The organism is Janthinobacterium sp. 67 (genome assembly GCF_002797895.1).
In the GTDB taxonomy this organism is placed as follows: Bacteria; Pseudomonadota; Gammaproteobacteria; order Burkholderiales; family Burkholderiaceae_D; genus Janthinobacterium.
Map to the genome: position 1 here is coordinate 3,773,583 of NZ_PGES01000001.1, position 57,671 is coordinate 3,831,253.

General features: G+C 60.2%; 36 protein-coding genes, 4 tRNA genes and 6 rRNA genes (1 of these 46 only partly in view). 7 read left to right on the forward strand and 39 right to left on the reverse strand.

Translation table 11 applies throughout. The features are described 5' to 3' along the window. Positions 1 to 143: 143 nt before the first annotated feature. Entirely contained in the window at positions 144 to 1,283 is a 1,140-nt protein-coding gene (gene tgt / locus CLU90_RS16965; RefSeq protein WP_086144728.1) for a tRNA guanosine(34) transglycosylase Tgt, read from the reverse strand. A 1-nt stretch (position 1,284) separates the two neighbouring features. After that, on the reverse strand, positions 1,285 to 2,340 hold the full coding sequence (gene queA, locus CLU90_RS16970; RefSeq protein ID WP_100428473.1) for a tRNA preQ1(34) S-adenosylmethionine ribosyltransferase-isomerase QueA: 1,056 nt from the start codon (positions 2,338 to 2,340) through the stop codon (positions 1,285 to 1,287). 178 nt (positions 2,341 to 2,518) lie between these two features. Between queA and recG the strand changes: the two genes are divergently transcribed. After that, positions 2,519 to 4,621: an ATP-dependent DNA helicase RecG gene (gene recG / locus CLU90_RS16975; protein ID WP_100428474.1), complete on the forward strand. Its 2,103-nt coding sequence runs from the start codon at positions 2,519 to 2,521 to the stop codon at positions 4,619 to 4,621. 74 nt (positions 4,622 to 4,695) lie between these two features. Here the strand turns inward: recG and CLU90_RS16980 are convergent, their stop codons facing one another. From CLU90_RS16980 to CLU90_RS17030, 12 genes are all read right to left on the reverse strand, one after another. Further along, the gene (locus CLU90_RS16980) at positions 4,696 to 5,187 is read right to left on the reverse strand and encodes an REP-associated tyrosine transposase (protein ID WP_092712137.1); all 492 of its coding nucleotides are present in this window, start codon (positions 5,185 to 5,187) and stop codon (positions 4,696 to 4,698) included. A gap of 268 nt (positions 5,188 to 5,455) precedes the next feature. Further along, on the reverse strand, positions 5,456 to 5,581 hold the full coding sequence (locus CLU90_RS30130; protein WP_257620246.1) for a hypothetical protein: 126 nt from the start codon (positions 5,579 to 5,581) through the stop codon (positions 5,456 to 5,458). Beyond that, entirely contained in the window at positions 5,581 to 6,795 is a 1,215-nt protein-coding gene (locus CLU90_RS16985) for an MFS transporter (RefSeq protein ID WP_092712139.1), read from the reverse strand. The genes CLU90_RS30130 and CLU90_RS16985 overlap by 1 nt, the downstream gene beginning before the upstream one ends. Positions 6,796 to 6,806: 11 nt before the next feature. Next, positions 6,807 to 7,796: a Gfo/Idh/MocA family protein gene (locus CLU90_RS16990; RefSeq protein ID WP_092712141.1), complete on the reverse strand. Its 990-nt coding sequence runs from the start codon at positions 7,794 to 7,796 to the stop codon at positions 6,807 to 6,809. 1 nt (position 7,797) lies between these two features. Beyond that, on the reverse strand, positions 7,798 to 8,616 hold the full coding sequence (locus CLU90_RS16995; RefSeq protein WP_092712143.1) for a DUF3025 domain-containing protein: 819 nt from the start codon (positions 8,614 to 8,616) through the stop codon (positions 7,798 to 7,800). Positions 8,617 to 8,622: 6 nt separating this feature from the next. Beyond that, positions 8,623 to 9,687: a dihydroorotase gene (gene pyrC, locus CLU90_RS17000; protein WP_035822857.1), complete on the reverse strand. Its 1,065-nt coding sequence runs from the start codon at positions 9,685 to 9,687 to the stop codon at positions 8,623 to 8,625. Positions 9,688 to 9,838: 151 nt separating this feature from the next. After that, positions 9,839 to 11,287, reverse strand: coding sequence for an amidohydrolase family protein (locus tag CLU90_RS17005; protein WP_232731238.1), 1,449 nt, complete (start codon positions 11,285 to 11,287; stop codon positions 9,839 to 9,841). A 37-nt stretch (positions 11,288 to 11,324) separates the two neighbouring features. After that, positions 11,325 to 12,050 (reverse strand): amino acid ABC transporter ATP-binding protein, encoded by a 726-nt coding sequence (locus CLU90_RS17010; RefSeq protein ID WP_092712150.1) that lies wholly within the window; start codon positions 12,048 to 12,050, stop codon positions 11,325 to 11,327. 19 nt (positions 12,051 to 12,069) lie between these two features. Next, complete coding sequence (locus CLU90_RS17015) at positions 12,070 to 12,762, reverse strand: amino acid ABC transporter permease (protein WP_092712152.1); 693 nt, start codon at positions 12,760 to 12,762, stop codon at positions 12,070 to 12,072. 1 nt (position 12,763) lies between these two features. Then, positions 12,764 to 13,513: an amino acid ABC transporter permease gene (locus CLU90_RS17020; protein WP_092712271.1), complete on the reverse strand. Its 750-nt coding sequence runs from the start codon at positions 13,511 to 13,513 to the stop codon at positions 12,764 to 12,766. 98 nt (positions 13,514 to 13,611) lie between these two features. Further along, a complete protein-coding gene (locus tag CLU90_RS17025) occupies positions 13,612 to 14,568 on the reverse strand; it encodes an amino acid ABC transporter substrate-binding protein (protein ID WP_092712154.1) in 957 nt (318 codons plus the stop codon). Positions 14,569 to 14,763: 195 nt separating this feature from the next. Further along, positions 14,764 to 16,614, reverse strand: coding sequence for an ABCB family ABC transporter ATP-binding protein/permease (locus CLU90_RS17030; RefSeq protein WP_100429498.1), 1,851 nt, complete (start codon positions 16,612 to 16,614; stop codon positions 14,764 to 14,766). Positions 16,615 to 16,675: 61 nt separating this feature from the next. Here CLU90_RS17030 and CLU90_RS17035 point away from each other — a divergent pair, with 61 nt between their 5' ends. Further along, positions 16,676 to 17,116, forward strand: a complete 441-nt coding sequence (locus CLU90_RS17035) for an acyl-CoA thioesterase (RefSeq protein ID WP_092712156.1) — start codon at positions 16,676 to 16,678, stop codon at positions 17,114 to 17,116. 21 nt (positions 17,117 to 17,137) lie between these two features. Further along, positions 17,138 to 18,730, forward strand: coding sequence for an alkaline phosphatase D family protein (locus CLU90_RS17040; RefSeq protein ID WP_100428476.1), 1,593 nt, complete (start codon positions 17,138 to 17,140; stop codon positions 18,728 to 18,730). On the opposite strand, the gene CLU90_RS17045 is transcribed toward CLU90_RS17040, so the two are convergent. Then, entirely contained in the window at positions 18,727 to 19,593 is an 867-nt protein-coding gene (locus tag CLU90_RS17045; protein WP_092712160.1) for a LytTR family DNA-binding domain-containing protein, read from the reverse strand. The two genes, CLU90_RS17040 and CLU90_RS17045, sit on opposite strands and share 4 nt — an antisense overlap. A gap of 154 nt (positions 19,594 to 19,747) precedes the next feature. Between CLU90_RS17045 and CLU90_RS17050 the strand changes: the two genes are divergently transcribed. Continuing rightward, a complete protein-coding gene (locus CLU90_RS17050; RefSeq protein WP_100428477.1) occupies positions 19,748 to 20,920 on the forward strand; it encodes an acyltransferase family protein in 1,173 nt (390 codons plus the stop codon). On the opposite strand, the gene CLU90_RS17055 is transcribed toward CLU90_RS17050, so the two are convergent. The 4 genes from CLU90_RS17055 to CLU90_RS17070 all read right to left on the reverse strand — a co-directional run bounded on the left by CLU90_RS17055 (position 20,917) and on the right by CLU90_RS17070 (position 27,746). Then, the gene (locus CLU90_RS17055; RefSeq protein ID WP_100428478.1) at positions 20,917 to 22,599 is read right to left on the reverse strand and encodes a long-chain-fatty-acid--CoA ligase; all 1,683 of its coding nucleotides are present in this window, start codon (positions 22,597 to 22,599) and stop codon (positions 20,917 to 20,919) included. The two genes, CLU90_RS17050 and CLU90_RS17055, sit on opposite strands and share 4 nt — an antisense overlap. Before the next feature lie 60 nt (positions 22,600 to 22,659). Beyond that, positions 22,660 to 24,342 carry a long-chain fatty acid--CoA ligase gene (locus CLU90_RS17060; RefSeq protein WP_092712166.1) on the reverse strand — a complete coding sequence of 561 codons (1,683 nt, stop codon included), beginning with the start codon at positions 24,340 to 24,342 and terminating at the stop codon, positions 22,660 to 22,662. A 276-nt stretch (positions 24,343 to 24,618) separates the two neighbouring features. Next, a complete protein-coding gene (locus CLU90_RS17065) occupies positions 24,619 to 25,668 on the reverse strand; it encodes an aminopeptidase (protein ID WP_100428479.1) in 1,050 nt (349 codons plus the stop codon). A 2-nt stretch (positions 25,669 to 25,670) separates the two neighbouring features. Continuing rightward, a complete protein-coding gene (locus tag CLU90_RS17070; protein ID WP_100428480.1) occupies positions 25,671 to 27,746 on the reverse strand; it encodes a molybdopterin-containing oxidoreductase family protein in 2,076 nt (691 codons plus the stop codon). Between the two features lie 206 nt (positions 27,747 to 27,952). On the opposite strand from CLU90_RS17070, the gene CLU90_RS17075 reads away from it, so the two are divergent. After that, positions 27,953 to 29,146, forward strand: coding sequence for a M20 aminoacylase family protein (locus CLU90_RS17075; protein WP_100428481.1), 1,194 nt, complete (start codon positions 27,953 to 27,955; stop codon positions 29,144 to 29,146). Position 29,147: 1 nt separating this feature from the next. Here the strand turns inward: CLU90_RS17075 and CLU90_RS17080 are convergent, their stop codons facing one another. After that, complete coding sequence (locus tag CLU90_RS17080; protein ID WP_442906703.1) at positions 29,148 to 30,050, reverse strand: NAD(P)-dependent oxidoreductase; 903 nt, start codon at positions 30,048 to 30,050, stop codon at positions 29,148 to 29,150. A gap of 101 nt (positions 30,051 to 30,151) precedes the next feature. On the opposite strand from CLU90_RS17080, the gene CLU90_RS17085 reads away from it, so the two are divergent. After that, on the forward strand, positions 30,152 to 30,712 hold the full coding sequence (locus CLU90_RS17085) for an acyloxyacyl hydrolase (RefSeq protein WP_100428483.1): 561 nt from the start codon (positions 30,152 to 30,154) through the stop codon (positions 30,710 to 30,712). 235 nt (positions 30,713 to 30,947) lie between these two features. On the opposite strand, the gene rrf (CLU90_RS17090) is transcribed toward CLU90_RS17085, so the two are convergent. The 19 genes from rrf (CLU90_RS17090) to CLU90_RS17180 form a co-directional block, all read right to left on the reverse strand. Then, positions 30,948 to 31,060: ribosomal RNA gene (gene rrf / locus CLU90_RS17090) — 5S ribosomal RNA — on the reverse strand. Between the two features lie 139 nt (positions 31,061 to 31,199). Further along, positions 31,200 to 34,089, reverse strand: a 23S ribosomal RNA gene (locus CLU90_RS17095). 248 nt (positions 34,090 to 34,337) lie between these two features. Further along, a tRNA-Ala gene (locus CLU90_RS17100) sits at positions 34,338 to 34,413 on the reverse strand. 19 nt (positions 34,414 to 34,432) lie between these two features. Further along, a tRNA-Ile gene (locus tag CLU90_RS17105) sits at positions 34,433 to 34,509 on the reverse strand. A 100-nt stretch (positions 34,510 to 34,609) separates the two neighbouring features. Beyond that, positions 34,610 to 36,140: ribosomal RNA gene (locus CLU90_RS17110) — 16S ribosomal RNA — on the reverse strand. Together the 16S, 23S and 5S rRNA genes with 2 tRNA genes alongside form the textbook arrangement of a ribosomal RNA operon. Positions 36,141 to 36,576: 436 nt before the next feature. Further along, positions 36,577 to 37,656: a tartrate dehydrogenase gene (locus CLU90_RS17115; RefSeq protein WP_100428484.1), complete on the reverse strand. Its 1,080-nt coding sequence runs from the start codon at positions 37,654 to 37,656 to the stop codon at positions 36,577 to 36,579. A 36-nt stretch (positions 37,657 to 37,692) separates the two neighbouring features. Next, positions 37,693 to 39,183, reverse strand: coding sequence for a DUF3482 domain-containing protein (locus CLU90_RS17120; protein WP_100428485.1), 1,491 nt, complete (start codon positions 39,181 to 39,183; stop codon positions 37,693 to 37,695). Further along, positions 39,180 to 40,658 carry a DUF2868 domain-containing protein gene (locus CLU90_RS17125; protein ID WP_100428486.1) on the reverse strand — a complete coding sequence of 493 codons (1,479 nt, stop codon included), beginning with the start codon at positions 40,656 to 40,658 and terminating at the stop codon, positions 39,180 to 39,182. Before CLU90_RS17125 ends, CLU90_RS17120 begins: the two co-directional genes overlap by 4 nt. A 62-nt stretch (positions 40,659 to 40,720) precedes the next feature. Next, on the reverse strand, positions 40,721 to 41,458 hold the full coding sequence (locus CLU90_RS17130; protein ID WP_157808846.1) for an acid phosphatase: 738 nt from the start codon (positions 41,456 to 41,458) through the stop codon (positions 40,721 to 40,723). A 271-nt stretch (positions 41,459 to 41,729) separates the two neighbouring features. Further along, positions 41,730 to 41,842 (reverse strand): 5S ribosomal RNA (gene rrf, locus CLU90_RS17135). Between the two features lie 138 nt (positions 41,843 to 41,980). After that, positions 41,981 to 44,870, reverse strand: a 23S ribosomal RNA gene (locus tag CLU90_RS17140). 239 nt (positions 44,871 to 45,109) lie between these two features. Beyond that, positions 45,110 to 45,185, reverse strand: a tRNA-Ala gene (locus CLU90_RS17145). Positions 45,186 to 45,196: 11 nt separating this feature from the next. Next, a tRNA-Ile gene (locus CLU90_RS17150) sits at positions 45,197 to 45,273 on the reverse strand. Positions 45,274 to 45,373: 100 nt separating this feature from the next. Beyond that, positions 45,374 to 46,904: ribosomal RNA gene (locus CLU90_RS17155) — 16S ribosomal RNA — on the reverse strand. 389 nt (positions 46,905 to 47,293) lie between these two features. Next, positions 47,294 to 48,022: a YfaP family protein gene (locus CLU90_RS17160; RefSeq protein ID WP_092717707.1), complete on the reverse strand. Its 729-nt coding sequence runs from the start codon at positions 48,020 to 48,022 to the stop codon at positions 47,294 to 47,296. A gap of 29 nt (positions 48,023 to 48,051) precedes the next feature. Next, positions 48,052 to 49,710: a DUF2300 domain-containing protein gene (locus CLU90_RS17165; RefSeq protein ID WP_198511231.1), complete on the reverse strand. Its 1,659-nt coding sequence runs from the start codon at positions 49,708 to 49,710 to the stop codon at positions 48,052 to 48,054. Positions 49,711 to 49,733: 23 nt separating this feature from the next. Continuing rightward, positions 49,734 to 54,284 carry an alpha-2-macroglobulin family protein gene (locus CLU90_RS17170; protein WP_100428489.1) on the reverse strand — a complete coding sequence of 1,517 codons (4,551 nt, stop codon included), beginning with the start codon at positions 54,282 to 54,284 and terminating at the stop codon, positions 49,734 to 49,736. Then, a complete protein-coding gene (locus tag CLU90_RS17175) occupies positions 54,281 to 54,952 on the reverse strand; it encodes a DUF1175 family protein (protein WP_100428490.1) in 672 nt (223 codons plus the stop codon). The genes CLU90_RS17170 and CLU90_RS17175 overlap by 4 nt, the downstream gene beginning before the upstream one ends. Continuing rightward, complete coding sequence (locus tag CLU90_RS17180) at positions 54,949 to 56,556, reverse strand: DUF2138 family protein (RefSeq protein WP_100428491.1); 1,608 nt, start codon at positions 56,554 to 56,556, stop codon at positions 54,949 to 54,951. The genes CLU90_RS17175 and CLU90_RS17180 overlap by 4 nt, the downstream gene beginning before the upstream one ends. Positions 56,557 to 56,689: 133 nt before the next feature. Between CLU90_RS17180 and CLU90_RS17185 the strand changes: the two genes are divergently transcribed. After that, positions 56,690 to 57,671 carry the 5' portion of a B12-binding domain-containing radical SAM protein gene (locus CLU90_RS17185; RefSeq protein ID WP_100428492.1) on the forward strand. Its footprint extends 539 nt past the window's final position, so the window shows 982 of its 1,521 coding nt (coding positions 1–982); the start codon lies at positions 56,690 to 56,692; the stop codon falls past the right edge of the window.

Here is a 57,671-nt window from a genome sequence, read left to right on the forward strand (position 1 = left end):
CAATCCGCCAAGCCTCCAATTGCAGGCATGGCAGCTTCAAATGGGGCTAAAAAGGCATTATGCAATGCTTTATCGCCCCCGTCCAAGCACCAATACACAAAACTTCCGGCCTTGCCGCCGCCAGGGCGCAAGCTAAGGTTTTCTTAAGCTCCGCGTGCGCGTTCGGCGTGGAATTGCAGGGTAAACGCGTGGAAACGGTCTTCATCGAGCGCTTCACGCATCTGGCGCATCAGGTCCAGGTAGTAATGCAGGTTGTGGATGGTATTCAAACGCGCACCGAGGATTTCCTTGGAGCGGTGCAAATGGTGCAAATACGCGCGCGAGAAGTTGCGGCAGGCGTAGCAGCTGCACGTTTCGTCCAGCGGTGCCTGGTCTTCCTTGTACTTGGCGTTCTTGATCTTGATGTCGCCAAAACGGGTAAACAGCCAGCCGTTGCGGGCATTGCGCGTCGGCATGACGCAGTCGAACATGTCGATGCCGTTCGATACGCCCGCCACCAGGTCTTCCGGCGTGCCCACGCCCATCAGGTAATGGGGCTTGTTGGCCGGCAAGCGCGGGCCCACGTGAGCCAGCATGCGCATCATGTCTTCCTTCGGCTCGCCGACGGACAGGCCGCCGATGGCGATGCCGGGGAAATCGATCTCTTCCAGCTTGGCCAGCGACTCGTCGCGCAGCATTTCGAACATCCCACCCTGCACGATGCCGAACAGCGCATTCGGGTTCTCGCCGCGGTGGAACTCGTCCTTCGAGCGCTGCGCCCAGCGCAAGGACATGCGCATGGACTTGGCCGCTTCCTCGATGGTGGCCGGGCGGCCCTGGATTTCGTACGGCGTGCATTCGTCGAACTGCATGACGATGTCGGAATTCAAGACGCGCTGTACCTGCATCGACACTTCCGGCGACAGGAACAATTTATCGCCGTTGATGGGCGAATTGAAATGCACGCCCTCTTCCGTGATCTTGCGCATGGCGCCCAGCGAAAACACTTGGAAGCCGCCCGAGTCCGTCAAGATCGGCTTGTTCCAGCCCATGAAGCCATGCAAGCCGCCGAATTTCTCCATGACGGTGTTGCCAGGACGCAGCCACAGGTGAAACGTGTTGCCCAGGATAATCTGCGCGTCGATCTCGTTAAGTTCCAGCGGCGACATGGCTTTCACGGAGCCGTAAGTGCCCACTGGCATGAAGATCGGCGTCTGCACGACACCATGGTTGAGTTTCAAGGTGCCGCGGCGTGCCTTGGTCAGGCCGCTCGTGTCGGTCTTGAGTAATGTAAATTCCAGCATGTCAGTCTTTCACGGGAGTATCAAGGTTCAGCGCAGCGCGCGATTGCGTGGTGAGCAGCATCGCGTCGCCATAGCTGAAGAAACGGTAGTTCTGCGCGATCGCATGCGCGTAGGCGCTGCGGATCGGCGCATAGCCGGCAAAGGCCGACACCAGCATCAGCAGGGTCGACTTCGGCAAATGGAAGTTGGTGATCAAACGCGTCACGGTCTTGAACGCATAGCCGGGCGTGATGAACAGGGCCGTATCGGCGCTGCCCGCCAGCAACCGGCCGCTTTGCGAGGCCGATTCCAGCGCGCGCAGGCTGGTCGTGCCGACGGCGACCACGTCGCGCCCGGCAAGTTGGGCGGCGCGCACGGCGTCGACGGTTTCCTGCGGCATGGTGTACCACTCGGTATGCATCTTGTGCTCGCTCAGCACTTCCGTGCGCACGGGCTGGAAGGTGCCCGCACCCACGTGCAGGGTCACATAGGCAAAGTTGACGCCCTTGGCCTTCAACTGGTCGAGCAGGGCCTGGTCGAAATGCAGGCCGGCCGTCGGCGCGGCGACGGCGCCCGGCACCTTGTTGAACACGGTCTGGTAGCGCGTCTCGTCGAATTCGTCCGCATCGTGCTCGATGTACGGCGGCAGCGGCAAGCGGCCATGCGCCTCGATCAGCTCGAACACGTCGGCCTCGAAGTGCAGGGTAAAGAATTCGCCGGCGCGCTGGCCGACCGTCACGTCGAAGGCATCGGCCAGGCGGATGCGGCAGCCGGGCGGCGGCGACTTCGAGGCGCGCACCTGGGCCAGCACGGTGCGGTCATCGAGCACGCGCTCGACGAGCGCCTCGATCTTGCCGCCGCTTTCCTTGACGCCAAAGAAGCGTGCTTTGAGCACACGCGTATCGTTCATCACCAGCAGGTCGCCCGCCTGCAACAGCCCGACGATGTCGGCGAACTGGCGGTCGACCAGGGTCTCGCCGTCCAGATGCAACAGGCGCGAGGCGCTGCGCTCGGCCAACGGAGTTTGCGCAATGTTTTCTTGCGGCAAATTAAAATCGAAATCGGAAAGCGAATACATGCGTTTTGCTTCAAAAGTACGTCAAAAATGATTAGGAGTGCGCAATGGAACATCTGGCACTATACTGTGCGCCTATACAGGCATTACAATAATCCGCCGCAACAATTTACGACTGCGGTACGCACAGGGTGTGCCGGACAACCCTCTATTTTACGCTAGCGGCACAAAAATCTCCGATATGTCCGATCCCAAGCCCGATCTTCCTCCCACAGCCAAGCCGGCCGCGAAGCCAAAAGCCGTCAAAAAAGTGGTCAGCACGGAAAGCCGGCTGGCCAAACTGGGCTTGCGCACGGATATGGACCTGGTGTTGCACCTGCCGATGCGCTACGAGGACGAGACCAAGGTCTACACGATACGCGACGCCTGCCTGCGCGGCGGCGAGTCGTGGCAAGTCGAGGGCGTCGTCACCAAATGCGAAGTCAATTTCAAGCCGCGCAAGCAGCTGCTGGTGACGATCGCCGATGAAACGGGCAATTTGCTGCTGCGCTTCATGAATTTCTATGGCAGCCAGGTCAAGCAGCTGGCCGAAGGCACGCGGGTACGCGCGCGCGCCGAACTCAAACACGGCTTTTTTGGCGCCGAGATGGTGCACCCGACGTATAAAGTGGTCAACGAGGGAGCGCCCCTGCCCACGGCCCTGACGCCCGTGTATCCGTCCGGCGAAGGCCTGTCGCAGCACGTCTTGCGGCGCGAAATCGCCGACGCCATGCGCCGCATCGACTGGCAGGACACCTTGCCGGACCAGCTGCTACACGAAATGCAGCTGTCGCCATTCCGCGCCGCCGTGCACCTGCTGCACTACCCGCCGCAGGACATCGATGAAAGCGCGCTGATGGACCGCTCGCACCCGGCCTGGGTGCGCATGAAGTTCGATGAACTGCTGGCGCAGCAGCTGTCGCTGAAACGCGCCCAGCGCGCGCGCCGCTCGAAGGGCGCGGCATCGCTGCCCATCGTCGGCAATTTGTCGAACGCTTTCGGCGCCGCCCTGCCCTTCAAGCTGACGGGCGCGCAGGCGCGCGTGCTCGAGGAAATCCGCGCCGACCTGCGCCAGCCCTACCCGATGCAGCGCCTGCTGCAGGGCGACGTCGGCAGCGGCAAAACGGTCGTCGCCGCCCTGTCGGCCACGCAAGCCATCGACAGCGGCTACCAGGCCGCGCTGATGGCGCCCACGGAGATCCTGGCCGAGCAGCACTTTCGCAAGATCGCCGCCTGGATGGAACCGCTGGGCGTGAAGGTGGCGTGGCTGACGGGCAGCCTGAAGAAAAAGGAAAAGACGGCCGCGCTGGCCCTGATCGAGTCGGGCGAAGCACAGCTGGTGATCGGCACGCATGCGCTGATCCAGGATAACGTGCTGTTTGCCAAACTGGGCCTGGTGATCGTCGACGAGCAGCACCGCTTCGGCGTGGGCCAGCGCCTGACCCTGCGCAACAAGGGCGACAGCGCGGCCGTGCCGCACCAGCTGATGATGTCGGCCACGCCCATACCGCGCACCCTGGCCATGACCTATTACGCCGACCTGGAAGTGTCCGTGATCGACGAGCTGCCGCCCGGGCGCAGCCCCATCGTCACGCGCGCCATCGACCAGAACCGGCGCGACGAAGTCATCGCCCGCGTGTATGCTGCCGCGCTGGAAGGCCGGCAAGTGTACTGGGTCTGCCCGCTGATCGAGGAATCGGAAGCGCTGCAGCTGCAGACGGCCACCGACACCTACATGATGCTGGCCGAAGCCCTGCCCGCGCTACAGGTGGGCCTCGTGCACGGCCGTTTGAAACCGGCGGAAAAGCAGGAAGTGATGGACGCCTTCATCGCCGGCCATATCCACGTGCTGGTGGCCACCACCGTCATCGAGGTGGGCGTCGACGTGCCGAACGCTTCGCTGATGGTGATCGAGCACGCCGAGCGCTTTGGCTTGTCGCAGCTGCACCAGCTGCGCGGGCGCGTGGGCCGGGGCTCGGCGGCCAGCGTCTGCCTGCTGCTGTACCAGGGTCCCCTGGGCGGCGTGGCGCGCCAGCGTTTGATGACCATGCGCGAGACGACGGACGGCTTTGAAATCGCCCGCCGCGACCTGGAAATCCGCGGCCCCGGGGAGTTTCTTGGCGCACGCCAGTCCGGCCAGGCCATGCTGCGCTTCGCCGACCTGGAAACGGATCAATGGCTGGTCGACCAGGCCCGCGACGTGGCGCACGACCTGCTGCACGCCACCACGGCCGCCGCCGCCGCCACCGTGGAAGCGCACCTGGCGCGCTGGCTGGGTGGGAAAGAAGAATTTTTAAAAGTGTAGGTCTTACATTGCATGCTTTGGGCCGTTGTCGGATTACGCGCTTTGCGCTAATCCGACAACATTGTTAGCGCTGCTCACTCCCGCCCGACACCCGTCATATCCACAACGTCCCCACCCCAATCCGCGGCACACCATCCCTGCCTTACATACCGGTGAAAACTGGAATACGGCCAATCGATGACTTTGCTCACAAGACCATGCTTGACGGGGTTGTAGTGGATGTAATCGACGTGGTTTGCGAAGTCGCTCTCGTCACGCAGCACATGCTCCCAGAAGCGGTGCTGCCAAACGTCTTTAAATTCTGCATGCTTGCTGAACCACGTCTTGATCAGCCTCCAGCGCGTCATGAAATCGGCATCGCCTTCAGGCAAGGTCCAGATGCAGTGCAGGTGATCGGGCAGGATGACGATGGCGTCGATAGCGAACGGCCGTTGATGCCGCACGGCGCGGAAAGAATCACGCAGCAAATCCACGGCATTGGCGGTGGCAAACACGGGCCGGCGATGGGCCGTCACCACCGTGAAGAAAAAGCTGCCGCCTGGCTGGAATGCGCGTCGGTATCGCATGGTTTCGGGGTGTTGTCGGATTACGGCCTTCGGCCTAAGCGCCGTTGGTATTGTTTATTTTCGGGTGTTGTCGGATTACGGCCTTCGGCCTAAGCGCCGCTGGTATTGTTTATTTTCGGGTGTTGTCGGATTACGGCCTTCGGCCTAATCCGACCTACGCGATATACGCGGCGGCAGGCCGGGTAGGTCGGGTAGGTCGGATTAGCGTAGCGTAATCCGACTTCCAGCGTAATCCGACTTTTCGCAAACCGCCTTGCGCCCACGCAGCCTACATGCACATCCAGAAGCGGTTCGCCAGGTCCAGCATGAAATCGGGGCGCAGATAGGCCAGGAAGACGATGGCCAGCAGGGCGGCGCCGGCCAGGCGCCACAGCCATGTGCGCCAGCTGGCCATTACGCGGCCACCGCCACGCGCTTGACGGCGCGCTCGTCGATCGGCAGGTTGATCAGCGCGGCCAGCAGACCCAGGCCGATGGTGATCATCCACACGATGTGGTAGCTGCCCTGGTGCTCGTACAGATAGCCGCCCAGCCACGCACCGAGGAAACTGCCCACCTGGTGCGAGAAGAACACCATCCCGGCCAGCATCGACAGATGCTTCACGCCGAAGATGCCGGCGATGATGCCGTTCGTCAGCGGCACGGTCGACAGCCACAGCACGCCCATGCCGGCGGCGAACAGGTACACGGACCACGCCGACAATGGCGCCAGCAGGAACGCGGTGATGACCACGGCACGCGTCACGTAGATGGCCGACAGCAGGTAGCGCTTGGCGATCTTGCCACCGAGTTTACCCGCATAGTAGGAACCGACGATGTTGAACAGCCCGATCAGGGCCAGCGCCGTGACGGCGACGTTCGGGTTCATCAGGCCCTGGTCCTTCAGGTAAGCCGGCAAGTGCACGCCGATGAAGACGAGCTGAAAACCGCAGACAAAATAACCGGCCAGCAGCAGCCAGAACGAACGGCTGGCGATGGCTTCGCTGAAGGCGGCGCCCACGCTTTGCTGCGGGCCGCCGGCGTGCGAAACGGGCGGCTCGCGCAGGTAGAAAGCCATCGGGATCATCGCCAGCAGCACCAGCGCGGCCAGCACGTAAAAGGCGTTTTGCCAGCCCACGGCGGAGATCAGCTGCTGTTCCACGGGCATCATGAGGAACTGGCCGAACGAACCTGCCGCCGACGAGATGCCGAAGGCCCACGAGCGCTGCTCGGGCGGCGCGCTGCGGCCGATGATGCCGCTGATGGCGCCGAACGCCGTGCAGGCAAGCGCCAGGCCGATGAAGATGCCGGAGCCGACGATGAACAGGGTCGGCTGCGTGACGAGCGCCATCCACACGAGGCCCGCCATGTAGCTGATGGCGCCGACGATGACGACGCGCATGGTGCCGAAGCGGTCGGCCGCCATGCCGGCGAACGGACCGAAGACGCCCCACATCAGGTTTTGCATGGCCAGCGCCAGCGAATACGTTTCGCGCGTCCAGCCATTGGCTTGCGAAATCGGCTGCATCCAGAAACCCAGGCCGTGGCGCACGCCCATTGCCAGGGTCAGGACGACGCCGCTGGCGATGAGGACGGTTTTCAGGCTGGGGCGCGATGATTGCAATGTCATGGAGTTCCTGTTTACGCCTGGTCGGCTTGGTAGACGAGGCCGATCTGGCCGCGCATGGTGTCAAGGTTGCGCATCAGCGCCACGCTGTCGGCGTGCGGCATGAGCGGGCTTTCCGGCAGGCCGGCGCGGATGCAGCGCATCGCTTCGATGGCCTCGTGCGCGTAGCCATTGCCCAGGTGGGGTGCGGCGACGACGCGGCGTTCGCCATCCATCGTTTCGACGATCAGGTGGTCGGGCTTGTAAAAACGGTTGGGCAGACGGATGCGCCCCAGGCTGCCGGAAATGGTCATTTCCGTCGGCGTCTGCGCGCGCAGGCTGCAGGCGCAGGACGAAGTGCCGCCGCCCGCGTGCAGCAGCGAGAACACCACCTGTTCGTCGACGCCGGTGGCGCCCATCTCGGCCAGCGCCTGCACCTGCGATACGGGGCCAAGGAAGAAGGCCGCCATCGACAGCGGATAGATGCCCACGTCGAGCAGCGCGCCGCCGCCCAGTTCCGGATTGAACATGCGGTGCTCGGGCGGGAAATTGGCGACAAAGCCGATATCGGCCTGCACCTGCCGCAGCACGCCGATTTCGCCGCTGGCGATGATGCGCTGCGCTTCCTGCACGGCGGGCAGGAAACGGCTCCACATGGCTTCCATCAGGAACAGCTTTTTCTCGCGCGCCATGTCGACCACGGCCTGCGCTTCGCGCGCATTCATGGTGAACGGTTTTTCGCACACGACGTGCTTGCCGGCGGCCAGGCACAGCAAGGCATTTTCCGCATGCAGGGTGTGCGGCGTGGCGATGTAGATCACGTCCACATCCGGGTCCATGGCCAGCGCCTGGTAGGAACCGTGGCAATGCTCGATGCCGAATTCAGCGCCGAAGGCCTGCGCACCGGCGCTGCTGCGGGAGGCGACCGCCACCAGTTGCGCACCGGGCGCATCGCGCAAGCCATTGGCCATCGCGCGGGCGATCTTGCCGGTGCCGAGGATGCCCCAGCGGACCGTGTTTTCCATGCTATTGATCTCTTTCTGCGCCAGCGACCTTGCGCTTCGGGCGGAACACCGCCGCATCATTGTAAAAATCGTCGTCCTGGTTCTCGCACCAGCCGGGCAAACCCAGCACGGGCAGCGGCGTGAAGTCCGCCGTGGTCAGGCCTTGCTGCGCCAGGTCCTGCGCCACCCGCTCGTCGAGCCAGGCGCGGCGTGCAGCATCGTCCAGGGTGAAATAGACGTCGCCGGCGAAGATCACGCGCGTGTGCGCCGTGATGGCCTTGCGCGGCGCCACTAGTTTTTCCATCAGCGCGTGGCCGAACAGCCAGACTTCGGCGTCGCCGTCCGCGCCAAATTTCTCGCGCTGCGCAATGAACGCGCTGCGCCAGTCGTGCCCGCGCAAGGCCGCGTCCAGCGCGCGCCCCGCGTCACTGTCGCGCAGCACCAGCAAGGCGGAATTTTCGTCAAAAATCGTCGCGCCATCGCGCGCGGGACCGCGCGATTTTCCCACGCCGGACAGGGCGATCTGCGCGGCCTGCAGCGCATTCAATTGCCGCTTGATGCGGGGGAAGGTCAGCCACACGAGCGCGTTGAAAAAATCATGCAGATTGTCGCGCGTGGGCACGCCGCCCGTCGCGCCGATGAACTCTTCGTAGGCGACGCCTTCGGGCAGGTCCGCTTGCGGCACGAAGGCCAGCGGCAGGCCCGATGGATTGCGCAAGTCCAGCGCCCGCGCCCGTCCATTGAGCGCGGCAATCACCGTGTCGCGCTGCAGATCCAGCTGCCGTCGCGCCGGCAGCACCGTGGCAAACCAGGGGCGGGTCCAGTCTATCGATGGCAGCATGAACGCTTAGACCATTTTCCAGTTGATCTGCTCACCCGCGTTGAGCGGAATGACATGGCTGTCGCCCAGCGGCAGCGAAGCCGGCAAGGTCCAGCTTTCGCGTTTCAGGGTGATGGTGTCCGTGTTGCGCGGCACGCCGTAGAAAGCCGGGCCGTGGAAGCTGGCGAACGCTTCGAGTTTATCGAGCGCGCCGGCCCGTTCAAACGCTTCCGCATACATTTCCATCGCGTGCAGGGCCGTATAGCAGCCGGCGCAGCCGCAGGCCATTTCCTTGGCGCCTTGCGCGTGCGGCGCCGAGTCCGTGCCGAGGAAGAAGCGCTCGTCGCCGCTGGCGGCGGCCGTCATCAGGGCCAGGCGGTGCTCTTCGCGTTTCAGGATGGGCAGGCAGTAGTAATGGGGGCGGATGCCGCCCTTGAAAATCTCGTTGCGGTTGTACAGCAGATGATGCGCCGTGATGGTGGCGGCGATCGGGCCTTCCGCTTCGGCCACGTACTGCGCCGCATCCTTGGTGGTGATGTGCTCGAACACGACGGACAGGGCCGGGAAGGCGCTGCGCAGCGGGCGCATCACGCGCTCGATGAAGACGGCTTCGCGGTCGAAAATGTCGATTTCCGGATCCGTCACTTCGCCATGCACGAGGAAGGGCATGCCCACTTCCTGCATCACTTCGAGCACCTTGTAGCAATTCTTCAGATCCGTCACGCCCAGGTCGGAATTCGTCGTGGCGCCGGCCGGATACAGTTTCACGGCTTGCACGATGCCGCTGTCCTGCGCGCGGCGGATTTCGTCGGGCGAGGTGTTGTTCGTCAGGTACAGCACCATCAGCGGATCGAAGTTCACGCCTTGCGGTACGGCGGCCAGGATGCGCTCGCGGTAGGCACTGGCATCGGCCGTGGTGGTGACGGGCGGTTTCAGGTTCGGCATGACGATGGCGCGACCGAACTGTCGCGCACTGTGCGGCAGCACGCTGGCCATGACGGCGCCATCGCGCAGGTGCAAATGCCAGTCATCCGGACGGGTGATGGTGATGGAAGATGGAACGGCGACTGGGGTGTGATCGAGTGTGGACATGGCGGCTGCTCTCAGGCGGTCATTGCGAATAACGCCATTTTACCAGCCGCGGGGCAGCCTCGCAGGCTGCGGCAGCCGCTGCCCGATGGCTGCCGGACGATCAAACGGCCGGTTCGCACCAGCCGTTTTCAATCTCGGGAACGCACAGGAATCAGGACTTGGCCGGCGCCGTCTCCTGCTTTGCCACCCAGGCGCGGAGTTCGGCCAGCATCTGGTCGAGCTTGGCGCGGTCATACACGGTGCCACGGCTGACCACCAGGCGGATCTGGCGCGTGGCGCCGATATCCTGCAGCGGGTTCGCGTCGAGCACCAGCAGGTCGGCCGCCTTGCCGGCCGCCACGCTGCCGTAACGGTCCAGCTTGCCCAGGAAGCGGGGACCGTTGATGACGGCCGACTGCAAGGCTTGCTGCGGCGTCAGGCCGTACTGCACGTACAGGCCGATTTCATCGTGCAGGGCCTGGCCCGGATAATCGAAGGAATTCAAGAAGCCCGCATCGGTGCCGGCGATGATGCTCATGCCCTGCTGCTGCAAGATCGGCAGCAGTTTGGCCGATTGCTCGAACTGCGCGTGGCGCTGATTGATGGCTTCCGGACCATCCTTGGCGGCGCGCTGCACGCGCCAGTCGTAGGTGGCGCGCAAGCCCTTGCCGATGTATTGCAGGGCCGTGTCGTGCGTATGGTCTTCGCGGTCCAGGTAGGCCGTCACGCGCGAGCCCCACAAGGTCGGCACGATGGCCGTGCCGCGCGCGGCCAGGTAGCTGAAGGCCTTGCGCGCCGTCGCCTCGTCATAGCTTTGCACGCTGGCCTGCATGGCTTCCTTGCCCGTCATCGCGCCGGCGGCCACCTTGGCCGTCAGCTCCTGCTCGCGCGGCGTGGCGGCGCGCAGCAAATACGACTGATGCTCGATCGTGCCCAGGCCCGCATCGGCCATCTGCTCCAGGGTCAGCTGCACGGGGATATGGCCCGACGTGCGCATGCCACGTTCGCGCGCCTGACGCAGCGCTTCCAGGTACAGCTCCGGCTTCAGGGTGTTTTCCGTGATCTTCACGAAGTCCACTGCCTGCGCCTGCAGGCCATCGAGCGCGCGCGTGACTTCCTGCGGCGTGCCCACTTCGATGGTGCCCTTCCACAGCGGCTTGATGCCTTCGAGTTTGGCGCCGGACGTGAAAATCGTCGGGCCTTCCAGCTGGCCCGCATTGATCTGCCGGCGCCATGCCAGCACCGTGTCGGGCAAGTCGCCCGAGCAGTCGCGCACCGTGGTGATGCCGTGCGCCAGGTACAAGGGCAGCAGTTGCTTGTTCTCGTCGATCAGCTCGGGGCCGCCGCCGAAATGCACGTGCGTATCCCACAGGCCCGGCATCAGGTATTTGCCGGGCAGTCGGATGGTCCGCTTCGGCGCGTAGCTGCGCAGCTGCGCGTCATCGACGACGGCGACGATGCTGTCGCCCTTGAGCAGCACGGTCTTGCCCTTGACCGCCTTGCCTGCGGCAACGTCGATCACGGTGGCGCCGCGCAGGGCGATATCGACGGCGATCTTGTCGGCCGCATGGGCATGGGCGAGCAGGCCCAGCGCCAGCATGGCGCCGGCTAGTTGTTTCATGTCAGGCATTCGTACTCAACTTCAACGTGATGGAAAATCAATGGATGATCTTGGCGAGGAAATCGCGCGCGCGGTCCGAGCGCGTCGTGTTGAAGAAGTCATCCTTGCTGCAATCTTCGATGATCTTGCCCTGATCCATGAAGACGATGCGGTTGGCCACGCGCTTGGCAAAGCCCATTTCGTGCGTGACGACCATCATCGTCATGCCTTCCTGCGCCAGACCCACCATCACGTCGAGCACTTCGTTGATCATCTCCGGATCGAGCGCCGATGTCGGCTCGTCGAACAGCATGGCGATCGGGTCCATCGACAGGGCGCGAGCGATCGCCACGCGCTGCTGCTGGCCGCCCGACAGCTGGCCGGGGAACTTGTCCTGCTGCGACAGCAGGCCCACGCGGTCCAGGTATTTCAGGCCCTTGGCATTGGCTTCGTCGGCGCTGCGTTTCAACACCTTGATCTGGCCGATGGTGAGGTTTTCACGGATCGACAGATGCGGGAACAACTCGAAATTCTGGAACACCATGCCGATGCGCGCGCGCAGTTTCGACAGATTCGTTTTCGGATCGTTGACGGTGATGCCGTCGACGATGATCTGCCCTTGCTGGATCGGTTCCAGGCCATTGACGGTCTTGATCAGGGTCGACTTGCCGGAACCGGACGGGCCGCAAATGACCATCACGTCGCCCTTGGCGACATTGGTGGTGCAGTCGGTCAGTACCTGGAATTGGCCATACCATTTGCTGACGTTATTGAGTTCAATCATCTTGTTCTTTCTTTTACGGTTAGCGAATGATGGCGACGCGTTTCTGCAGGCGTTTGACGAGGAACGACAAGGCGTAGCACAGCACGAAATACACGACGGCGACAAACACGTACATCTCCACCAGGCGGCCGTCGCGCTGCGCGATCTTCGAGGCGGCGCCGACGAAATCGGGGATCGACAACACGTACACGAGCGACACGTCCTGGAACAGCACGATGGTTTGCGTCAGCAGCACGGGGATCATGTTGCGGAACGCTTGCGGCAGCACGATGTTGCCCATGGTTTGACGGTAGTTCATGCCCAGCGCCTGGCCGGCCCACACCTGGCCGCGCGGGATCGACTGTATGCCGCTGCGCATGATCTCGCAATAATATGCCGCTTCGAACATGATGAAGGTGATCAGCGCGGAAGAAAACGCGCCCACTTTCACGGGCTCGCTGGCGCCGATGATCCAGGCGGCGATATACGGCACCAGGAAGTAGAACCAGAAGATCACCAGCACCAGCGGAATCGAGCGTATCAGGTTGACGTAGCTCGACGCCACGCCCGAGACGATGCGGTTGCCGGACAAACGCATCAGCGCCAGCACGGTGCCCAGCACGATGCCGCCAACCATGGCCAGCGCCGTCAGTTTCAGGGTGAAGACCATGCCGGTCTGGAACAGGTAGACCCACGAGCGGGAGATGACGTCGAAATCGAAATTACCGAACATATCAATGTCCTCCCGTCTTGGCGCCAGCGACGATGAAGCCCGGGATGGCGACTTTTTTCTCGATCAGGTGCATCAGCACCACCACCAGCAGGTTGACGACGACGTAGATGATGGTGGCGGCCGAAAACGCTTCGAACACCTGGAAGGAAAACTCCTGGATGGCACGCGCGCTGGCCGTCAGTTCGATCAGGCCGATGGTCAGCGCCACGGAACTGTTCTTGATGATGTTCAAAAATTCGCTGGTCAGCGGCGGCATGATGACGCGTGCGGCCATCGGCAGCAAAATGAAGCGGTAGGTTTGCGGCAGGGTCAGGCCCAGCGCCGTGCCGGCCAGCTTTTGCCCGCGCGGCAGTGCCTCGATACCCGTCGTCACCTGCACGGCCACGCGCGAGGAGGTAAAGAATCCCAGGCACAGCACGGCCGTGACGAAGGGCGCGTTCGGCAGCGACTTGACCCAGGCACCGAGGTCGGGCGGCAGCAGTTCCGGCATGACGAAATACCAGAGGAACATCTGCACCAGCAGCGGCACGTTGCGGAACAATTCGACGTAGGCATTGGCCACGCCCACCAGCCATTTGTTCGGCAGGGTGCGGATGGTGCCGACCACCAGGCCCAACATCAAAGCCATGATCCAGGCCGCACCGGCCGTGGCCAGTGTCCAGATCAAACCGGACCACAGGGTGTCCATATACGTGCCCACGCCATCGGGAGAAATCTCCCAGAAGATGCGCCAATTCCAGTTGTAATTCATGATCATCCTTCGCATGCAGCCCGAGGACAGCGGCCAGCCGGCCCCCCGTCCCGCAAATAAATCGGGAGGCTTGCGCCCCCCGGTTTGTTACGCAATATTTACTTTTTCCGCTTGTCCGAAGTCTTCTGCGCTTCGGGCACGGCCGCATACGCGGCCGGGTCGCCGGAGTCGGTCGGATTGGCGAACACGGCCTTCAACTGCGGCGGCATGGGGAACTTCAGGTTGATGTTTTTCGGTGGAATCGGCGAAGTAAACCATTTCGCGTAAATGCGGTTGATGTCGTCGCTCTTGTACAGGCGGATCAGCGCATCGTCGACTACTTTCTTGAAGGCCGGATCGCCCTTGCGCAGCATGATGCCGTACGGCTCGACCGACAGCGCTTCCTTGGTGATTTCGTAGTCATTCGGATTTTTCGAGTTGGCCACTTGCGACGCCAGCAGGATATCGTCGTTGGCTTCGGCCACCGCGCGGCCCGTTTCCATCATCAGGAACGATTCAGGATGATCCTTGCCGACGGCGATCGTCATGCCCAGGTTCTTTTCCTTGTTCAAAATCGTCATCTGCTTGATGGTCGACGTGCCGGCCGTGGCGACCAGGGTCTTGCCGCGCAAGTCTTCCAGGGTCTTGATGTTCGAGGATTTTTTCGCCAGCACGCGGTTGCCGATGACGAACATGGTCGGGGCGAATGCCACCTGCTGCTGGCGCTCCAGGTTGTTCGTCGTCGAGCCGCACTCGAGGTCGATGGTGCCGTTGGCCATCAGCGGGATGCGGTTGGCCGAGGTGACGGGGCTCATCACCACTTTCAGCTCGCTCATGCCCAGGTGCTTTTGCAGGGCCGTGACGACTTTCATGCACAGGTCGATCGAATAACCCTGGTATTGCTGCTTGTCATCGAGATAGGAGAAGGGCACGGAGCCATCGCGTACACCGAGGGTGACGGAACCGGCTTTCTTGATCTTGGCCAAGGTGCCGGTCAATTCCTGAGCCTGGACTGGCGACATGCTGCTGATGACGCCAACGCTGAGCAGCGTGGCGATGATTTTGGTCAATTTCATAAATTCTCCTGGGCGGACAAACCGGATAGATTCCGAACGAAACAACTGTGGTGCAGACGCCACCATTGGAATTAATTTTATTTCATTTTCAGCACCCGACCAGCCATTTTCTGCGATTGCCCGCAAATAGGCGCTATACGTGCGCTGGAATCAGCGCGGCTGTAGCATTTTTCCTACTGATTTCACATTTCCGATTTATTTTGCCGGCGCCAGCCCCGCCAACTCGTCCTCTTGCGCCTCATCGTCCATGTTCGCCTGCTGGCGTTGCCACATCTGCGCGTACAGGCCATCGAGCGCCAGCAATTGCGGATGCGTACCCCGCTCGACGATGCGGCCATGGTCGAGCACCAGGATTTGCTGGGCGTCGGCCACCGTCGACAGACGGTGCGCGATGACCAGGGTGGTGCGGTTCTTGGCGATGTCCTTCAGCTGCGACTGGATCGCCTGCTCGGCCTTGGAGTCGAGCGCCGAAGTGGCCTCGTCGAAGATCAATATCGCCGGGTCTTTCAGCAAGGTGCGGGCAATCGCCACGCGCTGCTTTTCGCCGCCGGACAACTTCAAGCCCCGCTCGCCCACCATCGAATTGTAGCCATCTGGCAAGCTTTCAATAAAATCATGGATCGATGCCGCTTTCGCCGCGGCCACGATGGCTTCCTTGCTGGCGCCCGGCTTGCCGTAGGCGATGTTGTATTCGATGGTGTCGTTGAACAGCACCGTGTCCTGCGGCACGATGCCGATGGCCGCGCGCAGGGAATCCTGGGTGACGGCGCGCAAGTCCTGGCCATCGATGGTGATGCCGCCGCCATCGACTTCATAGAAGCGGAACAGCAGGCGCGACAGGGTCGACTTGCCCGAACCGCTGTGGCCCACCACGGCCGTCGTCGTGCCGGCGGGGATCTGGAAATCCACATCGAACAGGATTTGCCGCTTGGCTTCATAACTGAAATCCACGTGCGCAAAGCGCACGGCCGCGCCCCGCGTGACGAGCGGTTTTGCTTCCGGCGTATCGGCGATTTCGCGGTTTTCGTTCAGCAAGGAAAACAGGCGTTCCATGTCGGCCAGACTTTGCTTGATTTCGCGGTAGATGACGCCCAGGAAATTGAGGGGAATATACAGCTGGATCATGAAGGCGTTCACCAGCACCAGGTCGCCCAGGGTCATCGTGCCGGCGATCACGCCCACCGTGGCGCGCCACAAAATCAGGGTGACGGCCGTGGCGATGATCAGGGACTGGCCCGTGTTGAGCAGGGACAGCGAGGTCTGTGATTTCACGGCCGCCGATTCATAGCGCTGCAAGCCTTCGTCGTAGCGCTTCGCCTCGTAATCCTCGTTGCCGAAATATTTGACGGTTTCATAGTTGATCAGCGAATCGATGGCCTTGGTATTGGCTTTGGAATCGAGGTCATTCATGGTGCGGCGGAAATGCGTACGCCAGTTCGTCACCAGCACGGTAAAGGCGATGTACGACACGAGCGCCACCGCCGTGATCACGGTGAACCAGATGTCGTAATGCAAGACCAGGTAGCCGAGCACGAGGGTGATTTCCACCAGGGTCGGCAAGATGTTGAACAGGGTATAGGAAATGAGCGAACCGACGCTGCGCGTGCCCCGTTCGATGTCGCGCGTCATGCCACCCGTCTGCCGGTTCAGGTGAAAGCGCAGGGACAGCGCATGCAGGTGGCGGAACACTTGCAGCGCAATGGTGCGCACGGCCCGCTGCGTGACCCGGGCGAACAGGAATTCGCGCAGCTCCGTAAACAAGGTGGTCGACAGGCGCAGCAAGCCGTAAGCCACCAGCAAGCCGACGGGCAGCACCAGCAGCGCTTGCGGATGGGCCGCCGTGATCGTCATGGCGTCGACGAGTTTTTTCAGGATCAGGGGCACGCCCACGTTGGCCAGCTTGGCGCCTACCAGGCAGAGCAGCGCCAGCAGCACCCGCCATTTGTAAACCCACAAATACGGCAGCAAGGTCTTGATGGTGGCGAAATCGCTGTGGCTGGCGGAAGCGGGCGAGCGGGGCGGAGGGGGAGTCGGGGAGCGGCGCATGGCGAAGGTCGGCTTTTTATGGTTCAATCGGGGCAATTGTAGCCTTTCATGAGAATAAAAGATGAGCACCTCCTCCGCCCGCCCCGATAACTGCCTCGCCTCCGGCCTGCCCGCCGGAAAAATGCCGGAATTGCGCATGATGCCCGCGCCGTCCGACGCCAATGTGTACGGCGACGTCTTCGGCGGCTGGATCATGGCGCAGGTCGATATCGCCGGCTCCCTGCCGGCCACGCGGCGCGCCAACGGCCGCGTCGCCACCATCGCCGTCAACTCCTTCGTCTTCAAAAACCCCGTGTTCGTCGGCGATCTGCTATCGTTCTACGCCGATATCGTCAAGGTCGGCAATACCTCGATCACCGTCAATGTCGAGGTGTATGCCGAGCGCAACCGCCTCCAGGCGTGCATCGTGAAAGTCACGGAAGCGACCCTGATCTACGTGGCGACGGACTCCGACCGCAAGCCGCGCAAGGTGCCGCCGATCGAGACCCTGCTGTCGACTTGATTGTCGCAATAATTCCACAGCATGGATAACCAGCGCCGCATCTTCCTGCAGAGCGCTGCGCGCATCACCGCGCTGGCCGCCGCCGGCAGCGTGCTGTCCGGTTCCAGCGCGAGCGCCGCCACGCGCATGAATGGCGCCGGCTATCCATTTGCGCTCGGTGTCGCCTCCGGCTCGCCCTTGCCCGACGCCGTCGTGCTGTGGACGCGCATCTGCCACGACCCGCTGCACGCAGCGGCCACGCCCGCCATCGCCCTGACCGTGCGCTGGGAAGTGGCCGAAGACGAGGCGTTTCGCCGCATTGCCGCCAAGGGACAGGCCACGGCCATGCCCGCCCTCGCGCACAGCGTGCACGTCGACGCGGGCGGCCTGGCGCCCGGACGCTGGTACTGGTATCGCTTCATGCTGGGCGACGCCGTCAGTCCCGTGGGCCGCACGCGCACTGCGCCCGAGCCCGGCGCCATGCCTGCCTCGCTGAAACTGGCCGTCGCTTCATGCCAGCACTGGGAATTCGGCGCGTATGGGGCGCACCGGCACATCGCGGCGGCCGCGCCCGACCTGGTGGCCTTCCTCGGCGACTACATCTATGAGTGGGGACCGTACCAGCTGCAGCATCCAAGCCGGGCCGTGCGCACGCACGAGAGTTTTACGCTGGACGATTACCGCGCCCGCTACGCGCAATACAAGAGCGACCGCGACTTGCAGGGCGCGCACCTGGCCGCGCCGTGGATCGTCACCTGGGACGACCATGAAGTGGCCAACGATTACGGCAAGGACCGCGACGAGTTGCTCACGCCCACCTTCTTGCAGCGGCGCGCAGCCGCCTACCAGGCGTTTTATGAACACATGCCGCTGCGTTTGCTGCCGCTGGGCAGACGGGGCTTTGTCGACATGCGCATCTACCAGCGCTACGACTGGGGCCGGCTGGCGCGCTTTCACGTGCTGGACGACCGGCAATACCGCGCCTATCACGCGTGCGCCAGGCCGGGCCGCGGGGGCTCCAATTCCGTCACCACGCGCAACTGCCCCGACTTGCTGAAGCCGCAGCGCACGATGCTGGGCGAGGAACAGCAGCGCTGGCTGCAAGCGGGCCTCGATGCTTCTCCCGCGCGCTGGAATATTGTGGCCCAGCAAACCCTGATGGCGCAATCGAGCCAGGTGCCCATATTGCGGCCCGGCGACGAACGCGTCTGGACCGATGGCTGGGATGGCTACCCGATGGCGCGCCAGCACCTGCTCGACGCCCTGCAAAGCAGCAAGGCGAGCAACCCGCTGGTGCTGTCGGGCGACGTGCACACTTTCTATGCGAGCGAGCTGAGCCGCAACGCCATGCGGCCCACCGGCAAGAACAATCCCGTGCTGGCCACCGAGTTTTGCGGCACCTCGATCACCTCGAGTTCACGCCCACAGGCGCGCACGGAGCAATACGTGGCGATGAACCCGCACATCCGCTACGGGCGCAGCGACAAGCGCGGCTATATGTTGATGGAGATCACGCCGGAGAAAACCACGACCCTGTTCCAGGGCCTGGACAATGTGCGCGACAGCGCATCGACCATCGCGACACTGGCCAGCTTTGTCGTGCGCGACGGCAAGGCGGGCTTGCAAGCAAGCTAGCAAGTCCCTTTCAAGGCATCGCGGTAGCGCCGGCTGACGGGCACTTCCCCGCCAGTGGACAGCACGGCACGGGCATCGCCCGATTCCAGCGGCACGATACTCTGCACGAAATCGAGGTTGGCGATATAGCTGCGGTGCACGCGCACAAAGCGCTTGCCGTCGAGGCGGCGCTCGATGGCCGCCATGGTCGAGCGCAGCGGGTAATCGTGGCCGCGCACGTGCAAATTCACATAGTTGCCCCAAGCCTGTATCCATTCGATATCCGCTGCGGGCAGCAGAAAATCCTTGCCCAGCTTGCGCACCAGGAAGCGCTCGGGCTGCTCCACCGGTTCCACGGCCGGCCCTTCGTCCGGTTCACCGAGCAAGGTCGCCTCGCCTTGCCAGCGCATCAGCAGCAACTGGTAAAAGCCCACGGCCAGCAAGACAAGGAAGTAAGCACGCACATCTTTCAGGTATTCATACGGCAGCTCGCGCCACCAGGCGCCAAAATCATAATGGCTGCCGGCGCTCCAGTACGCCAGCTTGCGCAAGGCCACCATGGCCGCCACATGCACGAGGCTGTAGACGACCGACGCGGCCAGGTGCCAGCGCAGGTTCTGGCGCTGGAACACGAGGTGCAGGGGCCGGTACTGGCCCGCCAGGATCACCACGGGCACCAGCGCCAGCAGCACCAGATTGCTGCTCCACTCCCACACGGCCACTGCCCAGAACGGCGTGTCAACGCCGGTGCGCTGCAAATCGGTCCACGCCAGCCAGCTGTTCACGCTGGCCTGCAGGAGATACAGCGCGATCCAGAATCCAGGCTCGGCCACGCGCCGCCAGCGTTGATAACGTTGCAACAAGTCAGGGGAAGCGATGCGCATGGGTTCAGTGGTGAATTAGTTGCACGATTGTAACGTCCCACACCCGTCCCAGGCCATCCATTCGTCACAGCCAGCCGTCCGCTGATCCCATTTCGCTGGCTGCCAGCCCCGTCGCTGCCTATGCTGGGGCCTCCTTCACCACTTCCTTCCGATCATGAGCCATGACACCCGCCGCCACGATATCGACGCCTTGCGCTTTCTCGTCTTCAGTCTGCTGATCGTCTATCACACTGCCCTGCTCTACATGGATGGCTGGAACTTTCACATGCACAGCAGCTACGCCACCGATGCCTTGAACATGCCGCTGGTCTTCCTGAACCGCTGGCGCATGGAAATCGTCTTCCTCATCTCGGGCGTGTCGTGCGCCATGATGACGCAGGCCTCGCGCAGTGCCTTCCTGTGGCGCAGGGTCAAGCGCCTGCTCTTGCCGCTGCTGTTCGGCATGGCCGTCATCATCCCCATCCAGCCGTATTGCGAAGGCGTCAGCAAGGGATTGATCGAGCCTGGCTACGGACAGTTCCTGCTCCATTACTTTGGCGGTTATGCCTGGCCCGAAGGCGCCTTCGCCGGATGGCAATTTGGCTTTACGTGGAATCACTTGTGGTATCTCGTGTACTTGCTGCTGTACACCATCGTGCTCGTGGCGCTGCAGCCGCTGCTGGGACGGATAAAACCGTACTTCCGGCGCCTGCGCGGCTGGCGCCTGCTGGTCTTGCCGGCCCTGCCCGCCCTGGCCGCCACGGCATTCCTGAAGATGCGCTATCCGGAAACCCATGCGATAGTGCGCGACTGGTATGCGCACGGCATCTATTTCACGCTGTTCGTGTATGGCTGGTGGCTGGGCAATGACAAGGGCTTGTGGGCGGAACTGGCGCGCCTGCGCTGGCATACGCTGTGGCTGGGTCTGGGCGCGTTTGCCGTGTACATGGCATTCGACCAGATTTATTCGGAGAACCTGCTGACCTGGGCCTCGTTTGGCTCATGGCCGATGCGCAACCTGTACATGTGGCTGGCCATCTGCGCCATCCTGGGCTGGTCGCACACTTTGCTCAATAAACCGTTTGCCTGGCTGCCATGGGCGCGCCAGGCCGTCTTTCCCTGGTACCTATTGCACCAGAGCGCAATCGTGCTGCTGGCCTACTGGCTCGTGCCCCTGAAACTGGGCCCCGTGCTGGAGCCACTGCTGATCTTCATCGGGACGGTGGCGACCTGCTGGCTGGGGACATCGCTGCTGATCAGCAAGATCAACTGGCTGCGCCCCTGCTTCGGCTTGCCCGCCCAGCCAGGGCGACGCCTGACGGCGGACACAGCCTTGGCGGCGAACTAGGCAACCTTCTTTTCGTCGCGCAATTGACGGCGCAAGATCTTGCCGACATTGGTCTTCGGCAATTCATCGCGGAACTCGATGTATTTCGGTTTCTTGTAGGCCGTCAATTCATGTTTACAATGCTCGCGGATCTGTTCCACCGTCAGGTTCGGATCCTTGCGCACGACAAACACTTTTACGGCTTCACCCGCGTTGGCGTCCGGCACGCCGATGCAAGCGCACTCGAGCACGCCCGGGCACGAGGCGACCACGTCTTCCACCTCGTTCGGATACACATTGAAGCCGGACACGATGATCATGTCTTTCTTGCGATCCACGATTTTTACGTAGCCGCGCTCGTCCATGACACCCACGTCGCCCGTCTTGAAGTAACCGTCGGCCGTCATCGACTTGGCCGTCTCGTCCGGACGCTGCCAGTAACCGGCCATCACTTGCGGGCCGCGCACGGCGATCTCGCCCGGCTCGCCCAGCGGCACTTCCACGCCATCGTCGTTGAGAATCGCCACCTCCGTCGACGGGAACGGCAAGCCGATGGTGCCCGTAAATTCCGTGATGTCGACACGGTTGCCCGTCACCACGGGCGACGTTTCCGACATGCCATAGCCTTCGATCAGCGGGCAGCCCGTCAGTTTCAGCCAGCGTTCGGCCACGTTGCGCTGCAAGGCCATGCCGCCGCCATTGCACACTTTGTAGCTGGAGAAATCGAGCTTGGCAAAATCGGCATTGTTCAGCAGCGCGTTGTACAAGGTATTGACGGCCGGGAAGACGACGATCTTGTGCTTGGACAATTCCTTGACGAAACCGGGGATGTCGCGCGGATTGGGAATCAGCACGTTCAAGCCGCCCACGCGCATGCCCATCAGGGCGCTGACCGTCAACGAATAGATGTGATACAGGGGCAAGGCGCACATGAAGCCCATCGAGGTGGCGCGCATCTCCTTGGTCATCACGGGCGAAATCCACGCCTCGTTTTGCAGCACGTTGGCGATCACGTTATGGTGCAACAACATCGCGCCCTTCGACACGCCCGTCGTGCCACCCGTGTATTGCAGGAAGACGATATCGTCATGCCCCTGCTGCACCGGCGTCAGGCTCAGGCGTGCGCCTTCGGCCAGCATCTTGTTGAAACTGATGGCGTTCGGCAAGGAAAACGCGGGCACCATTTTCTTGATATTGCGCACGACGAAGTTGACGATGGTGCCTTTCAGTCCGCCCAGCAAGTCGCCCATGGTGGCAACGATCACGTGCTTGACCTGGGTATGCGGCAACACCTGCTCGACCGTGGTGGCGAAGTTTTCCAGCACGATGATCGCTTCGCTGCCCGAGTCGATCAGCTGGTGCTGCAATTCACGGGGCGTGTACAGCGGGTTGACGTTGACCACCGTGTAGCCGGCACGCAAGATCGCCGCCATGGCCACCGGATACTGCAGCACGTTCGGCAGCATGATCGCCACGCGCGCGCCCGTCTTCAGGCCCTTGCTTTGCAGCCAGGCGCCCATCTGCAGCGACAGCTTGTCGAGCTCGCGGTAGGTGAGGAATTTATCCATGCACACGAAAGCGTTGCGGTCCGCATATTTCTGGAACGACTCTTCCAGCAAATGCGTGACGGAACGGTATTGCGTGCAGTCGATCTCTGCGGGAACGCTGTCCGGGTACGACTTCAACCAAATCTTGTCCATCTATGCCTCATCTTTATCTGTAGAAAGGGTGTGCAGCCTGATGCGCACACCCTGCACTGTTTATGCTGCTATCTTCGTTTCGTCACGCAGGGCGCGACGCAAAATCTTGCCAACGTTGGTCTTCGGCAGTTCATCGCGGAACTCGATGTATTTCGGCCGCTTGTAGCCCGTGAATTGTTCCTTGCAATACGCGGCCAGCACGGCCTGGGTCAGGTTCGGATCCTTGCGCACGACAAACACTTTCACGGCTTCGCCAGAATGCTCGTCCGGCACGCCCACGCACGCGCACTCGAGCACGCCCGGATGGGCCGCGATGACGGCCTCGACTTCGTTCGGATATACATTGAAGCCGGAGACGAGGATCATGTCTTTCTTGCGGTCGACGATCTTCACGTAGCCGCGCTCGTCCATGATGCCCACGTCGCCCGACTTGAAGTAGCCGTCGGCCGTCATGACCTTGGCCGTTTCATCGGGACGGTTCCAGTAGCCGCTCATCACTTGCGGGCCGCGGATGGCGATTTCGCCCGTCTGCCCCAGTGGCACTTCCTTGCCGTCATCATCGAGGATGGCGATCTCGGTCGACGGCACGGGCAAGCCGATGGTGCCGGAAAACGCCGTGCTGTCGGCGCGGTTGCAGGTGGCGACAGGCGACGTTTCCGACAAGCCATAGCCTTCGATGATGGACACGCCCGTCACTTGCAGCCATTTGTCGTTGACGGCTTGCTGCACCGCCATGCCGCCGCCATTGGCGATCTTCAAGCCCGAGAAATCGAGCTTGGCGAAATCGGGGTGATTGACCAGCGCGTTATACAAGGTATTGACCGCAGGCAGCAGATTGAATTTGTACTTGCCCAGCTCCTTGATCAGGCCCGGGATATCGCGCGGATTCGGGATCAGGATATTCAGCGCGCCCACGCGCGTACCCCACATCGCGCACGCCGTCAGGGCGAAGATATGGTACAGCGGCAAGGCGCACACGACGATCATCTGCTCCTGACTGTTCTGGTCGAGCGCCGCGCCCGACCACGCTTCGCTTTGCAGCACATTGGCGATCACATTGCGGTGGCTCAAGGTCGCGCCTTTCGACACGCCCGTCGTGCCACCCGTGTATTGGAGGAAGGCGGGGTCGTTGACGCTCAGCTCGACGGGCGTGAGTTTCATGCGGCTGCCCAGCGCCAGCGCCTGCTTGAAGCGCATGGCGTTCGGCAAGGAATACGCGGGCACCATCTTCTTGACGTTGCGCACGACAAAATTGACGATCATGCCCTTCAAGCCGCCCAGCATCTCGCCCATGCTGGCGACGATGATGTGCTTGACGGCCGTCTTGCCCAGCACTTGCTCCAAGGTATGGGCAAAGTTTTCCAGCACGATGATGGCTTCGCTGCCCGAGTCGTTGAGCTGATGCTCGAGTTCGCGCGGCGTATATAAAGGGTTGACGTTGACCACCGTGTAGCCGGCGCGCAGGACGGCGGCAATGGCGATCGGATACTGCAGCACGTTCGGCATCATCAGGGCCACTCGCGCGCCCTTTTTCAGGCCGCGGCTTTGCAGCCAGGCACCCAGCTGGCGCGAGTAGGTATCGAGTTCGGCATAGGTGAGAAATTTGTCCATGCAGACATAGGCGTTGCGGTCCGCATATTTTTGAAACGCTTCTTCCAGCAAATGCACCAGCGAACGATATTGATCAGGATCGATGTCGGCGGGGACGCCGGGAGGATACGACTTCAGCCAAATTTTTTCCATCCTGTGCCTCTTGTCTCGAATAATCGTGGGGGAGCCGGCGCACCTTGCCGGCGCGGATCATTGCTGCGGATTCTGTTGTCCGGCAGTCAGTTTGAGCATTCTGACGAGCAATTGCTCTATGCTACTAATGCGATGCTATCGGGCGCCGCGCTTCCATGCAAGCGCTTTCAACAGTATTCGAGCGACAACTCTAGGACGCTTTTGTGCTGCACTGCAGCATGATAAATACGCTGTTGCAGGATCGTCCGGCTCGGCGTACCAGACAATCTTTACGGGTCAGGGGCTGGACAATTGTTCCAGCGCATGCCTGCGCTCAGGCTTGCTGAGTTGAGACATTGTGTGCACTGCAGCATAAAAAGCACGAAAGTTCTTTTTTTCTTCCAGCAATTTTTTGAAGGCTGGCAAAAATTCATTGTAGGTGGACACGGAAGCCAGGTGCGCATTGCTCAATGGCTGCTCGAACCAGCGGTCATAACCGGCAAAACCACCCCAGTGTTGCTTGAGCAATTGATATGCCTGTTTCAGCGCCACGAACACCTGCGCCTTGCGCGCGCGTTTCTCCGCATCGCTGGCGTCGCTCGCATACACGGTCTCCAGTTCGCCACGGTATTGCAGCAGCAGGGCGAGGAAATCCTGACGCCGCGCCGTGTACTGGGCGTATGCCGCGCGCATCGCGTCATTGCCCTCGCGCGTCAGCCAGCGCTGCACGCCTGCCTCTTCCACGGCGCTGGCAAACGATTCATTGAAGGCAGAATCGCCGGGCACGTACACGACCTGGTGCGCCAGTTCATGGAAGATCAGGCGCGCCAGTTCCGCATCGTTGTAATTGATAAAGGTCGACAGCAAGGGATCGTCGAACCAGCCCAGCGTGGAATACGCGGGCACGCCACCCACCTGCACGTCGTAATGCTGGGCGCGCAGTTCGGCCGCATACGCGAGTGCCTCGTCCTTGCTGTAATAGCCGCGGTAATTGACGCAGCCGGCGATGGGAAAACACCATTGCAGGGGCTGCAGCGACAGTTCCGGCGTGGCCACCACGTTCCACAGCACGAAGGGGCGCTGCAGGGAGGCGTAGTTCTTGTAGCTGCCATTGTCCGGTAAATCCAGCTCGCTGACGGCAAAGCGGCGGATCTGCTGCGCCTTGGCCAGGCGCACTTTCAGTCGCGGCTCGGTGGCCGGGTCGTCGAGCCAGTCGCCGATGGGACGCGCGCCGGACCACAGCGCATATTGCCCCTGCGCCGCCTGCGTGTAATAGCGCAACTGCGTGCAGCCGCCCAGCACCACGCACAAGGTACCGACAAGCAAGCGGGCCGGCCAGCGCGCCATGGTCAGCCAGCCTTTTCCACTTCGACCAGCGTATCGTAGAAGGTCGGCGCGCGGCCCATGTCCGTCAGGCGCTGGCTCGTCACTTCATTGGCGTTCTTGCCGTCGCTGGCCAGTTTCTTCCACCACACGGACAAGCCCACCACCAGGCCGCGTCTCGCCTTGTCCGTGACCCTGGCCTTGGCCACGAAGCTGCCGCGGTCGTTGAAAATGCGCACCATGTCGCCGGCCGCGATGCCGCGCGCGGCGCAGTCGTCAGGGTGAATGTCGAGGTGCGGCTCGCCCTCGGCCGCGCGCAGGCTTTTCACGTTCACAAAGGTGGAATTGAGGAAATTGCGTGCCGGCGGAGAAATCATGGCCAGCGGATAACGGGCCGCCAGCGCGGGGTTGCTGGCTGGCGATTCGTGCGGCGCGATATAGGTGGGCAAGGGATCGAGCCCCGCCTGCGCCATGGCGCTGGAATACAACTCGCACTTGCCCGATGGCGTGGGGAAACCACCGTGGGCAAATGGCGCCTCGGCCATGGCCAGCTTTTGCCAGCCCGTGCGCTTCAGCGATTCCCAGTCGAAATGCACGGCGCGCGCATCCGTCGTATCGAACGCCTTGGCTGCCAGCGCGTCGTCGCTTTCCTGGAAGCATGGGTCATCAAAGCCCATGTGCTGCGCCAGCAAACGGAAGATTTCCGTATTCGCCTTCGCTTCGCCCAGCGGCGCCACGGCCGCGTTGTTCGCCATCATGTACAGGTGGCCGTAGGTGGAGTGCGCGTCGACGTGTTCGAGCTGCGTGGTGGCAGGCAACACGATGTCGGCGTAATCGACGGTGTCGGTCTGGAAGTGTTCGAGCACGACCGTAAACAAATCCTCGCGGGCAAAACCCTGCGCCACTTTCGAGGAGTCAGGCGCCACGGCCAGCGGGTTCGAGTTGTAGACGATCACGGCTTCCACTTGCGGACCGAACTCGGCGGAACTTTCTTTCAGCAAATCGTCGCCGATGGTGCTCATGTTGATGGTGCGCGGCGCGCCTTTCAATAAGTCGGGGCGTTGCAGGGCCTTGCGGTTGACGGGGAAGGAACCCGAGCTCGACAGCTGCATGCCGCCGGCCGGATGGCGCCAGGCGCCCGTCAGCGCCGGCAGGCAAGCGATATTGCGCACGGCCATGCCGCCGCCGTGCACGCGCTGCACGCCGTAGTTGGCACGGATGGCGGCGCCCTCGCCGGAGCGGCAAGCCTGACCGTACAGGCGCGCCAGGTCCACCACTTCGGCGGCCGTGATGCCGCACACCTCGGCCACGCGCTCGGGCGGCCATTCCAGGGCACGCTGTTTCAGTTCCGCATAGCCGATGGTGTACTGCGCGATATAGTCATGGTCGACCAGCTCTTCCGTGATCAGCACATGCATCAAGCCCAGCGCCAGGGCTGCATCGGTCCCCGGCAGCAAGGCGATGTGCTGATGGCATTTCTCGGCCGTCAGCGAGCGGTAGGGGTCGATGGCGATCAGGGTGGCGCCGTTACGCTTGGCCTCTTGCGCGCGCATCCAGAAGTGCAGGTTCGAAGCGATCGGGTTGCCGCCCCAGATGATGATCAATTTGGCTTTCTGGAACTGCTCCATGTCCGTGCCGATGCTGGCGCCCACCGTGTAGCGGTAGCCCGTGGCGCCGGCCGAGGCGCAGATGGTGCGGTCCAGCAAGGAAGCGCCGAGCTGGTTGAAGAAACGCGAGGACATCGATTCGCCCTGCACCAGGCCCATGGTGCCGCAGTAGCTATACGGCAAGATCGCCTGCGGATCGCGCGCGGCGATCGGTTTCAAGCGGGCGGCGATGGTCTGCAGGGCTTCTTCCCAGCTGATGCGCTCGAACTTGCCTTCGCCCTTCTTGCCCACGCGGCGCAGCGGATGCAGCAGCCGGTCCGCATGGTAGGTACGCTCCGTGAAGCGCGACACCTTCGTGCACAGCACGCCAGCCGTGGTCGGGTGGTCCGGATCGCCCTTGACGGCCGTGGCCACCCCATCGGTCACGGTGACCAGCAAGGCGCAGGTATCGGGGCAATCGAGCGGGCAGGCGGCGCGCACTTGGGTGGTGGTCATGGGGCAATCCAAAAACGTTGGGGGAAGGCGATACTGTAAACCATTCCGCGCGCTTGCTGTTGGCGCCGTGGCAAGCACGTCCGTGCGCTGGATTTACCCTGCAAACAAGGGCTACAATGCACTATTAGCCGCGCCTGTTTCTGATCAAACAAACGCGGTCCGGCGCGCCATACATTGCTGCGTGCCAGCATCCACAGGAGAGTCCCATGAAACTAGTTGATCCGATCTTGGCGTTTCAATCCGAGCTGCAAGGTATCCGCCGCGACCTGCACGCGCATCCCGAGCTGTGCTACGAAGAACAGCGCACCTCGGACGTGGTCGCCGCCAAGCTGACGGAGTGGGGCATTCCCGTGGTACGCGGGCTGGGCCGCACTGGCGTGGTCGGCATCATCAAAAATGGTACTTCGACACGCGCCATCGGCTTGCGTGCCGATATGGATGCCTTGCCGATGCAGGAAATGAATACCTTCGAGCATGCTTCGCGCCATCCTGGCAAGATGCACGCCTGCGGCCACGACGGCCACACGGCCATGCTGCTGGGCGCCGCTCATTACCTGGCGCAGCACCGGAACTTCGATGGCACGGTCTACCTCGTCTTCCAGCCTGCGGAAGAAGGCGGCGCCGGCGCGCGTGAAATGATAGCAGACGGCTTGTTTAGCCGCTTTCCCATGGATGCCATCTATGGCATGCACAACTGGCCGGGCGCCGAAACGGGCACCCTGAGCGTGGTGGAAGGGCCGATGATGGCCTCCAGCAATGAGTTCCACGTCACCGTCAAGGGCAAGGGCGCGCACGCGGCCCAGCCCCACAAGGGCATCGACCCCGTCATGGTGGCCGTGCAGATCGCGCAAAGCTGGCAAACCGTCATCACTCGCAACAAGAGTCCGCTCGACACGGCCGTGCTGTCCATCACGCAAATCCACGCGGGCAGCGCCACCAATGTGATTCCCGATGACGCCAGCCTGGTCGGCACCGTGCGTACCTTCACCACGCCCGTGCTGGACTTGATCGAAGAGCGCATGCGCGACATTGCCGTGCACACGGCCGCCGCCTTTGGCGCGGAAGTCGACTTCCACTTCAAGCGCAACTACCCGCCGCTGGTCAACCATGCGAAAGAAACGGCGTTTGCCGTCGAGGTGATGAAAAGCGTGGTCGGCGAGGACAAGGTCAACGCGAATGTCGAGCCGACCATGGGCGCCGAAGATTTTGCCTTCTTCCTGCAAGAAAAAGCCGGCTGCTACGTCTTCATCGGCAATGGCGACGGCGAACACCGCGACGGCGGCCACGGACTCGGTCCGTGCGTCTTGCACAATGGCAGCTACGACTTCAACGACAATCTGCTGCCCATCGGCGCCAGTTTCTGGGTCAAGCTGGCCGAAGCGAGCCTGCCCGTCGCCTGATTCAGCTCAGTTGATCCGGACCGGTGCCCAGGCGCTGGCCCGGATTCAACGCTTCCAGGGCCAGCAAGGCGGCCGCGTGGTCTGCCGTCGGGTGGCTGGTGGCGAGGGTTTCATAGCGCTGCGTCACCAGTTGCGTCACCGGCAAGGTGACGTGGGCCGCCTCGGCCGCCGCGAGGATGTTGTGCATATCCTTGATCTGGCTCTTCACCTGGCCACCGGCCACAAAGTTACGCTCGAGCATGCGCTGGCCATGCACCTCCAAAATCTTGCTCTCGGCAAAACCGCCGCGGATGGCTGCCCGTACGGCAGCCGCATCGGCGCCGGCCGCCTGGGCCAGCAACAGCGCTTCCGCCACGATATTCAAGGTGGCGCCGACGATCAGCTGATTGCACAGCTTGGCCACCTGGCCACTGCCGGCCGGCCCCACCAGGGTCGGGCGTCCCATGGCCGATAGGATCGATTCAATCCGCGCGTAATCGCTGGCGCTGGCGCCAGCCATGATGGCCAGCGTGCCCGCCTGTGCCCCGCCCACACCGCCCGACACGGGCGCATCGATGAAGCCATGGCCTGCAGCGTGCAAGGTGGCGTGAAATTGCTGGGCTTCCGATTGCTTGGTGGAACTCATGTCGATCCAGAGCGCACCAGTGGACAAGGCCGGCAGGGCCTCCTGCAGCACCGTTGCCACAATGGGACCGGCTTCCAGCATCGAGATGACCACGTCCGCGCCGCTAACCGCTTCAGCCACGGAAACGGCCGGCCGCGCCCCTGCCGTACGCAGGACTTCGGCCTTGCTGTGCGTGCGATTCCAAATTGTGACAGAATATCCAGCGCGCAGCAGGCACCGGACCATCGGCCCTCCCATCAGGCCTATACCGAGAAATGCGATTTTTGTAGAAAATGTCAATTCAACCTCTGAGATCAAACAGCTGGTGGGCGCGGTATGCAAAACTAGGTGTCTGCGCAAACAAGACGAGCCTGACGGCCAATTTTACGATGAAAGCCTCTATGTCCTTCAAGAAGAATCTCCTCAAATCCATCGCCGCCGTGACCGCGCTGATGGCCGCCAATGCCGGCTTTGCCGCCGACGGCAAACTGATCGACTCCGTCTACGGCGAATATGCCAAGGGCGTCAAAGTACAGATGTTGCGTGCTGGCGTAACCTCGAACTGGGATAAAGCCTGGTTCGTATCGAATGGCACGCAGCTGAGCGGTTACTGGGATGCCAGTATCGGCGGCTGGGATGGCAAGAGCTATCGCAACGTCCCTGGCCAGCATCAAAAACTGTGGGACCTGGGCTTTACCCCGGTCTTCCGCTTTGAAAACACGAACAAGCTGGGCTTCTACGCGGAAGGCGGCATTGGCGTGCACATGCTGTCGAAACTGTACGATAACGACGATAACCGCCTGTCGACCCACTTCCAGTTCGGCGACCATATCGGCGTCGGCTATGTTTTCAATAACAAATGGGAAGTCGCTGCGAAGATCCAGCATTTCTCGAACGGCGGCTACAAGAAACCGAATAGCGGCGTCAATTACATGAACGTCAAAGTCGCTTATTACTTTTAATAAGAGTGATAAATGACAAAGGCAGCGCGCAGCGCTGCCTTTTTTTCGTCTGTGGTATTGACTGCCAACTTGTCGGATTACGCTACGCTAATCCGACCTACCCGCCATCCAATAAACGTAGGTCGGCTTAGCGCTGCGCGCGTAAGCCGACACCACCATCGGCGCCTGACAAAACCACCAGACGAAAAAAAACCCCACCATTGCTGGCGGGGTTTTTCTCTACTGCGAATAACAAGCCTGACGATAACCTACTTTCACACTGGTTGCAGCACTATCATCGGCGCAAAGTTGTTTCACGGTCCTGTTCGGGATGGGAAGGGGTGGGACCAACTTGCTATGGTCATCAGGCATAACTTGTACTGACGCTTGTTCTCTGTTGAGCAACAAGGCCATGAATCTGGAAGAAGCAAAGATTGGGGTAATGACTGGTAGTATCAACACACACGCAACGTTGTACCGTCTTATCCTCTGTACCTGCTAAGGTTATAGGGACAAGCCGTACGGGCAATTAGTACTGGTTAGCTTAATGCATTACTGCACTTCCACACCCAGCCTATCAACGTCCTGGTCTCGAACGACCCTTCAAAGAGCTCAAGGCTCTGGGAAATCTCATCTCAAGGCAAGTTTCCCGCTTAGATGCTTTCAGCGGTTATCTCTTCCGAACTTAGCTACCCGGCAATGCCACTGGCGTGACAACCGGTACACCAGAGGTTCGTCCACTCCGGTCCTCTCGTACTAGGAGCAGCCCCCTTCAAATTTCCAACGCCCACGGCAGATAGGGACCAAACTGTCTCACGACGTTTTAAACCCAGCTCACGTACCACTTTAAATGGCGAACAGCCATACCCTTGGGACCGGCTACAGCCCCAGGATGTGATGAGCCGACATCGAGGTGCCAAACTCCCCCGTCGATATGAACTCTTGGGAGGAATCAGCCTGTTATCCCCAGAGTACCTTTTATCCGTTGAGCGATGGCCCTTCCATACAGAACCACCGGATCACTATGTCCTACTTTCGTACCTGCTCGACTTGTCAGTCTCGCAGTTAAGCACGCTTATGCCATTGCACTATCAACACGATGTCCGACCGTATCTAGCGTACCTTCGAACTCCTCCGTTACACTTTAGGAGGAGACCGCCCCAGTCAAACTGCCTACCATGCACTGTCCCCGATCCGGATAACGGACCAAGGTTAGAACCTCAAACAAACCAGGGTGGTATTTCAAGGTTGGCTCCACGAGAACTAGCGTCCCCGCTTCAAAGCCTCCCACCTATCCTACACAGATTGGTTCAAAGTCCAATGCAAAGCTACAGTAAAGGTTCATGGGGTCTTTCCGTCTAGCCGCGGGTAGATTGCATCATCACAAACATTTCAACTTCGCTGAGTCTCGGGAGGAGACAGTGTGGCCATCGTTACGCCATTCGTGCAGGTCGGAACTTACCCGACAAGGAATTTCGCTACCTTAGGACCGTTATAGTTACGGCCGCCGTTTACTGGGACTTCAATCAAGAGCTTGCACCCCATCATTTAATCTTCCAGCACCGGGCAGGCGTCACACCCTATACGTCCACTTTCGTGTTTGCAGAGTGCTGTGTTTTTATTAAACAGTCGCAGCCACCAGTTTATTGCAACCCTTTCACCCTCATGGAGTAAACCAATCAAGCTACCGGGGCGTACCTTTTCCCGAAGTTACGGTACCAATTTGCCGAGTTCCTTCTCCCGAGTTCTCTCAAGCGCCTTAGAATACTCATCTCGCCCACCTGTGTCGGTTTGCGGTACGGTCTCGTATGACTGAAGCTTAGAGGCTTTTCTTGGAACCACTTCCGATTGCTTCGTGAATAAATTCACTCGTCCCATCCCCTTGAATTGCGCACCCGGATTTGCCTAAGTGCCTTCTATGAGACAGAAACTGACTATTCCAACAGTCAGACAACCTTCCGCGATCCGTCCCCCCATCGCATCATACGACGGTGCAGGAATATTAACCTGCTTCCCATCAGCTACGCATCTCTGCCTCGCCTTAGGGGCCGACTCACCCTGCTCCGATGAACGTTGAACAGGAAACCTTGGGCTTACGGCGTGGAGGCTTTTCACCCCCATTATCGCTACTCATGTCAGCATTCGCACTTCTGATACCTCCAGCATCCTTTACAAGACACCTTCGCAGGCTTACAGAACGCTCTCCTACCATATATATCTGTGATAAATCACAGAACAATATCCGCAGCTTCGGTGACTGGCTTAGCCCCGTTACATCTTCCGCGCAGGACGACTCGATCAGTGAGCTATTACGCTTTCTTTAAATGATGGCTGCTTCTAAGCCAACATCCTGACTGTTTTAGCCTTCCCACTTCGTTTTCCACTTAGCCAATCTTTGGGACCTTAGCTGGCGGTCTGGGTTGTTTCCCTCTTGACGCCGGACGTTAGCACCCGACGTCTGTCTCCCAAGCTCGCACTCATCGGTATTCGGAGTTTGCAATGGTTTGGTAAGTCGCAATGACCCCCTAGCCATAACAGTGCTCTACCCCCGATGGTGATACTTGAGGCACTACCTAAATAGTTTTCGGAGAGAACCAGCTATTTCCAAGTTTGTTTAGCCTTTCACCCCTACCCACAGCTCATCCCCTAATTTTTCAACATTAGTGGGTTCGGACCTCCAGGGCGTGTTACCGCACCTTCATCCTGGCCATGAGTAGATCACTTGGTTTCGGGTCTACACCCAGCGACTGATCGCCCTATTCGGACTCGATTTCTCTACGGCTTCCCTATTCGGTTAACCTTGCCACTGAATGTAAGTCGCTGACCCATTATACAAAAGGTACGCAGTCACGGAACAAGTCCGCTCCTACTGTTTGTATGCACACGGTTTCAGGATCTATTTCACTCCCCTTCCGGGGTTCTTTTCGCCTTTCCCTCACGGTACTGGTTCACTATCGGTCGATTACGAGTATTTAGCCTTGGAGGATGGTCCCCCCATATTCAGACAGGATGTCACGTGTCCCGCCCTACTTGTCGTACGCTTAGTATCACCGGTCCGATTTCACATACGGGGCTATCACCCACTATGGCTCCTATTTCCAGAGGATTCTGTTATCGGTCCGACTATCACGTACAGGCTCTTCCCATTTCGCTCGCCGCTACTTTGGGAATCTCGGTTGATTTCTTTTCCTGCAGCTACTTAGATGTTTCAGTTCGCCGCGTTCGCCTTGCATACCTATGTATTCAGTATGCAATACCCTAAAAGGGTGGGTTGCCCCATTCGGAAATCTGCGGATCAAAGTGTGTTTGCTCACTCCCCGCAGCTTATCGCAAGCTACTACGTCCTTCATCGCCTGTAATCGCCAAGGCATCCACCATGTGCACTTATTCGCTTGTCCCTATAACGTTAGCCTCTCATCATTTTCATAATGAAAGAGCGCTACAGGGATAAGAAAGTACAACGTTGTTGCTTGTTTGTTGATACATACAATCATTACCCATCGATTTACTTTTTACGGCAAACCGATCAATAAATAATCTTTACTTCTTCCAGATTGTTAAAGAACGAAACAGCTTTGATCGCTAAAAGATCAAACCTAAACCTGAGTCACTGACCGGCTTACGTTTGCACTTTCGAGTAAAACTTTGGTGGAGGATGACGGGATCGAACCGACGACCCCCTGCTTGCAAAGCAGGTGCTCTCCCAGCTGAGCTAATCCCCCTGAGATTTTACTAATTAGCTGGTAGGGCTGGTTGGACTCGAACCAACGACCCCCGCGTTATCAACACGGTGCTCTAACCAGCTGAGCTACAGCCCCAACGCGGAACTACTACGACTACTGTTTCTTCTTTGACTAACAGCCGATAAGTGTGAACATTTGATGCGTGAACCAGTTGCCTGATTCGTGCAAACTCTAGAAAGGAGGTGATCCAGCCGCACCTTCCGATACGGCTACCTTGTTACGACTTCACCCCAGTCACGAATCCTACCGTGGTAAGCGCCCTCCTTACGGTTAAGCTACCTACTTCTGGTAAAACCCGCTCCCATGGTGTGACGGGCGGTGTGTACAAGACCCGGGAACGTATTCACCGCGACATGCTGATCCGCGATTACTAGCGATTCCAACTTCATGCAGTCGAGTTGCAGACTACAATCCGGACTACGATACACTTTCTGCGATTAGCTCCCCCTCGCGGGTTGGCGGCGCTCTGTATGTACCATTGTATGACGTGTGAAGCCCTACCCATAAGGGCCATGAGGACTTGACGTCATCCCCACCTTCCTCCGGTTTGTCACCGGCAGTCTCATTAGAGTGCCCTTTCGTAGCAACTAATGACAAGGGTTGCGCTCGTTGCGGGACTTAACCCAACATCTCACGACACGAGCTGACGACAGCCATGCAGCACCTGTGTACTGGTTCTCTTTCGAGCACTCCCCAATCTCTCGGGGATTCCAGCCATGTCAAGGGTAGGTAAGGTTTTTCGCGTTGCATCGAATTAATCCACATCATCCACCGCTTGTGCGGGTCCCCGTCAATTCCTTTGAGTTTTAATCTTGCGACCGTACTCCCCAGGCGGTCTACTTCACGCGTTAGCTGCGTTACCAAGTCAATTAAGACCCGACAACTAGTAGACATCGTTTAGGGCGTGGACTACCAGGGTATCTAATCCTGTTTGCTCCCCACGCTTTCGTGCATGAGCGTCAATCTTGACCCAGGGGGCTGCCTTCGCCATCGGTGTTCCTCCACATATCTACGCATTTCACTGCTACACGTGGAATTCTACCCCCCTCTGCCAGATTCTAGCCTTGCAGTCTCCAATGCAATTCCCAGGTTGAGCCCGGGGATTTCACATCAGACTTACAAAACCGCCTGCGCACGCTTTACGCCCAGTAATTCCGATTAACGCTTGCACCCTACGTATTACCGCGGCTGCTGGCACGTAGTTAGCCGGTGCTTATTCTTCAGGTACCGTCATTAGCAAGAGATATTAGCTCTCACCGTTTCTTCCCTGACAAAAGAGCTTTACAACCCGAAGGCCTTCTTCACTCACGCGGCATTGCTGGATCAGGCTTTCGCCCATTGTCCAAAATTCCCCACTGCTGCCTCCCGTAGGAGTCTGGACCGTGTCTCAGTTCCAGTGTGGCTGGTCGTCCTCTCAGACCAGCTACTGATCGATGCCTTGGTAGGCTTTTACCCTACCAACTAGCTAATCAGATATCGGCCGCTCCACGAGCATGAGGTCTTGCGATCCCCCACTTTCATCCTTAGATCGTATGCGGTATTAGCGTAACTTTCGCTACGTTATCCCCCACTCCAGGGTACGTTCCGATATATTACTCACCCGTTCGCCACTCGCCACCAGAGCAAGCTCCGTGCTGCCGTTCGACTTGCATGTGTAAGGCATGCCGCCAGCGTTCAATCTGAGCCAGGATCAAACTCTTCAGTTTAATCTCTGTTACTTTGCCGTTTTACCGGCATGGTCGAACTATTTAACTAGTTCAAACCCCTCGCATTGCGAGGTGTTTGCTCACTCAAAAAACTGACAGGCTACTTCCGAAGAAGTATCCTATTTCATTATTTCTTGTGAACATTTGATATTTTAAGTTAGACGACGATCCGAAGATCATCGCTGCACTACATCAAATGCCCACACTTATCGACTGTTAATTGTTAAAGAACTGTATTCGGTTACTGCTTTCGCGCTATCGACAAAGCGTTGTGTTTGTCAGCTGCGAAGAAGGAAGAGTATGAAGCAATTTGCTACGTCCGTCAACTCCTTCTTTTTTACTACCCAGCCCCTGAAGGCTGTCCCTTTTGTGTCGCAAACTAGTGCGTCTCATTGGGGAGGCGAACTATAGCAAAGCCCCACACGGGCGGCAAGCTTTATTTCAGCAATTCGGCAACCGCCATGCCGACATCCGTCGTACTGGCGCTGCCGCCCATATCGGGCGTACGCGGACCGTGCTCGAGCACCTGCTCGATGGCGCGCACTATCGCGTCATGTGCGGCCGTGTAATTGGTCTCGCCATTACCGAGGAAGTCCAGCATCATGGCGCCCGACCAAATCATGCCGATCGGGTTGGCGATATTCTGGCCGTAGATATCGGGGGCGGAACCGTGCACCGGCTCGAAGACGGAAGGGAACGTGCGCTCCGGATTGATATTGGCCGATGGTGCAATGGCAATCGTCCCCGTGCAGGCGGGACCCAGGTAGGACAAGATGTCCCCAAACAGATTCGAGGCGACCACCACGTCGAAGCGCTCTGGGCTCAATACAAAGCGGGCAGCCAGGATGTCGATATGGTATTTGTCCCAGCGTACTTCAGGAAATTGCGGCGCCATGGTTTCCACGCGCTCATCCCAATACGGCATGCTGATGGCAATACCATTCGATTTGGTGGCCGATGTCAGGTGTTTCTTGGGCCGGCTTTGCGCCAGCTCGAATGCGTATTTCAATATCCGGTCGACGCCCTTGCGCGTAAAAACGGATTCCTGCAGCACCGTTTCGCGCTCCGTCCCTTCGAACATGCGCCCGCCCACGGATGAATATTCTCCTTCCGTGTTTTCACGCACCACATAAAAATCGATATCGCCCGGTTTTTTATTCGCCAGCGGGCACGGCACGCCCGGCATCAGCCGCACGGGACGCAAGTTGACGTATTCATCGAATTCACGCCGGAATTTCAGCAGCGATCCCCACAGCGAGATATGGTCGGGCACCTTGTCCGGCCAGCCCACGGCGCCAAAATAGATGGCGTCGAAATCCTTGAGTTGCGCAAACCAGTCCGAGGGCATCATTTGCCCGTGTTCCAGGTAATAGTCGCAATTGGCCCACGCCATCGTCGTAAACTGCAGGTCGATATTGAAATGGCGCGCGGCCGCTTCAATCACGCGCAAGCCCTCCGGCATAACTTCATTACCGATGCCGTCACCGGCGATGACCGCGATTTTATGTGTGCTCATGTAAGCCCTATTGGAATAGGCGATGAAAGCCCGTATTTACATCTGCTGCGCCACACCCGGGTACAGGCGCGCCAGCACATCGGCAGTGATCGCCGTGATGATGGGCTGTACACGCTCGGCCGCCAGTTCAGTTGATTTCTCGCGGCGCACGTCTTTCCACAACTCGGCCAATGCGCCCTCATGACGCGCCACCGCCTGCTCGACTTCATCTTGCCAGAAGGCCGGCGCTTCGCTTTCAACGAAATTGCCGCGGCCACGGCCAAAGTGCGCCACCGCCAGGTAACGCAGCACGCCCGCCACCACCAGGGTGCGCAAGAAGGCATCCGTAAATTGCATGATGGGCTCATTGCGGTCCGTGCCAGAATTAAAGCCCCAGGCGGCGCCCGCAAACGTCAGCGCACCGACCACGCCGCCAAGCAAGGCACCCGTGCCCAAAGTCAGGCCGCCGGAAATCAGGTCGGCCGACAGCCCCGTCGCCGCACCGGAAATCATGGCGCCCAGCAAACCCGCTTGCGCCTTGTCGATCGGCGCGCGCACGGCGAAATTTTCCCGTATCCGGCTATTGATCTTGTGCGCATCGGTGGGATCGAGTTGGTGCAGGATCAAAAGCTCACGCGTGATGACACCACTGTGCGTATTGAGCCGCGCCACCAGGCTGGCCATGGCCTTTTCCTGGCGTTGCTGCTCCGCATTTTTGCCGATGCCCACGACTTGCAAGGCCGATTTCAGCAAGCCCTTGGAACCGGATTCGATGGCTTCGCGATCCTGTCCAGCCACCGCCAGTTGTGTGGCCAGCAAGTGCATGGCTTGCCGGAAACGCGCCGTATTCTGCTCTTGCCACGCAGAAAACAAACGCGCATAGCCGGCTTGCTGCGATTGCGGCAACAATTTACCCACGGCTTCGTAAAACACGCGTTCATGCACCCAGCAGCGGGCAAAGGCGTCGAGCGCCAGGACGTCGCGCACAATCGGATACTGCTGCAAATGCTCGCGCCAACGCGCCTGCTCGCTGTGTTCTTCATTGCCCGGACGCGGCGGCCCCATCTGATTGAGCAAAACCACCACGGGCTTATCCAGCCAGGCGAGAATTTTCATTTCCGCCGGCAAGTAACCGGCGTCCTTGGGATTTTCAGAGGAGTTGACCAGGTACAACACCACATCGGCGGAGTCCTTGGCCGTGCGCAGCGCTTGCTGGCTGAGCCAGAACGGGCGGTCGCGATAACGATCCAGCACTTCGCGCAGGAACCAGCCAATGGGATTGCCCGACTGCCCCAGGCGCTTGAGCAGACGCACGGAATCGCCAAAGCCGGGCGTATCCCACAATTGCAAGGCATCGCCCTGCGGCGTAGCCAGCAAGGTATGCGATTCCGCAAACACCGTCACGTGGGCGGCGTCGCGCACTTCGCCGACATCCACGCCTACCAAGGTGCGCGCCAGGGTCGTCTTGCCATTATTCGTGTGCGAAATCAGCGCAAACTGTATTTGCACCGCATCGTCCCGCACATCTTTATTCACATTCACACTCATGCTGCTGCCGATACTTTCAGCCCTACACCGGCATCGAGCGGGTGCAAGGCAGGGTTGAGCAAATTGACCACGGTGGCCGTGGTTTTATGGAACTGACAAAACTGTTGCCACAAGGCGACTCGTTCCGCCAGACGCGCGCCGTTGTCCGCCTGCTCACCCGCGCGCTCCAGGTAGCTGGATTCGTCGATCAGGACGGCGATGCCGCGTGCCGACGACTGCACCAGGTAATCGAGGAAGGCGCCGTGGTTTTCCTTTTCCGGCGTCGCCGTCAGATTGAACAGCACGGCAGTGATATTGACTTGCGGGTCATTCAGGTCCGTGCCGCGCAAGACGTCCTGCGGTTCTTCGCCATACGACGTCGATGGACGCAGCATCATGCGCCCTTGTTCGCCAAACAGCATGAGGCCGATTTGCCCCAGGCCCTTGTGACGCGCCTCATCGACGGTAAAGCTGTACGGCAAGACACGCAGCATGCCGCCCGTGGCCACGCCGATGCTTTCATTGAGCTTGCGGAAATACGGCTGATCGAGATCCAGCGGAAAGTGCCTGGCCAGGCGCGCGGCGCGCCAATTGTTGACCAGGGCCAGGATCAGGCGGGGCACGACGACCAGCAGGAAAATCGTTGCCGCATACAAATGCACCCAGCGTGCGCCGCCTTCGACGGTCGTCGTTTGCGGGAAGCGCAGCGCTTCAATTTCCGCCAGCGAAAAGCCTTGCAAATGAAACAGGGCGATGGCAGGCGCAAACAGGGTCGAAAGCAGGCTGTGCACCTGGCTGGCACTGAGAAACGTGCTTTCCCAGCCGGCCGCGTATTGCGACAGGAAACCGCGCGCATACAGTGAAGCGACGGCACCGATGGCAAACATGGCGGCGCTCAGGTGAATGGTACGGCTCAGGCGCGCGGCCGTCAGCTTGGCGCTCAAGTGCGCCCACTCCCCCATGAAACTGAGCAAGCCGGAAGACAAGGCGTGCGGCAGCTTGCGCGGCAGAGCCAGGCGGCCCACGCTCAGGTGGCGCACCAGTCCCGCTTTCGGCCAGCCGAGGGAGTGCGAGGGAATGCATAGCCAGATCAGCAAGCCCAGGTAGACCAGCACATTCCAGGCGATAATCAGCAACAAGGGCGCCGACAGCAGATCCACGCGGTGGGGATCCGTGATGCGGTCGAGCGCGGCGCCCAGCAGCAAGGCCAGCAGGGGCAAGGCCAGCGCCAGGGTCTTCATGCCGTTGCGGCGTTTCGCGAAAGCGGCGAAGGCGGGAGTGCGCTCGGTGATGCGTTTGATGATCAGTTCGGAACGCTGCTGCAGGAAATCGTCACCGGTCACTTCGGCCTGCTTGCCCGAAGCTTGCCACTGCGCAAGCTCACGCGCGCTGCGGCTCGCATACATGCGGTCATCCTCGCTGAGGACTTCTTTTTTCTGGTCGGCCGTCTCGATAGCCCGGACCAATACCACTTCTCTCGCAATCTGCTCGTTCATGGTGCTCCTGTTTTTGTATGAAACGACAACTCGACAGGCAGATTGTGACGTACTTTTGTATTTCAGGCCAACGCGTCCCCGGCCCGGAACAAATGATGCAGCAGATAGATCAGGAAAGAGGCGATCCAGGCCGACCACAAGGTGTGCGTGAAAAATTGTGCACCTTGCAACTGTTGCTGCCAGCCTGCCGCCAAGCCGCACAGCAGCATGACGACGGCGAAGAAAAGCGCCGTGCGTGGCCGTCCAGGCAGGCAGAACAATGGCAAGGCCAGCATCCACCAGGCAGTATTCGCCTGGGAAGCGGGCAGGCATGCCATGGCGGATGCGCTGGCCGGCAACGTTTCCAGCAGGCGCGTGTACGGCTCCAGTCCGCCGTAACGCAACAAATCCGTGGGACAGGACACGTCGCTGAAGGAAGAGAGCAAATAGATGCTTAATGGCACGAAGATAGCCGACAATGCCACTACGCGCAAGGCGCTGCGGCGTGATGCCAGCCAGGCCAGCGGATGCAAGATGTCCCAGACGGCCAAACAGATCAAGGCGGCGCCAAGCAAGATCATGCAGAGCTGGAAACTGCTCGCCCACGCGCTGTCAGCACCGACGAATTTCCCACGCGCACCGTCGAACATGCTGTCGGCGATCATGAGGTCGAGGTTGCTGTAATTGCCGATCCAGAGTATCAGCATGGCCGACAGCATCAGGACGCTATCGATGCCCTTGGGAGTTTTGAGGAGTTTAAGCTTGGCCAGCATGGGTGCACACATTGCTTGATGAGAATGGAAGTCATCGTACAGTGTCAATATGAAGAGAACATGACGATCCCCGCCGTGCACAACATGTTGTGATATATGACAAAGGCAGCGCGCAGCGCTGCTTTTTTTTCGTCTGTGGTATTGACTGCTGACTTGTCGGATTACGCTACGCTAATCCGACCTACCGGACTTTACATGAGCGTAGGTCGGATTAGGCCGCAGGCCGTAATCCGACAACACCACCGGCGCCCGACAAAACCACCAGACGAAAAAAAACCCCACCATTGCTGGCGGGGTTTTCTCTTACTGCGAATAACAAGCCTGACGATAACCTACTTTCACACTGGTTGCAGCACTATCATCGGCGCAAAGTTGTTTCACGGTCCTGTTCGGGATGGGAAGGGGTGGGACCAACTTGCTATGGTCATCAGGCATAACTTGTACTGGCGTTTGTCCTCGATGGAGCGACAAAGCCTGAATCGGGAAGAAGCAAAGATCGGGGTAATGACTGGTAGTATCAACACACACGCAACGTTGTACCGTCTTATCCTCTGTACCTGCTAAGGTTATAGGGACAAGCCGTACGGGCAATTAGTACTGGTTAGCTTAATGCATTACTGCACTTCCACACCCAGCCTATCAACGTCCTGGTCTCGAACGACCCTTCAAAGAGCTCAAGGCTCTGGGAAATCTCATCTCAAGGCAAGTTTCCCGCTTAGATGCTTTCAGCGGTTATCTCTTCCGAACTTAGCTACCCGGCAATGCCACTGGCGTGACAACCGGTACACCAGAGGTTCGTCCACTCCGGTCCTCTCGTACTAGGAGCAGCCCCCTTCAAATTTCCAACGCCCACGGCAGATAGGGACCAAACTGTCTCACGACGTTTTAAACCCAGCTCACGTACCACTTTAAATGGCGAACAGCCATACCCTTGGGACCGGCTACAGCCCCAGGATGTGATGAGCCGACATCGAGGTGCCAAACTCCCCCGTCGATATGAACTCTTGGGAGGAATCAGCCTGTTATCCCCAGAGTACCTTTTATCCGTTGAGCGATGGCCCTTCCATACAGAACCACCGGATCACTATGTCCTACTTTCGTACCTGCTCGACTTGTCAGTCTCGCAGTTAAGCACGCTTATGCCATTGCACTATCAACACGATGTCCGACCGTATCTAGCGTACCTTCGAACTCCTCCGTTACACTTTAGGAGGAGACCGCCCCAGTCAAACTGCCTACCATGCACTGTCCCCGATCCGGATAACGGACCAAGGTTAGAACCTCAAACAAACCAGGGTGGTATTTCAAGGTTGGCTCCACGAGAACTAGCGTCCCCGCTTCAAAGCCTCCCACCTATCCTACACAGATTGGTTCAAAGTCCAATGCAAAGCTACAGTAAAGGTTCATGGGGTCTTTCCGTCTAGCCGCGGGTAGATTGCATCATCACAAACATTTCAACTTCGCTGAGTCTCGGGAGGAGACAGTGTGGCCATCGTTACGCCATTCGTGCAGGTCGGAACTTACCCGACAAGGAATTTCGCTACCTTAGGACCGTTATAGTTACGGCCGCCGTTTACTGGGACTTCAATCAAGAGCTTGCACCCCATCATTTAATCTTCCAGCACCGGGCAGGCGTCACACCCTATACGTCCACTTTCGTGTTTGCAGAGTGCTGTGTTTTTATTAAACAGTCGCAGCCACCAGTTTATTGCAACCCTTTCACCCTCATGGAGTAAACCAATCAAGCTACCGGGGCGTACCTTTTCCCGAAGTTACGGTACCAATTTGCCGAGTTCCTTCTCCCGAGTTCTCTCAAGCGCCTTAGAATACTCATCTCGCCCACCTGTGTCGGTTTGCGGTACGGTCTCGTATGACTGAAGCTTAGAGGCTTTTCTTGGAACCACTTCCGATTGCTTCGTGAACAAGTTCACTCGTCCCATCCCCTTGAATTCCGCGCCCGGATTTGCCTAAGCGCCTTCTATGAGACAGAAACTGACTATTCCAACAGTCAGACAACCTTCCGCGATCCGTCCCCCCATCGCATCATACGACGGTGCAGGAATATTAACCTGCTTCCCATCAGCTACGCATCTCTGCCTCGCCTTAGGGGCCGACTCACCCTGCTCCGATGAACGTTGAACAGGAAACCTTGGGCTTACGGCGTGGAGGCTTTTCACCCCCATTATCGCTACTCATGTCAGCATTCGCACTTCTGATACCTCCAGCATCCTTTACAAGACACCTTCGCAGGCTTACAGAACGCTCTCCTACCATATATATCTGTGATAAATCACAGAACAATATCCGCAGCTTCGGTGACTGGCTTAGCCCCGTTACATCTTCCGCGCAGGACGACTCGATCAGTGAGCTATTACGCTTTCTTTAAATGATGGCTGCTTCTAAGCCAACATCCTGACTGTTTTAGCCTTCCCACTTCGTTTTCCACTTAGCCAATCTTTGGGACCTTAGCTGGCGGTCTGGGTTGTTTCCCTCTTGACGCCGGACGTTAGCACCCGACGTCTGTCTCCCAAGCTCGCACTCATCGGTATTCGGAGTTTGCAATGGTTTGGTAAGTCGCAATGACCCCCTAGCCATAACAGTGCTCTACCCCCGATGGTGATACTTGAGGCACTACCTAAATAGTTTTCGGAGAGAACCAGCTATTTCCAAGTTTGTTTAGCCTTTCACCCCTACCCACAGCTCATCCCCTAATTTTTCAACATTAGTGGGTTCGGACCTCCAGGGCGTGTTACCGCACCTTCATCCTGGCCATGAGTAGATCACTTGGTTTCGGGTCTACACCCAGCGACTGATCGCCCTATTCGGACTCGATTTCTCTACGGCTTCCCTATTCGGTTAACCTTGCCACTGAATGTAAGTCGCTGACCCATTATACAAAAGGTACGCAGTCACGGAACAAGTCCGCTCCTACTGTTTGTATGCACACGGTTTCAGGATCTATTTCACTCCCCTTCCGGGGTTCTTTTCGCCTTTCCCTCACGGTACTGGTTCACTATCGGTCGATTACGAGTATTTAGCCTTGGAGGATGGTCCCCCCATATTCAGACAGGATGTCACGTGTCCCGCCCTACTTGTCGTACGCTTAGTACCACCGGTCCGATTTCACATACGGGGCTATCACCCGCTATGGCTCCTATTTCCAGAGGATTCTGTTATCGGTCCGACTATCACGTACAGGCTCTTCCCATTTCGCTCGCCGCTACTTTGGGAATCTCGGTTGATTTCTTTTCCTGCAGCTACTTAGATGTTTCAGTTCGCCGCGTTCGCCTTGCAACCCTATGTATTCAGGTTGCAATACCCTAAAAGGGTGGGTTGCCCCATTCGGAAATCTGCGGATCAAAGTGTGTTTGCTCACTCCCCGCAGCTTATCGCAAGCTACTACGTCCTTCATCGCCTGTAATCGCCAAGGCATCCACCATGTGCACTTATTCGCTTGTCCCTATAACGTTAGCCTCTGAAGACCGAAGTCATCAAAGAGCGCTACAGGGATAAGAAAGTACAACGTTGTTGCTTGTTTGTTGATACATACAATCATTACCCATCGATTCGCTTTTTACGGCAAACCGATCAATAAATAATCTTTACTTCTTCCAGATTGTTAAAGAACGAAACAGCTTTGATCGCTAAAAGATCAAATCTAAACCCAGAGGCTTACATTTGTACTTTCAAGTAAAACTTTGGTGGAGGATGACGGGATCGAACCGACGACCCCCTGCTTGCAAAGCAGGTGCTCTCCCAGCTGAGCTAATCCCCCTGGGTAATGACTGGTAGGGCTGGTTGGACTCGAACCAACGACCCCCGCGTTATCAACACGGTGCTCTAACCAGCTGAGCTACAGCCCCAACGCGGAACTACTACGACTACTGTTTCTTCTTAATTAAACAGCCGATAAGTGTGAACATTTGATGCGTGAACCAGTTACCTGATTCGTGCAAACTCTAGAAAGGAGGTGATCCAGCCGCACCTTCCGATACGGCTACCTTGTTACGACTTCACCCCAGTCACGAATCCTACCGTGGTAAGCGCCCTCCTTACGGTTAAGCTACCTACTTCTGGTAAAACCCGCTCCCATGGTGTGACGGGCGGTGTGTACAAGACCCGGGAACGTATTCACCGCGACATGCTGATCCGCGATTACTAGCGATTCCAACTTCATGCAGTCGAGTTGCAGACTACAATCCGGACTACGATACACTTTCTGCGATTAGCTCCCCCTCGCGGGTTGGCGGCGCTCTGTATGTACCATTGTATGACGTGTGAAGCCCTACCCATAAGGGCCATGAGGACTTGACGTCATCCCCACCTTCCTCCGGTTTGTCACCGGCAGTCTCATTAGAGTGCCCTTTCGTAGCAACTAATGACAAGGGTTGCGCTCGTTGCGGGACTTAACCCAACATCTCACGACACGAGCTGACGACAGCCATGCAGCACCTGTGTACTGGTTCTCTTTCGAGCACTCCTCAATCTCTCGAGGATTCCAGCCATGTCAAGGGTAGGTAAGGTTTTTCGCGTTGCATCGAATTAATCCACATCATCCACCGCTTGTGCGGGTCCCCGTCAATTCCTTTGAGTTTTAATCTTGCGACCGTACTCCCCAGGCGGTCTACTTCACGCGTTAGCTGCGTTACCAAGTCAATTAAGACCCGACAACTAGTAGACATCGTTTAGGGCGTGGACTACCAGGGTATCTAATCCTGTTTGCTCCCCACGCTTTCGTGCATGAGCGTCAATCTTGACCCAGGGGGCTGCCTTCGCCATCGGTGTTCCTCCACATATCTACGCATTTCACTGCTACACGTGGAATTCTACCCCCCTCTGCCAGATTCTAGCCTTGCAGTCTCCAATGCAATTCCCAGGTTGAGCCCGGGGATTTCACATCAGACTTACAAAACCGCCTGCGCACGCTTTACGCCCAGTAATTCCGATTAACGCTTGCACCCTACGTATTACCGCGGCTGCTGGCACGTAGTTAGCCGGTGCTTATTCTTCAGGTACCGTCATTAGCAAAAGATATTAGCTCTCACCGTTTCTTCCCTGACAAAAGAGCTTTACAACCCGAAGGCCTTCTTCACTCACGCGGCATTGCTGGATCAGGCTTTCGCCCATTGTCCAAAATTCCCCACTGCTGCCTCCCGTAGGAGTCTGGACCGTGTCTCAGTTCCAGTGTGGCTGGTCGTCCTCTCAGACCAGCTACTGATCGATGCCTTGGTAGGCTTTTACCCTACCAACTAGCTAATCAGATATCGGCCGCTCCACGAGCATGAGGTCTTGCGATCCCCCACTTTCATCCTTAGATCGTATGCGGTATTAGCGTAACTTTCGCTACGTTATCCCCCACTCCAGGGTACGTTCCGATATATTACTCACCCGTTCGCCACTCGCCACCAGAGCAAGCTCCGTGCTGCCGTTCGACTTGCATGTGTAAGGCATGCCGCCAGCGTTCAATCTGAGCCAGGATCAAACTCTTCAGTTTAATCTCTGTTACTTTGCCATTTTATTGGCACCGTCATTGCTGACGGGTCGCTCACTCAAAAAACTGACAGGCCACTACTTTCGTAGCGCCTATTTCATTATTTCTTGTGAACATTTGATATTTTAAGTTTTACAGCGATCCGAAGATCACTGCTGCACTTACATCAAATGCCCACACTTATCGACTGTTAATTGTTAAAGAACTGTATTCGGTGCCACTTTCGCGCTATCGACAAAGCGTTGTGTTTGTCAGCTGCGAAGAAGGAAGAGTATGAAGCATTTCGCTAAATCCGTCAACTCCTTCTTTTCCTCACCGCTCTCAGCATTTGCATGCGTCGTTCAGCGAGGGGGCGAATTATAGCCAAGGCGCCACGGCGGCGCAAGGGCCATTTACGGCAACACGAACGATTTCACCAGGGTCAGCTCGCCGGCGGCCCGCATCGGCACCTGGAAGCTCTGCAATTTTTCACGCGGCGTGCCTTCGTTGGTGATGATGGACAGTCGGGCCACCGTCAGCACGGAGGTGTTTTCGCCGCTGCCGTAGTAATTGACGTAGACGTGATAATTGCCCTTCACGGGCGCCGAACTGGAAAAGATTTCCGGGCCATAGCCGGTCGTCACGTCCACGTCCAGCGCGCCGCCATCTTTCAATACGCGGTTGCCGTACCAGGCGTGGCCGCCGTCCGGCGTGACCACGTGCAGGTCGAGGTCGGTGCCGGCGCTATCCCACGACAGCACGACACGCAGGCGCGCCTGGGTCTTGCCCTGGTAGCCGTCGACAAACTGGGTGCGCGCGCGACTCCTGCCGTCGGGCGAGCGTACTTCCACACTATTGGAGCCACTGCCGAAGCCATACGGGCGGCCATAGCTGCCGTCTTCGCCCACTTCCATTGGCATCGCCACGCCGTTGACGACCAAGGTGGCGGGCTTGCCCTTGACGGCGCCCGCGATGCGCCCGCGTATCTGCGCCGTTTCGGCCTGGCCCGGCTGCAGGTTGACCGACGCGGCCGGGTAATTGACCGCTTGCGTATAGTCCTCGCGCGCGCCGGCCGAATTGCGCCAGCCGCTCTTCGGTGCGTCGATGGTGACCTGGGCCTGCGCCCATAGTGGCAATAGCATTAGCGGAATCGCGCAACGGATATAAAAACTCACAGGGCCTCCAGGTTAAGGTCGACGAGCCGGCGGGCCAGCCGCTCGACATATTCTTCGTCCTGGCCGCGCGGATGATTGCGCAAGCCAAGGTGCAGATATTCATGGGCCAGGGTGATGCGGTCTTCGCGCGTGGCCAGCGGCCGCATGTAGATGCGGTTACGCGACTGCTCCGAATATGGCGCGCCGCTTTGCAAGGCGCAGACCAGCGGCGCTTGCGGCGGCGCTTCATAACCGGCCTCGCGCAGCAGCACGCGCTGCCAGCGCGGCACGGACCGCGCCAGCCAATCCTCGTTCTGCGCCAGGCGCCGGCAACGCGCGCCCGTATTGCCGAAGGTGCTCAGGGCGCCGCCCGGATAGGCCGCCGCCAGCAATTCATCATAGTACCTGCCTTGTTTCGCCTGGCGCACCGCCTCGCTCCACGCCATCGTGCCCTCGGACGCCTGGTTACTGTGATAGCGCACGGTGACGCCATCGACGATCAGCTGGTCGGTCCAGCGCGCAATCGCCAGCGCCGCCGGCGTGGCGGGGCTGGGACTGACGCGCTGGGTCGCGCTGCTGTCGGCGATCTGCTGGCAGCCCGCCACCGTCACCGCGTTCTGCTGCAGATACGTGCGCGCGGCAATCGCCAGCGCCTTGGCCGCTTCCGGCTCGTTGGCATTCGCCTCGCGGTCGAGCACACGCGCCACATATTCATTGACGCCAAAGCGGCCGCGCAATTGCGGGCGGCCGCCCTTCTCTTGCAGCAGCATCAGCTCGCCGGTACTGCGCAAGGCCAGGTTCTGGCCATTGTCGAATTGCACATGGTAGCGGCCATTCAGAGGGCCAGGTGCGGCCACGCCACGTTCGCCGCGCACGGTGCGGATCGGATAGCGCTTGAAATAATCGACCACCACGCAACCGCCATCGTCGGCCGCGCCTACGTTCGGCAAGCTGGCGGCCAGCCTGGGCGCCCACTGTTCAAAGACATTGCTGCTGCCGCCCGCGCCGCCGAACCAGATGGGCGTGCCGTCGGCCAGCCAGCCGGCCGCGCCGCCGATGCGTTCGTTCTCGCGGCGCTGCTCGTGCCAGGAATACGTCTTCACGCGCAGCTGGCTGCCGAACCAACGGGCAGTGCCGGCGCCGCGTCCATCGAGCACCACGCGCAGCAGCGCCGCTTCCGCGTCCACGCGGCTGGCAGCCGGAATGCTGTCCAGGGCGCGCAGCAGGCTATCGAGGCGCACCATGCGCTTTGGTGCCAGCTGCGCAGGGTCGAACAACCAGGAAAAGTCGCCTGCCGGCGCGCTACCGAGGCGGCCGGTCCAGTATTTGCGCCATGGGGTGGCCGTGATCATCAGCCGCCCAGGCGAGAAGAATGGGCCACACGATTGCGCCAGCGCCGCATCGTGGCCGATGCTCTGGCCCGCATCGCAGCAATACACTTCTTCCGGATCGCGGCCGCCGCAGCGGTAGTCCGGCATCGCCACCTTGTTATCCGTCGCGTACACATACACGAACAGCTTCCACAAGCTGGCCAGCGGCACTTGCCGCGCGCCGTCGAACAGCGGCGGCGCGACACCGCTCTGGCGCAGCTGGCGCACTTCCATCTTGCCGTTGCGCCACCAGGCCACGTCCAATGAAGCCGACCAGGCAGGCATGGCCAGCAGCGTGGCAAGCATCAATGCAGGACGTGCAAAGCCCATCACTCGACCTGCAGTGCGCGCGTGGTCTTGCCGCCGCCTTCGAAGGCTTTCTGCTCCGGCTGGTACATGCGGTAAAAGCGCGCCGGCGGCAGCACGTAACTGCCCTTCTGCGCAAAGCGCAGCAAATGGCGCACCGTCACCTCGCCGGCCAAAGGCTCGATCGGCACAGCGTAGCCGTCGCGGCGCTCCGTGTGGCGCGCGCGTTCCAGCGCGGCCGGCTTGTCGCCCGCCATGACCATGCCCCAAGTAGTCGATTCGACCATGGCGCCCGGCGGCAGCGCCACTTCCAGCAAGCCAAAACGGTGCTTCGCGCCCGGCGCCGCTTTCAAGGTAATTTCATCGAGATACAACGCGTCCGTGCTGAGCGCCTCTCCCGGCTTGACCAGCTCCGTCGTGTAGCCGCCCTTGCCCGCCTTCATGCGCAGGATGCGGCGCTCGACGGCGACCGGCAAGGTTTGCGCTTCGGCCGCGTGGCTGTCGTACTGCAGCACGGCCACCGTGCCGGCCGGCGCCGGTGCGGCGAGACGTAATTTATCCGGCGCGCCCTTGGCGTCCGTCCAGCGCCAGACCGGCTGGCCGCTGCGGCTGTCGCGTTTTTGCCAGGCGCCGTCCAGCGCGACGGCCGGGCCCTTGCCGAACGATACGCCACCCAGCTTCTTTTGCACCCACATCAAGGTCATCGCGCGGTCCAGTGTCGGAATCTCGGCGCGCACACTGGCCAGCACGGCGTCGGCCTGCGACGGGGGGACTTCGCCGGCCAGCATCAGCAGGGCCTGCGCCACCGGCGCTTTGGACTCGCGCAGCACCTGCCACGAGCTGGCCACTTGCAGTTGCAGCCCATGCGGCAAGGCGATGCCATTCTGGCTGGCCACCAGCGCCACCAGGCCCAGCGACATCGCTTGCGCTTCGCGGTCAGATGCCCCGCCCAGCAGCAGGCTACCGCTGTCGCCAGGTTGGCGCGGCTTGCCGCCCAGGACGGCGATCGCGCTGTCGTCCACGAGTCCCGCCGCCAGGGTCTGCGTGGGCAGGCCCATCTCGCGCGCCATCCACAGCACCAGCGCGCGGTCGCCCATCGCATCCTTCAAGCCATGTTCGCTGTAGACGGCCAGCAGCTTGTTCCAGTGCTCGGGCGGCAGCTCGATGTGCAGCGCGCGCGCCGCGTACCAGTCCGCGTAATAGGCATAGGCCGTCATCAATGCATTGCCGGCCGTGGCATTGCCCCACCAGCCGAAGACGGCGTTCGGGCCGGCCATCGATACCAGGCGCAGGCGCTGCGCAGTCAGCAGCGTTTGCAGGCGTTCGCTTGCCGCGCCAGCGTCCGGCCCCAGGCTTTGCGTGGCCAGCGCCAGCGGAATCAAACGGCTGGCCGTCTGCTCCACGCAGCCATATGGATAGTCGATCAGGTCGTCGGCGATGCGCGCGAACTGGCTGGCCGCTCCCTGGGCGAACGAGACGCGGATATTGCGCGCATCCGCCGGCAGCTTGAGTGGAATATCCGCGGTGGCGCCATCGAGCGGCAACGCCAAGGAGCGCGGGCTGCTCCAGGCGGCGGGCAAGGTTTGCATGGCCGTGTCCAAGGCGTCGACCAGTTTGCCATTCTGTTTCAGCTCCAGGCGCAGCGGTCCGCCGCCAGCCGCCAGCGGAAATTCAACGTAGTTGACACCCGGTTTGGCGGTCAATTTTTCCGTCTTCGGCTGTGCCCCGCCGGAGAGAACGACGTCGAGCGTATGCTCCTTGCCCGTCTGGTTAAATACGGCCACCGAAGCGCGTGGCGCATCGCCGGCGCGCATCCAGTCGGGCGCCGTCCACTTGGCATAGAAATTTTTATCGGAACGCAGATAGGCGGTGCGCTGGCCCACTCGCCCCTGTTCATCCATCGCGCGCCCCGTGATCCTCCAGCGGGTCAGCGCATCGGGCATGGTAAAACTCACGCGCGCGTTGCCATTCGCGTCGGTCTTCAGCGACGGCGCCCAGTAAGCCGTGTCGATATTGTCGCGGCGCGGACGTTCGAGCACCTTCACGCCACGCTCGTTGTAATTGTGGCGCGCCGGCGCGCCCGCTGTGCGGCCCTGCGCCATGTCGTAGCTGATGAAGGACAGGCTGGCCGTCGTGCGCACGTTGTTACGGCGCGGGTGATAGAAAAAGTCGCCGATGTCCGGTGCGATTTCCGGCTGCAGTACATAGATCATTTCATCGACCACGCCCAGCGCCACCATCGTGCTCAAGGGCTTGCCATCAAGGGTGGCCTTGACGTCCAGCGTGACCTTCTCGCCCGGCTGGTAGACCTCCTTGTCGCTCTTGAACTGCAGCGCGATGCGCGGCTCGATCACTTGCAGGCCGGCGTTCTCGAACACAAAGTCGCCATTGCGCGTGTACGCCACCGAAAACGTCATGTTCGGGCCGTGCTCTTCTTTTACGGGGATGCGCACTCTCCACTGGCGCGGCGCCACCCGCTTCGCCTGGTACCAGTCAGCGGCGCCGGCCATCAGACCATGGTGCTCCACCTTGTCGCGCTCAAGCGTGAACAGCGCCTGGTCGACCTTGTCGGAGAACGTGATCAAGGCTTCGGCCGTGTCGCCCGGACGATAGCGGGCGCGGTCCAGCACGATCTCGATGCTGCCCGGCGTGGTCTGGATTCCATCACCCGACACCCAGTGGCTGGCGGCCGCCAGCAGGTTGCCGCGCTCGTCGCGCAGCGCCAACTGGTACGAACCCGATGCGGGGAACGTCACGTCCCAGCCCTTGGCGTTTGGATCGAACGCGCCGTCGGTCTTGCTCTGTTTTTCCAGCTGCACCATCTCCCAGCGCAGGGGCCTGGCCGCGCCCTGGCCATCGGCGAGCAAATCAAAATGCACGGCCTGGCCTGGATCGGAAAACTGCCGCGTGGCCTTCAGCTGGTAGCTGCTGCTCGAGCGTTCTATCATCAGCTCGCGCGTCGCCTTGACGCGGTAGGCCGCGCCATCGGTCGCCAGCACCGTCAAAATGTAGCGCGAGGGATCGGCGGCGGGCGGCAAGCTGAAGTCCACATTACCGCTGCCATCGCTCGTCACCTCCTCGGTCTTCAAGGCCACGGGAAACAGGCCGCTGTAGCGCAGTTCGCCTTCGACCATGGTGTTTTGCTGGCCGCGCAAGGACAAGGTCATCTTCGCGTTTTTCACGGGCTTGCCATCGGGGTAGCGCAGCGCGATGCTGCCCTTGACCGCCTCGCCCGTCTTGAATTCGGGCTTCGATGGCTGGACGTTGATTTCAAAGTGCGGCTTGACGTATTCGGCTACGCGGAAGGCCGCGCCATACACGCCATCCTTGTAATTGAAACGCAGTTCATAGCCGCCGGCGGTCGCTTCCATGGGCAGGCGGAAGCGCGTGTCGGCACCCGTGTCGCCGGACAGCTGCAGCGTTTGCGTCAGCAGCGGCGTGCCGTTCGGATTGAGCACGCTCAAGCTGATCGGCGCCGCGCTTGCCGCCTGCGAGTTGCGTGCGGAGGTAAATTCGCGTCCCAAAAACTTGACGTTGACTTCATCGCCCGGCCGGTACAGGGGTCGGTCCGTCACGGCATAGATCTTGGTGTTGTAGATCTCGCTGTCATAGTAAAAATTCTCGGATACGAACACGCCGCCGGCGCGGTCCTGGCCCAGCACATACGTGTGTTCCGGGCTGCCGCGCTCGAGCGAGGCGACACCATCGGCGCCGGTGACAGCCGACTGCAGCACGCCGGTGCCGTCCGTCCACGCCACATTGGCGCCCGCCACGGCGGCGCTGTTGTCGCGCCGCGCCGTCCACACCAGCATCTGGCCGGACGATACCTTGGTGACGGCCACCGTGTCCGACACGAATACCAAAGTGGTGGCGCGGTGCTCGCCGATGATCGCTTCGATCAGGTACAGGCCCGGCTTGCGTTTGCCCAGCGGGATCATCACGTTGCCGGCGCCAGCGACGATGAAGTCGCTGCTGGAGCCATCGAGCTTGACGCCTTTCGGTGGCGCGATGGCCTTGGCTTGCCAGATCGGATAGCGGAAGCTGTCGACCAGCTCCATGCCCTTGATCGGCTTGTACTGCGGATGGTTGGCGAACACGGTGCGCCGACGGATCGCGTCGTTGGTCGCCAGTTGCGGCTGCTCTTTTGTGACCGCGAGGCGCGCCTCGCCGGAAAACAGCTTGCGCCAGGCCAGGCGCGACTGCTTCCACCAGCTATCCCACAAAAAGCTCAAGGTGTTGGCCAGGCCTTCGCCCTGGTAATTGCCCTCGACCTGGATGCGGTGCAGATTACGCTGCTTTTTCAGGAATTCCATCGGTTCGGGCACGCGGTAGACGACGATGTCGGCGCCCGAATACGCTTCCAGATTCATGCGTCCCATGTCGCGGCCCGGTACCTCGAGGCGCACGCGCGCTTCATCAAGACTGCCATAGCTGGCGTCCGACAGCAGGAAGAACGGTTCGCCCTTGAAGGTGCTGTAGTTGCTCGGCTCGCGCTGCTGCGCGGAGGCGCTGCCCAGCATGAACAGCGCCAGCAGGCCCAAACATAGCAGCTTCATGACAGAAATAGGCTTCATGACAGGAACGCCAGCCGGAACACGCCGGCGAAATTGGGATTGTTGACCACAGGTTGCCACCGCGTGTCCTTCCAGCTCGTAAGTTCTTTGATATCGACGGTCCGCAGACCATTGTCGTCGGGGGTGACGGTGCCGGTGTGGTAGGCGATGCGCGCTCCCATCCAGACCATCAGATGCTGTTCGTCGCCCTGGTCGAAAAACAGCAGGTCGCCGGGCAGCGCCTGGCTGATTTCGCGGGCGATGAAACGGCTGTTGTGCTGTACCAGCGCCAGCGCCGTGACGAAGTGGCCGACATTGCCGCCCGTCTGCACCCAGCGGTTGCGCAAGGCGGCCTGCTTCGCGTCCAGTTCCAGCTCGGGCGGCAGGCGCCGGTCGCTGGCGATGCCATTCGCATGCAGCCACTTCGCGTCATGCACGGTGAGCGCTTCATTGACGGCAAAACGCACCAGGCCGGCGCAATCGCGGTGCGTCCAGCGCGGCGACGGGCCCCGTTCAATCTGCGCGTTGACGATGCGCAGCATCCAGGCCTGGAAGGCGCGGCTCTGGGCTTGCGACAGCTGCACTTGCGACTCGGCCGCCGCGCGCAAGGCCCACGCGGGCATTGCCACGGTGGCGGCGCAGGCCGCCAGCGATCGCAAGGCGGCACGGCGTCCATGCCACAGCGTCATCGTGCAGTCTCCTGCCATTCCAGCGCTTCCCACGACGTGCCGCTGGCCGGCTGCCGTTTGAGCACCATGCGCAGCGGCGGATATTTTTTCAAGGCGTTCAGGCGCGGCACCAGGTGTTCGTTGGCGGCTGCGCGCAAGACCGGTTCGTTATTCGCCGGCAGGGTATCGAAGGCTTCCAGCTGGATCAGCCGGGCCAGCGACGCCGGCGCGATCAGGCCGATGGTGCGCGCGCCATCGGGCAGCAGGTCGCTGGCGGCCGGCGCCTGCTTGCGGCGCACGGCCAGCACCTGGTCCACCAGCTTGCCGTCGGCCGAAAAGACGACCGTGTTGCCGGCCACGGCCAGCGCCGGCGTGGACTGGCCCAGCGCCGTGGCGACGCTGCGTTCCCAACGAATGGCGCCATCTTTACCTGTCGTTTTGCGCACGGGGTCCTTGCCGCCGATGGCCGCCTCGAACAGGCTGCCATAGACAGTGTCATCACCGGCCTGCGCACTGCGGGTGGCCACGAACACCGGTGTATGCAGGCGTGAATTGCCGTACCAGCACGCGGCGGCCGGGCCTTGCAGGTGCCCGGCCAGCGGCGCCACCGGCTCCGAGGTCTTGCTGCCCAGGCGCTTCAACACAGGCTGCAGCGCGGTCCAGTCCACCGGCACGCTGAAGCAGGCGCTCGGGTTGTGCGGCAGCACGGGCCACAAGGCGCTGCTGTCGTAGCCACCGTTTTTCAGCTTGTCGGCGTCGAGCAGCACCTTCGATTGCCAGGCACCCTGTTGAAAATCGAAGCGCAGCGCCTCTAACGCGCCAAAGAAGGGCTGGTAGCCGAAGGACAGGAAGTCCGCCTTGACGGCGATGCTGTGGCCTTCGGGCGCGGCGCCGTCGAGATGGAATTGCGCATGAAAGACGTTTTGCTTGGCCGGCTCGGGCGCCAGCAGGCTGGCCACGGTTTTCTCGGCCGTGCCATCGCCATGCTTGCCATCGCTGCCGTCATACAGCATGCCGGGATGGGACAGGATGACCAGGCGCTGGCCATGCGCGGCAAACAGCAAGGTGCGCTGGTAGGCATAGTTCAGCGCATACACGGGCACCTGGCCGCCATCGACGCGCAAGCTGCCGGCCACGCGCATCTGCGTATCCTTCAAGGCGATCTTGCCCGCTTCCTCGAGCAAACGCGTGAGCTGGCTGCGCGACACGGCAATCGCGAAATGCTTGAGCGAGCCGTCGGCGTCGCGCCACAAGGCCACTTCCGCCGGCTGGTCCAGCACCATGCGCAGCAACTGGTCGCCCCAGCCCAGCTCATGTTCATAGGCGATGCGGCGCAAACTGCCCTTCAGGCCCAGCCGGTCTTCGCTTTGCTCGTAATAGAACAGGAAATCCTCGCGCAGCACGTCGCGCGCCAGCGGCACCGTCAGCAGGTCGCGCGGCAAGGCCGACAGGCTTTTCGTGCGGACCAACGCGTCGGGCTTGGATAAATCGAGCTTCAGGCCGTTGACCGGTCCCATCGCGCCCCAGCCGAAAACCCGGTAGCCGACCAGTGCGGCCGCTACCACGGCCACGCCGGCCAGCGTCCCGAGCAGGACTTTTTTATTGAGTACTTTTTTCGCCAGCACCTTGTATCCTTTTAGCCTGCCGCAGCATTGACAAGTTAGTAATTATTGACAAATGGTAACATGGCATTTGTTGCCGCAGCGCACAGCTGACGCGACAGCGTAAAATAGCGGTTTCGCCGTTTTCATCGCCGCCATGACCATCCTGCTCTCCACCCTGAACGCCCGCTACACCCACGCCTCGCTGGGATTGCGCTATCTGCTGGCCAATATGGGCCCGCTGCAGGCGCAGACGCGGCTGCAGGAATTCGTCATCGGCACGAAAACCACGGAACTGGTCGAGCGCATCCTCATCAACAAGCCGCGCATCATCGGCTTTGGCGTATATATCTGGAACGTCGAGGAAACAACCAAACTGGTGGCCATGCTCAAGCGCGTGGCGCCCGAAGTCGTCATCGTGCTGGGCGGGCCGGAAGTGTCGCATGAGGCGGGCGAGCAGGAAATCGTCAAGCTGGCCGACTATTTGATCACGGGCTGGGGCGACGTCACCTTCCCCAAGCTGTGCGGCGAGATCCTCAACGGGCCAAAACCGCTGATGAAGATCCATGCGGGCGTGCAAGCGCCGCTGGCGGAACTGCAACTGCCCTACTCCTTGTATACAGATGACGATATCCGCCACCGCACGATTTACGTGGAAGCGTCGCGCGGCTGTCCGTTCAAGTGCGAATTCTGCCTGTCGGCGCTGGACAAGACGGCCTGGCCCTTCGCGCTCGAGAACTTCCTGGCCGAGATGGAATCCCTGCATGCGCGCGGCGCGCGCCTGTTCAAATTCGTCGACCGCACCTTCAACCTGAACATCAAGACCAGCCTGAAGATCATGCTGTTCTTTCTCGACAAGATCGAGGCGAATCCGGACGACCCGATCTACGCCCACTTCGAGCTGGTGCCAGACCACCTGCCCGACGCCTTGAAAGAAGGCATCAGCAAATTCCCGCCCGGCGCGCTGCAGTTCGAGATCGGCATCCAGAGCTTCAATCCGGACGTGCAATCGCTGGTCAGCCGCAAGCAGGACAATCAAAAGGCGGCCGACAACATCCGCTGGCTGTGCGAGGAATCGAACGCCCACCTGCACGTGGACTTGATCGCCGGCTTGCCGGGCGAGGATGAAGCGAGCTTCG

Coding starts and splice junctions, on each gene's coding strand:
- CLU90_RS17030 (WP_100429498.1), bottom strand. CDS start 16,614: ATGCGCCGCTCCCCGACTCCCCCTCCGCCCCGCTCGCCCGCTTCCGCC.
- CLU90_RS30130 (WP_257620246.1), bottom strand. CDS start 5,581: ATGGCCAGCTGGCGCACATGGCTGTGGCGCCTGGCCGGCGCCGCCCTG.
- CLU90_RS17040 (WP_100428476.1), top strand. CDS start 17,138: ATGGATAACCAGCGCCGCATCTTCCTGCAGAGCGCTGCGCGCATCACC.
- CLU90_RS16980 (WP_092712137.1), bottom strand. CDS start 5,187: ATGCGATACCGACGCGCATTCCAGCCAGGCGGCAGCTTTTTCTTCACG.
- CLU90_RS16990 (WP_092712141.1), bottom strand. CDS start 7,796: ATGGAAAACACGGTCCGCTGGGGCATCCTCGGCACCGGCAAGATCGCC.
- CLU90_RS17120 (WP_100428485.1), bottom strand. CDS start 39,183: ATGAGTGTGAATGTGAATAAAGATGTGCGGGACGATGCGGTGCAAATA.
- recG (WP_100428474.1), top strand. CDS start 2,519: ATGTCCGATCCCAAGCCCGATCTTCCTCCCACAGCCAAGCCGGCCGCG.
- CLU90_RS17050 (WP_100428477.1), top strand. CDS start 19,748: ATGAGCCATGACACCCGCCGCCACGATATCGACGCCTTGCGCTTTCTC.
- CLU90_RS17070 (WP_100428480.1), bottom strand. CDS start 27,746: ATGACCACCACCCAAGTGCGCGCCGCCTGCCCGCTCGATTGCCCCGAT.
- CLU90_RS16985 (WP_092712139.1), bottom strand. CDS start 6,795: ATGACATTGCAATCATCGCGCCCCAGCCTGAAAACCGTCCTCATCGCC.
- CLU90_RS17045 (WP_092712160.1), bottom strand. CDS start 19,593: ATGCGCATCGCTTCCCCTGACTTGTTGCAACGTTATCAACGCTGGCGG.
- CLU90_RS17075 (WP_100428481.1), top strand. CDS start 27,953: ATGAAACTAGTTGATCCGATCTTGGCGTTTCAATCCGAGCTGCAAGGT.
- CLU90_RS17160 (WP_092717707.1), bottom strand. CDS start 48,022: ATGCTATTGCCACTATGGGCGCAGGCCCAGGTCACCATCGACGCACCG.
- CLU90_RS17060 (WP_092712166.1), bottom strand. CDS start 24,342: ATGGAAAAAATTTGGCTGAAGTCGTATCCTCCCGGCGTCCCCGCCGAC.
- tgt (WP_086144728.1), bottom strand. CDS start 1,283: ATGCTGGAATTTACATTACTCAAGACCGACACGAGCGGCCTGACCAAG.
- CLU90_RS17015 (WP_092712152.1), bottom strand. CDS start 12,762: ATGTTCGGTAATTTCGATTTCGACGTCATCTCCCGCTCGTGGGTCTAC.
- CLU90_RS17035 (WP_092712156.1), top strand. CDS start 16,676: ATGAGCACCTCCTCCGCCCGCCCCGATAACTGCCTCGCCTCCGGCCTG.
- queA (WP_100428473.1), bottom strand. CDS start 2,340: ATGTATTCGCTTTCCGATTTCGATTTTAATTTGCCGCAAGAAAACATT.
- CLU90_RS17085 (WP_100428483.1), top strand. CDS start 30,152: ATGTCCTTCAAGAAGAATCTCCTCAAATCCATCGCCGCCGTGACCGCG.
- CLU90_RS17005 (WP_232731238.1), bottom strand. CDS start 11,287: ATGAAACAACTAGCCGGCGCCATGCTGGCGCTGGGCCTGCTCGCCCAT.
- CLU90_RS17020 (WP_092712271.1), bottom strand. CDS start 13,513: ATGAATTACAACTGGAATTGGCGCATCTTCTGGGAGATTTCTCCCGAT.
- CLU90_RS17010 (WP_092712150.1), bottom strand. CDS start 12,050: ATGATTGAACTCAATAACGTCAGCAAATGGTATGGCCAATTCCAGGTA.
- CLU90_RS17115 (WP_100428484.1), bottom strand. CDS start 37,656: ATGAGCACACATAAAATCGCGGTCATCGCCGGTGACGGCATCGGTAAT.
- CLU90_RS17165 (WP_198511231.1), bottom strand. CDS start 49,710: ATGCTTGCCACGCTGCTGGCCATGCCTGCCTGGTCGGCTTCATTGGAC.
- CLU90_RS17175 (WP_100428490.1), bottom strand. CDS start 54,952: ATGACGCTGTGGCATGGACGCCGTGCCGCCTTGCGATCGCTGGCGGCC.
- CLU90_RS17065 (WP_100428479.1), bottom strand. CDS start 25,668: ATGGCGCGCTGGCCGGCCCGCTTGCTTGTCGGTACCTTGTGCGTGGTG.
- CLU90_RS17025 (WP_092712154.1), bottom strand. CDS start 14,568: ATGAAATTGACCAAAATCATCGCCACGCTGCTCAGCGTTGGCGTCATC.
- CLU90_RS17125 (WP_100428486.1), bottom strand. CDS start 40,658: ATGAACGAGCAGATTGCGAGAGAAGTGGTATTGGTCCGGGCTATCGAG.
- CLU90_RS16995 (WP_092712143.1), bottom strand. CDS start 8,616: ATGCTGCCATCGATAGACTGGACCCGCCCCTGGTTTGCCACGGTGCTG.
- CLU90_RS17170 (WP_100428489.1), bottom strand. CDS start 54,284: ATGAAGCCTATTTCTGTCATGAAGCTGCTATGTTTGGGCCTGCTGGCG.
- CLU90_RS17055 (WP_100428478.1), bottom strand. CDS start 22,599: ATGGACAAGATTTGGTTGAAGTCGTACCCGGACAGCGTTCCCGCAGAG.
- pyrC (WP_035822857.1), bottom strand. CDS start 9,687: ATGTCCACACTCGATCACACCCCAGTCGCCGTTCCATCTTCCATCACC.